We start from the raw sequence: 44,760 nt of genomic DNA, 5'->3' as shown, positions 1-44,760 counted from the left end.
TGGGGGTGGGGGGTAGGTGTGGAAAGAGTCTGTGCAGGGCCTCAGCGCGGGATGTCGCCGACGATGCCCGCGCGCTCCATGCGGCGGGGCGCCGGGTAGTAGTCGTTGAGCGCGTAGTGCTGGGTGCTGCGGTTGTCCCAGACGGCCACGTCGCCGGGCTTCCAGGACCAGCGCACCTGGTATTCGGGAATCATGGCGCGGCTGATCAGGTAGTTCATCAGCAGCGCGGCGCCGGGCGCCTTGTCTATGCCGTGGCGCACGTTCTCGGGCGTGCTGTAGTTGACGAAGTGGGTGCTGAAGCCCGCGCCCACGAACAGCAGCTTCTCGCCGGTCTCGGGGTGGGTGCGCACCACGGGATGCTCCACGGGCGGGTGCTCGCTGGCCAGCCGCGCGCGCGCCTCGGGCGCCATCACGGCACCGAAGGTGTGCTCTATGCCGGCCTTGGCGCGCAGGCCGTCGATGCTGCGCTTGATGCTCTCGGGCAGCTCCTCGTAGGCCTTGACCATGTTGACCCAGATGGTGTCGCCGCCGATCGGCGGGCACTCTATGCAGCGCAGCACCGCGCCCATGGCCGGGTTGGGGCGCCACAGGCCATCGCAGTGCCAGGTGTTTTCGTAGCTGTGCGGATCGTCGCTGCGGTAGATGCGCACCAGGCCAGGGTGCTCGGGATCGCTGCCTGCCACGGGATGGTCCTCCAGTGGGCCGAAGCGGCTGGCAAAGGCCACATGTTCGGCGCGCGTGATGTCCTGGTCCCGGAAGAACAGCACGCGATGGGTCAGCAGCGCGGCGCGGATGTCCGCGAACAGTGCGGCGTCGCGTGCGGCATCGCCGAGATGGATGCCGGAGATTTCGGCGCCGATGGCGGGGGTGATCTGTCGGATCTGCATGGTCGGTGTTTCCCTGGAAGTCAGTTCGCGGTGATCTGGTATTTCTTCACGATGCCGGCGTTGCGCTCGGACATCTGGCGTGTCTCGCGCTGCAGCGCGGCGGTGTCGGTGAGCACCTCGGGCTCCAGCCCCACGTCGGAGAGCTTTTGCTGCACGGCCGGCGCGCTGGCGGCTTTCCCGATGGCGGCACGCAGCCGTTCCATGGTTTCGGGCGGCAGGCGGGCCGGCGCGATCAGGCCCACCCAGCCGCGAAACTGCAGCTCGGGGTAGCCGAGTTCGGCGGTGGTCGGCACCTGGGGCAGGTGGCGCGAACGCCGGGGGCCGGAGAACGCGTAGGCACGCAGCTTGCCGGCCCTGATCAGGGGCACCGAGGTCAGCATGCCGTCGAACATGACGTCCACCTGGCCGCCCAGCAGGGCCTGCACGGCCGGCGGCGAGCCCGCGTAGCCCACGTGCTGCAGGTCCAGGCCCGCCTTGTCGCTGAGGATCAGGCCGGCGTAGTGCGACACGGTGCCGGGGCTGTAGCTGGCAAAGCTGGTCTGGCCTTTGCGTGCCTTGAGCTGCGCGAGCAGCTCCTGCATGTCCTGGGCGGGCTGGCTGGCCCCGGCCACCAGCACCACGCCCGAGCGGGCCAGCGAGGCCAGGGGCACCAGGTCCTTGAGCGGATCGAACGGCATCTTGATCACATGGGGGATCTCGGCCAGCAGATTGCTTGCGCCCACCAGCAGCGTCTGCCCGTCGGCGGGCGCCTGCAGCAGGGTCTGCATGCCCAGCAGGCCGCCTGCGCCCGGGCGGTTGTCTATCACCACGGCCTGGCCTGTTTCAGACGCGAGCTGCTGGCCCACGACGCGCGCCACGATGTCCATGGTGCCGCCCGGCGGTGCGGGCACGATGAGCCTGAGCGGCTGGCGGCTCCAGGCCGTGCCGGCGATGGCGATGGTGATGGCGCAGCCCGCGAGCAGCGTGGCGATGGCGTGGGGCAGTCTCATATCCGTGTCTCCTTGTTCCGTGTTCTGGTATCCAGTATCGAAAGCCCGCTTTCCCGGGACTTGCCATTGGGGGACAGGCATTTGCCTTGTTGGGACAAATCCATGGCAACCCTGACCAGGGCAACCCGCGCATGTCGTGAATTGCAAAACCGTTGGCATGAACTGCCAAGAAGCGGCGCGATGGCTTTCCTAGAGTCGATTCGTGGCGCAGGACCGCGCCAGCCCCACGATGAACAGGAGACCTCCATGCCCCGACTTCACCCCCATCCCTGCGGCCTGCACGCGCTGGGCCTGCTGTGTCTGACAGGCGCGGCCGCCGCCCAGGCGCCCACCTCGGTCACGCTGTTCGGCGTGATGGACGCCGGCATCAGCCGCTACAGCGTGCGCAGCGAATCCTGGGACACGGGCCCCGCGCGCTCGGCGCGGCAAAGCACCTGGGCGCTGTCGCCTTCGGGCAACCTGGCCAGCCGCATCGGCATACGCGCCAGCGAGGACCTGGGCGGCGGCCTCATGGCCGGCCTGTGGCTGGAGGCGCCGGTGGCCAATGACACGGGCGGCGGCGCGCTCAACTTCGGGCGGCGCGCCACCATCAGCCTGTCCGGGCGCCTGGGCGAGCTGCGCATGGGGCGCGATCACACGCCTTCGTTTCTGAACGACTGGGCCTTCGACCCCTTCACCGTCAACGGCGTGGGCACCAACCTGATCGCCGTGGTCAACAGCAACCTGGCCATCGCCCGCGCGCTGGCCACGGGCGGCCTGCTGGGCGGCGGGCTGTCGGCGGGCACGGACACCTATCTGCGCGCAGGCAACTCCATCGGTTATTTCCTGCCGCCGGGCCTGGGCGGCGTCTACGGGCAGGCCATGTACGCCTTCCCCGAGAACAGCTCGAAGCGGGGGCGCTACGCGGGTGCCCGCATCGGCTGGGCCATGGGGGCGGCCGATGTGGCGCTGGGCTATGGCGAGAACACCCTGGGCACCTCGGGCGCCGGCGCGGAAAAGATCCGCTCGCTGAACCTGGGCGGCTCCTATGACTTCGGCCCGGTCAAGCTGTTTGGCGAATGGTCCGGCGTGCGCAACGAGCGGCGCGACGCCGGCACGCTGGCCGCGATCAACGACCGCTACCTGGGCGTGCTGGCCGGCGTGAACATCCCCGTGGGCCAGGGGGCGCTGCGCGCCTCCTATGCACGTGTGCAGTTCAGGAATGGCCAGGGCCTGGCCGACGGCGATTCCTCTGTGAACAAGCTCGCCCTGGGCTATGTGCACCCGCTGTCCAAACGCACGGCGCTGTACGCCACGGTGTCGCGCATCAGCGTGGGCAACGGGCGCAACAACCCGGGCGTGATGGGCGTGACGCCGCTGGTGGTCAGCAACCCGGCCATCCTGCCCCAGCCCGGCTACCTGACCACGGGCGGCATGCAGCCGGCCGGCGCGCTCGGGCTGGACCTGGGCCTGCGGCTGATGTTCTGAACGGCCGGGCCCATAGTCCTGAACGGCCGTGCCAATAGCCGTGCCAATAGCCGTGGCGCCCGGGTGCCCATCTTCGCCTGCGCTAATCTGCGCGGCATGAATGGATCTTCTGCATGGACCTTGGGTTGGCGCACCCTGTGGCGCGACCTGCGCGCGGGCGAGTTGCGCCTGTTGATCGTCGCCGTGATGCTGGCCGTGGCCGCGCTCAGTTCGGTGGGCTTTTTTGCCGACCGGCTGCAGGCGGGACTGCAGCGCGATGCGCGCCAGCTGCTGGGCGGCGACGTGGTCGTGGTCGGCGACAACCCCACGGCGCCGGCCTTTGCCGAGCGCGCACGCTCCGAAGGGCTGCAGGCCCTGGAGACATCCAGCTTCCCGACCATGGCGCGCGCCAGCGACGCGCAAGGCGGCATGAGCCGCCTGGTGGCGCTCAAGAGCGTGCCCGAAGGCTATCCGCTGCGCGGCAGCCTGCGCGTGGCCGATGCCCCCGGCGCGGCCGACCGGGCCACGCGCGAGATACCGGCGCGGGGCGAGGCCTGGGTCGATGCGCCGCTGCTGGAGTCGCTGGGCATAGGCGTGGGGGACATGCTGCTGCTGGGCGACGCCCAACTGCGCGTGGCGCGCATCATCTCCATCGAGCCCGACCGGGGCGCGGGCTTCATGAACTTTGCGCCGCGCGTGATGATCACCTCCGCCGACTTGGCCGCCACAGGCCTGGTGCAGCCGGCCAGCCGCATCACCTACCGCCTGGCCGTGGCCGGCGCGGGTGATGGCTCCGAGGCGGCCGTGCAGCGCTACCGCGTCTGGGCCGAGCAGCAGGCCAAGGCGCCCGGCGTGCATGGCGTGCGCGTGGAGTCGCTGGACAGCGGCCGCCCCGAGATGCGCCAGACGCTGGACCGCGCCGAGAAATTCCTGAGCCTGGTCGCCCTGCTGGCGGCGCTGCTGTCGGCCGTGGCCGTGGCCCTGGCTGCGCGCGGCTTTGCCAACAGCCACCTCGACGCCTCGGCCATGCTGCGCGTGCTCGGCCAGAGCCAGCGGCGCATCGCGGGCGCCTACACCGTGGAGTTCGTGCTGGTCGGCCTGGCCTCCAGCGCCGCTGGCGTGCTGCTGGGCTGGGCCATCCACCATGTCTTCGTGCTGCTGCTGGCCGGGCTGGTGGAAACCGCCTTGCCCGCACCGGGCCTGTGGCCTGCGGCCTTCGGCGTGGGCATGGGGCTGACCCTGCTGCTGGCCTTTGGCCTGCCGCCCGTGCTGCAGCTGGCGCGCGTGCCGCCGCTGCGCGTCATGCGCCGCGACCTGGGCGCGCTCAAGCCTGCCTCGGTGGTGGTGCTGGCCGTGGGCGTGGCAGGCTTTGCGGCCTTGCTGCTGGCGGCCAGCCGCGACATCAAGCTGGGCCTGATCGCCGTGGGCGGCTTTGCCGTGGCCGTGCTGCTGTTCGCGGCCCTGGGCTGGCTGGCCGTGCAGGTGCTGCGCCGCCTGGTGCACGAGAGCACGGCGCCGCGCTGGCTGGTGCTGGCCACGCGCCAGATCGCCGCGCGCCCCGCCTATGCCGTGGTGCAGATCAGCAGCCTGGCCGTGGGGCTGCTGGCGCTCATGCTGCTGGTGCTGCTGCGCACCGACCTCATCGGCAGCTGGCGCCAGGCCACGCCGGCCAATGCGCCCAACCGCTTCGTCATCAACGTGCAGCCCGAGCAGGCCGACGGTTTCCGCGCGGCGCTGGACAAGGCTGGCGTCACCTCCTATGACTGGTTCCCCATGATCCGGGGGCGTCTGGTCACCGTCAACGGCAAGCCGGTCAGCCCCGACGACTTCAGCGAAGACCGTGCCAAGCGCCTGGTGGACCGGGAGTTCAACCTCTCCACCACGGCGCAGGCGCCCGCACACAACCTGATCACGGCGGGCACCTGGACGCCTGGCGCCAAGGGTGAGATCAGCGTGGAGGACGGCATTGCCGAGACCCTGGGCCTCAAGCTCGGCGACACGCTGGGCTTCGACGTGGGCGGCGTGCCCAGCGAGGCGCGCATCACCAGCCTGCGCAAGGTGGACTGGGGATCGATGCGGGCCAACTTCTTCGTCATCTATCCCGTGGACCACCTGGACGACGTGGCCGTCAGCTACCTGGCCGCCTACCGCGCGCCGGACGTGGCGGGCTTCGACAACGCCCTGGTGCGCGAGTTTCCCAACATCACCAACGTGGACCTGAGCACCACGCTGGCCCAGGTGCAGCGCGTGCTGGACCAGGTGATACGCGCGGTGGAATTCCTCTTCGGCTTCACCCTGGCCGCCGGCCTGGTCGTGCTCTTCGCCGCCGTCACCGCCACGCGCGAGGAGCGCGCCCGCGAGTACGCCATCATGCGCGCCGTCGGTGCCCAGGCCCGGCTGCTGGCGCAGGTGCAGCGCGCCGAGCTGGCCGGCGTGGGCCTGCTGGCGGGTTTCCTGGCCAGCTGCGCGGCGGGGGCCGTGGGCTGGGCCCTGGCGCGCTGGGTGTTCGAGTTCAACTGGACCGTGCCCTGGTGGACTCCGCTGGCGGGGGCTGTTGCGGGGGCCTTGCTGGCCTGGATGGCGGGGTGGTGGGCGTTGCGGGAGGTGTTGAGGAGGCCTGTGATGGATACGTTGAGGCAGGTGGCCGAGTAGTTTGGGGCCAGGTCCGGGCCTGGTTTTTGACCCTGCCGGGTGGTTGTTTTTCGAGGCCGGGTTTCGGCCCGGCGGCCGACTCCCTTTCTTATCGCGCGATAAGAAAGGAAGCAAAGAAGCGCGCCCCAAACTGTCCACGACCCTTCGCTTCGCTGCGGGCGACCTGCGTTGGGCGGGATGCGGGGTGCGCCGTGAAACTCGTTACGCGCTGCGCGCTTCACTCAAACATCACGGCGAGTCAGATGACGAAGCAGCCCTGTCCTTCGGCAGGGCTGCCACCCCGCATCCCGCCCAACGCAGGCGTGGGCAGAAGGGGGAGGCTGGGGGCAGCCAACAGCCAACAGCCAACAGCCAACAGCCAACAGCCAACAGCCGGAAATGCAAAACAGCCGATGCGCCATTGTTGCGCTCGGCTGTTTTTCGTGGGCTGAGGCTACTGCTTCAGGCCTCGGGCTTGGCGGTGTTGCGCAGGAGATAGATCTCGTCTTCCACGTAGGTGGCCAGCCGCTCGGCGCTGTGCTGAATGGTGCGCAAGGCGTTGGTCACCACGTCCGTGTCGCGCAGGCCTTCGGGCGATAGCAGCCATGCCTGGGCGAGCTGGGAGATGGAGGAGATCTCGTTGCAGCCCATCTGGACCATTCGGTTCACCTCGGTGATGGAGAAGTTCAGCTGCGTGGTTCTGGCGCTGGTGGATCGTGTTTCCTGCTTCATGGCCTGGTCCTGCAGGTGACGGTAACCAGGATGGGACATATGGCGTGCATGGTTTCGCTCTCCTCTGTGAGATGGAAGCCACCCGCTTTACGTTTTGAAGCGCGAAGAAGGTGGACGGGATGTTCAAAACACGTACAGAGCCGTGCGGACGCCCTTGCGGGTAGCCCCATCCCGTCCGTAACCTCAGGGACGTGGGCAGGCACCCACGGTCCGATGATCCAGACGTGACAAGGCCTCGCTGACGGGGAGGCTGCACCGCTCTATAAAGGTGTTTTGAAGCACCAGCCCCTGAACAGGGGGCCGGTCGAAATGATAGAGGCTTTGGACGACGAGCGCGCCCAAAAAATGGCCGAGCGAAGCGAAGGCCCGAGCCAACTTCCCGTATGTCAGCGCCTGCGGAGTGGTGGTTGCGGGGTTGCAGTCCTGCCGAAGGACAGGACTGCTTCGTGATCTGACTCGCTGCGGTTGTCTGAGCGGCGCGCGAAGCGCGAAGAGAGTTTCACGGCGAACCCCGCAACTGCCACGACGCAGGTTGCCCGCAGCGAAGCGGAGGGTCGCGGACATTCGGGTCGCCTTCTTTGATCTGACCTTTCTTGGCGAATCAAGAAAGGGCAGTCGGCCGCCGGGCCGAGACCCGGCCTCGAAAAACAACCACCCGGCAGGGGCAAAAAAAGGCGACTCCGGCGAGCAGAGACACAACTCAGCCCTCCTTGAACAACCTCCCCCCCACAAAATCCACAAACGCCCTCACCTTAGGCGACAACTGCCGACTCGACGCCCACAGCGCCGAAAACTGCCCCGTGTGCGTCAGGTCCTCCGCCAGCACCCGCTGCAGTTCGCCACGCCCCAGTGCATCCCGCGCCAGGAAGTCCGGCATATAGGCCAGCCCCATGCCCGCCACGGCCGCGCCCAGCATGGCTTCCATGTTGTTGCAGACCAGGGCGGCGGGCAGGTGGGGCGGCATGCCGGGCAGCACCCATTCCTCCAGCTTGCCGCTGCTCAGGAAGCGGTAGCGCAGGCAGCTGTGCTGTGCCAGTTCGGCGGGGGATTGCGGTATGCCTCGTGCCGCCAGGTAGGCGGGCGAGCCGGCCAGGATGAAGCGGAACGGCCCCAGCCGGCGCGCTACCAGGCGCGAGTCGGCCAGTTCGCCGCTGCGGATGACCACGTCCAGGCCGGCCTCGACCACGTCCACCAGGTGGTCGTTGAAGTCCAGGTCCAGGTCAACCTCCGGGTACAGGGCCTGGAACTCGGGCAGCACGGGCAGCAGGAAGCGGTAGCCGATGGTGGGCAGGCTCACGCGCAGCCGTCCGCGCGGCGCCTCGGCGGCGGCCTGCATGGTGGCGCGCGCATCGTGCAGTTCATCCAGGATGCGGCGGCAGCGCTCATGGAACAGCGCGCCTTCCTGCGTGAGCCGCACCTGGCGCGTGGTGCGCTGGAACAGGCGCAGGCCCAGTTGCTTTTCCAGCCGCGCCACGTTCTTGCCGACGGCCGAGGCCGAGATGCCCAGGGCGCGCCCGGCCTCGGCAAAGCTCAGCAGGTCGGCTGCACGCACAAAGGATTCGAGTCCGCTGAAGCTGTCCATGTCGATTGCCAACCTGGGGTTGGGAGTGTGGGGAGTCTGGCGCCTATTTTCACGGCATTGCAGCGCTTTTATCGTTCATGCATGCCTGGCCATGTGCGGCCGGGAAATTGCGAAAGCCTTGCCAACCATGTCCTCCTGCCTGACTTCTTCCCGCGCACCGGGTGCGCTCCACGGCACAGCGCGACCGCATGCGTCCCCGGTCTGGGTGCTGTTGTCGGTCTGCCTTGCGGCGCTGGCGATGCCGCTGAGCTTTACCGGGCCGGCCGTGGCCCTGTCTGCGCTGCGCGAGGCGCTGGGCGGCGGGCCGCTGGCGCTCAACTGGGTGACGAATGCCTTCATGCTGAGCTTTGGCGCCACGCTGATGGCGGCTGGCGCGCTGGCCGATCTGCACGGGCGGCGGCGCGTTTTCCTGACCGGGCTGGGCGTGGTGCTGGCCAGTGCGCTGGCCCAGGCCTGCCTGGGCGGGCAGGGGGCCATTGTCGTGTTCAACCTGCTGCGTGCGCTGCAGGGCCTGGGCGCGGCGGCCGCGCTGGCGGGCGGCACGGCGGCGCTGGCCCAGGTGTTCGACGGGACGGCGCGCATGCGTGCCTTCAGTGGCGTGGGCACGTCGTTTGGCGTGGGCCTGGCCTTCGGGCCGTTGCTGTCGGGCTGGTTGCTGGGCGTGGCGGGCTGGCGCGGCGTGGTGCTTTGCGTGGCCGCCGTGGCGCTGGCCGCGCTGGTGCTGGGGCTGCGCTGCATGCCTGAGTCGCGCAATCCGAAGGCGCAGCGGCTGGACCGGGCCGGTGCGCTGCTGTTCACCGCAGCCCTGGCGCTGCTGACCTGGGGCGTGCTGCAGGGGCCGGAGGCGGGCTGGTCCAGCGGGGCGGCGCTGCTGCCGCTGGCCGGCGCCGCGCTGGCGCTGGCGGCCTTTGTGGCCGTGGAGCGGCGCGTGCAGCAGCGCACGGGGCAGCCCATGCTGGACCTGTCGCTGTTTCGCTATCCGCGTTTCGTGGGCGTGCAGTTGCTGGCGGGTGCGCCGGCCTATGCCTTCGTGGTGCTGCTGGTGCTGCTGCCGGTGCGCTTCATCGGTGTGGAGGGCATGGGGCCGCTGCAGGCGGGGCAGCTGATGTTTGTGCTGTCCCTGCCCATGCTGTTCGTGCCGTTGCTGGCGGGCTGGCTCACGCGCTGGGTTTCGGCCGCGCTGCTGTGCCTGGCTGGGTTGCTGGTGTGCGCTGCGGGCCTGCTGTGGCTGGGCGGGTGCGCGCCGGGCACGGCCTTTGCGCAGATGGCGCCCCCGCTGCTGCTGATAGGCCTGGGCATCGGGCTGCCCTGGGGTTTGATGGATGGCCTGGCCGTGAGCGTGGTGCCCAGCGAGCGCGCGGGCATGGCCACGGGCATCTTCAGCACGGTGCGCGTGGCGGGCGAGGGCTTTGCGCTGGCGTTGGTGGGTGCGGGCCTGGCGGCGCTGCTGTCATGGCGGCTGTCGGCACTGGCTGCACCACTGGCGCCGCAGGCGCTGGCGGCCACCGGCCCGGCCGCACAGTTGCTGGTGACGGGCGATCTCGCCGGCGCGCTGTCGCTGCTGCCCGGCCTGCCTGCATCGGCCGTGCTGGCCGCGTATGGCCAGGCCTTTTCCACCTTGCTCGATGTGCTGGCTGGCATCACCGTGCTGACGGCGCTGGGCGTGTATGCCTTCTTGCGGGCCGGCACGCACGCAAGCACGGACATGGCACATGCCTGACAATCGCGGGTTTCACTCAGCCGCCAGCTGCTTTTCGCCATGTCAGAGGAATCCCAGAACAACGCGCCCCAGACCCCCTATGAATGGATCGGCGGCGAGCCCAGGGTGCAGGCCCTGGTGGACCGTTTCTACGATCTGATGGACCTGGAGCCCGGCTATGCCGAACTGCGTGCCGCCCATGGCAGCACCCTGGCCGACGCGCGCCAGAAGCTGTTCTGGTTCCTGTGCGGCTGGCTGGGCGGCCCGGACCATTACCAGGAACGCTTCGGACACCCGCGCCTGCGCATGCGCCACATGCCGTTTTCCATCGGCATCCTGGAACGCGACCAATGGGTGGCCTGCATGGACCAGGCCATGGGCGAGACCGGCGTGCCCGAGGATTTGCGCGTGCGCCTCAAGGCCAGCTTCATGAACACGGCCGACTGGATGCGGAACCGGTAGCAGCTGGCTGCCCCCGGCGCTGCTGAAAAAAAGGGCCGGCCCCCTGCAGGAGGCCGGCCCAAGCAGCAATCGGTTGGGGTTCAGAGCTTTTCGTCGCGCATGTAGTACCAGTGGTACAGGAACCGCTGCCCCAGCCGGCGAAACGGCGCAAACGCGGGCGAGCGCACCATGTTGAAGACGTTCGGGTACTCCAGCTCCGAGTTGTAGATGGGCAGCTCGAAGGTCTTGCTCTGGCGCCCCGCGATGCGCTCGGCCATGCGACGGCCCGCGTGGGCCGAGAAGGAGACGCCGTTGCCGCCATAGCCCACGGCGTAGAAGATGCTCTGGGCCGGATCGGGCTGGAAGACGCGCGGCATCATGTCGTGGCTCACATCGACCCAGCCCCACCAGGAGTAGTCGATGGTGATGCCCTTGAGCGCCGGGAACTTGCGGTGCAGGCCGTCCACCAGCTTGGCCATGTGGATGGGGTTGGGCGCATCGGCACCCGTGACGGCGCTGCGGCTGCCGATCTGCACGCGGTTGTCGGGCAGGCGGCGGTAGTAAAAGCGCAGCGTGCGGGTGTCGGTGATGACCTGGGTGGTCTTGAAGCCCGTGGCCTCCAGTTCCTGCTCGGTCAGCGGCCGCGTGACCAGCGAGTTCGAAAGGATGGGCATGATCTTGGAGCGCAGGCTGCCATGCAGGGCATTGCTGGTGTAGCCGCCCGTGGCAAAGCCCACGGCGCGTGCCCGCACGGTGCCGCCGGGCGTGCGCAGGTGGTGCACGCCGTTGCGCGTCTCGACGCCCAGGACCGGGCTGGCCGGGTGCACCTTGACGCCCAGCTCCCGCGCCTTGCGCAGGTAGCCGAAGGCCAGCTTGAGCGGGTGCACGCCGATGCCGTCGGGCTCGTGCATGGCTCCATGGCTGTCGGCATCGTTCACATAGTCGCGGCGCAGCTCCTCGGGGCTGAGCATGCGGGCGTCGTAGCCGAAGACCTCGCGCATGATCTGGGTCTCGTTGCGCAGGAAGTCGAGTTTCTTTTCGCGGTGGGCGATGTAGAGGTGGCCGCCGGGCTGGGGCTCGCACTCGGGGAATTCGGCCACCAGGTCCTTGAAGGTCTGGAAGCCCTCGCGGATCTCGGCGTCGAGCTTGAGCGCCACGTCCTTGCCCCAGCGTGCGATCCATTGCGAGCGGTACAGGCGCCCGCTGGCGTTCTGCCCCTGGCCGCCGTTGCGGCTGGTGCAACCCCAGGCGGTCTGGTTGGCGTCCAGCACCACGGCGCGGATGCCGTGTTCGCGCGCCAGGAACAGGGCCGTGGCCAGGCCCGTGAAGCCCGAGCCGACGATGGCCACGTCCACGTCCATGTCGCCGGTGACCGGGCCGTCATCGTCTGGCGGGCGTCCCGCCGTGCCGACCCAGTAGGTGGGCGCATAGCCCGTGCCGTGGCCCGGGTTGGCGGCCACCAGTGGGTCGTACTGAGGGTCGTAGGGACGCAGGTGGCTGGGGCGGATGTCCTCGGCTTTCATGGCGGATGTCTCCTGGTGCGGCGGCTTGGGATCTGCCGCTTTTTGCTATGGATTCGGTGGAATGGGGCCAATGCCGGCAAGCCCTGCAAGGCGGTGCGCCGACGATGGAATCAGCATAGCCAGCAGGCCATGGAGCCAGTTAGCGCCACAGCCCAGCTTTCGATAGAGCCAGCGGCGGCCGGTGCGCGCGCCTGGACCTAACGATTGATGGCATCTGGTTCTAACGGGTCCGTGTGCCTGCTACCTACCATGGCCCATCGACATTTCGATGACGCGGCGCGGCGGCCCTGCCCGGGCCCGGCGCCGTGGTACCCACCACAGACAAGGAGACAGCATGAGCGCAGACACCAACCCTCCCGACGCACAGTTCCTGGCCCGCTTTGCCGAGGCCTGGAACCGCCACGACATCGAGGCCCTGATGGGCTTCATGGCCGATGAATGCGAGTTCCACGCCGTGGCCGGCCCCGATCTCATGGGCCGCAGCTTCGTCGGCCGCCAGGCGGTGCGCGAGGGCTTCCAGATGGCCTGGCAGGCCTTTCCCGATGCGGCCTGGCTCGATGGAGACCACTTCGTGCAGGGCGACCGTGGCGTGTCCGAGAGCACCTTCAAGGGCACCAAGGCCGACGGCCTGCGCGTGGAAGCGCGCATGGTGGATGTCTTCACCTTCAAGGACGGAAAGATCGCCGTGAAGAACGCCTTCCGCAAGGACCGCCCGCCGGTGGCGGCCGCCTGACGGCGCGGGGCCTTGCGGCCCCGTGCCACCGGGAACACCGGATACGCCACGGCAAGGCGCGCACCTGCGCAGCCACCACAACAGAGCATCAGCCGTGGCGCCTGAATAAAACAGGAGACAAGACATGATCGGAAATCAGCACGCCTCTTCACCGGGGCTTTCGCACGGGCTCAAGGAACGCCACATGACCATGATCGCCCTCGGTGGCGTCATCGGCGCCGGGCTGTTCGTGGGCAGCGGCGTCGTCATCAAGTCGGCCGGGCCGGCCGCGATTCTTTCCTTCCTCATCACGGGTCTGCTCGTGGTCCTGGTCATGCGCATGCTGGGCGAGCTGGCCTGCTCCATGCCCGGGGGAGGCTCGTTCTACGAGTTTGCGCGAGAGGCCTGGCGCGACCGCCCCGGCGTGGGCCGGCTGGCAGGCTTTCTGACGGGCTGGATGTACTGGTACTTCTGGGTCATCGTCGTGGCGCTGGAGGCCGTGGCCGGAGCCGACCTGGTGCGCTACTGGCTGCCCGATGTGCCCAACTGGAGCATCAGCCTGGTGCTGCTGGTGATGCTGACGCTGACCAACCTGGTGTCGGTCAAGTCCTTTGGCGAGTTCGAGTTCTGGTTCGCCTCCATCAAGGTGGCGGCCATCGTGGTCTTCCTGTTCGTGGCCGGCGTCTACGTGCTGGGCCTGACGCCCGCCTCGCAGGGCATGCACTTCGGCAACCTCACCGGCAACGGCGGCTTCATGCCCAACGGCATCGTGCCGGTGCTGACCGGGGCGGTGGCGGCCACGGGCTTTTACTTCGGCGCCGAGATCGTGACCATTGCCGCCGCCGAGACGGCCGAGCCGCAGAAGGCCGTGGCCAAGGCGACCAACTCGGTGATCACGCGCGTGCTGGTGTTCTATGTGGGCTCCATCTTCCTGGTGGCCTGCCTGGTGCCCTGGAATGCGGGCGGCATTGCCACGCCGTATGTCAGCGCGCTCAACACCATGGGCGTGCCGGCCGCCGCGCAGATCATGAATGCCATCGTGCTGACGGCCGTGCTGTCGGCGCTCAACTCGGGGCTGTATGCGTCATCTCGCATGCTGTTCGCGCTGACGCGGCGCGGCGACGCGCCCCAGGCGCTGGCCAAGGTCAGCCGCAATGGCGTGCCCACGCGGGCCATCCTGGTGGCCACGCTGTTCGGCTACGGCGCCGTGGTGATGTCCTATGTGTCGCCCGACAAGGTGTTCGCCTTCCTGGTCAACTCCTACGGCACGGTGGCGATCTTCGTCTACATCCTGATCGCCATCTCGCAGCTGCGCCTGCGCGCCCGGCTGGAGCGCGAGGCGCCCCACCAGCTCAAGGTGCGCATGTGGTGCTATCCGTACCTGACCTGGTTCGCCATCTTCGGCATGCTGTCCATCGTCATCGCCATGGCCTTCATCCCCGAGCAGCGCACGCCGCTGGCGCTGGGCGTGGCCAGCCTGTGCATTTTGCTGCTGGCCTACGCCGTGCGGCAGTTCCTGCAGCGCGGCGTGGCGCCCGTGGTGACATCGCTGTCCGAGGCTGCGCGGCCCGAGCCGCAGAAGTACTGACCCAGGGGCGACGGGACCGGCAGGGCCGGTCCCGGCCATTCCTTGCGTTACTGCTGCTCCTCACGGATCGCATCGGCCAGGGCCTTCACGCCCTGGCCGATGTCGTTGGCGGGTATGGATTGGTAGCCCATGCGCATGTAGCTGCCGGGCGTGCCCGGGCGTGCGAAGAACACATCGCCGGGCTCGATGAGCACGCCGTGCGCGGCGGCGCGCTGCGCCAGGGCTTCGACGGGAATGTGGTCGGGCAGTTGCACCCAGCACGAGCCGCCGCCGCGCACGGGCGTGATGCGGCAGCCGGGCGCATGCTCGGCCATGGCGGCCGTGAGGGCTGCGTGCCGCTCCTTCTGCGCCTGGGCCAGGCGCCGCTGCTGGGCCTCGTAGTGGCCCAGGGAGATGAACATGGCCAGCGTGCGCTGCACGAAGGTGGCAGGGTGGCGGATCATGAGCCGGCGCAGTGCACGCAGCTCGCGTATCAGCTCTGGTGCGGCCACGATGTATCCCACGCGCAGGCCCGGCGCCAGGCTCTTGGACAGGCTGCCCACGTAGATCACGCGGTTGCTGCGGTCCAGGCTCTTGAGCGCCGGAATGGGCTGGCCGTCGAAGCTGCTCTCGCTCTCGTAGTCGTCCTCGATGAGGATGATGTCGTGCGCCTCGGCCATCTCCAGCAGCGCCTCGCGCCGGGCCAGCGGCATGGTCACGCCCGTGGGGCACTGGTGACTAGGCGTCACGTAGAGGTAGTCCAGCTGGCGCAGCAGCGGCGTGACCGGCAGGCCCTGGCCGTCCACCGGCAGCGGGATGACCTGGGAGGTGCGGCTGCTGAAGATGTTGCGCGCATCGGGGTAGCCGGGCTCCTCGATGCCCACGGCCGTGCCCTCGCGCATCAGCAGGTCGGCCACCATGTAGAGGGCGTGCTGAGCACCCACGGTAATGATCAGCTCGTCGGCCGAGGCCCAGACGCCGCGCCTGGGCAGGATCTTGGTCTGCACCTGCTGGATCAGCATCTCGTCGTCGCGCGCGATCTGGTCGGGCGCCCACTGGCGTATGTCCAGCACGCCCAGGGCCTTGAGGCAGCATTCGCGCCAGGCGGCCGTGGGAAACAGCTCCTTGTCGAACTGGCCGTACAGGAAGGGATAGGGGTAGCGCTGCCAGTCCTCTTCCTTGACGATGCTGCGCTGCTGGCTGGGCAGCAGCCACAGGCGCCGCGACCAGTCGGTGCGGCGGCCTTCGCCAGGGGTGCTGCTGGCCGCAGCGCCGCCCGGCGTGCGCCCCTTGAGTACGTCGGGATGGATGAAGTGGCCCTTGCGCTGGCGGCTCAGCAAAAAGGCTTCCTCGGCCAGCTGCTGGTAGGCCAGCACCACGGTGATGCGTGCCACGCCCAGGTGGCGCGCCAGCTCGCGGCTGGAGGGAATGGATTCGCCGGGTGCGAGGATGCCCGAGAGGATGGCATCGACCAGCATCTCGCGGATCTGGCCCTGCAGGCTCAGGGCAGGGCGGGCGCTGCGGCGAAACAGCTGCCCCCACATGGCGCCCTCGGGCGGTTGCGGCTGCGTGGCCGCGCGCTTGTCTGTCATGTCTTGTCGTTCCCGCCGCTGCGGCGGGCCGCTCGCTGTGTTTGTCTCCCGCGCAGGTGCAGGGCAGGGCCTGCATCCGCGACCGGCCAATATAGGCCAGCGCGGTGCGCCACGGGGCCCGGAGTTTGCGATGGTTGCAATTTTTGCGGAGAGGCCGGAAATTGATATACAATCGTTGTCTTGGCGGCTGTAGCTCAGCTGGATAGAGTACTTGGCTACGAACCAAGGGGTCGTGGGTTCGATTCCTGCCAGCCGCACCAAAACGACAAGCCTCAGAACTGCAAAGTTCTGAGGCTTTTTCGTTTCAGGCGCCCGCACAGGCCCGCACAGAGGCCGTGGCCATGGTTCAGGCGCTGGTCAACGGTTATTTTTCGATATTTTCATGGTTTTCCGTAGGCGTTCAAAAAGCACGCTATAATTCGAAGCTTGGCGGCTGTAGCTCAGCTGGATAGAGTACTTGGCTACGAACCAAGGGGTCGTGGGTTCGATTCCTGCCAGCCGCACCAAAACGACAAGCCTCAGAACTGCAAAGTTCTGAGGCTTTTTCGTTTGTGCTCAGTTGGTGTCGAGGTTTGTGCGGCGTCTTCGCCTGCTGCGGTGATCTGTGTGAAGATCGGCTCCCTATGAGCAAGGCTTTCACCAAGGAATCCGACGGCGACGACGATGATGAAGTCGGCCTGCCGCCCTTGCCGCCGGGCGGCAAGAACTACATCACGCCCCAGGGCTTCGCGCGGCTCAAGGGCGAGCTGCTGGACCTGATCGACAACGAGCGCCCGCGCATCGTGGAGATCGTGCACTGGGCGGCCAGCAATGGAGACCGCTCCGAGAACGGCGACTATCTGTACGGCAAGAAGCGCCTGCGCGAGATCGACCGGCGCATCCGCTTCCTGACCAAGCGGCTGGAGATCGCCGAGGTGGTCGATCCCTCCGTGCATGCCGGCAGCGAGCAGATCTACTTCGGCGCCACCGTCACCTACGTCGATGACGAAGGCGAGGAGCGCACCATCACCATCATGGGCATCGACGAGGCCGACAGCGCACGCCAGCAGGTCAGCTGGATCGCACCCGTCTCGCGCGCCCTGCTCAAGGCCCGTGTGGGCGACGAGGTGGCCCTGCCCACCCCCGCAGGTGTGCGCACGCTGGAAGTGCTGGACGTCACCTACCCGGAGCCGGGCAGCGCCGCCGGGTGAGCGTTCAGGGCTGCAGTTTCTGCAGCAGCTCCAGCGTGGGATAGCCGTCGGCCACCAGGCCCTGGCTTTGCTGGAACTGGCGCAGGCCCGCGCGCGTGGCCGGGCCCATCACGCCATCGGCCGTGCCGGCTGAAAATCCCCGTTCGTTGAGCGCGGCCTGCAAGGCGCGCAACTGCTCGCGCGACAGCGGTGCCAGATCGCGTGGCCAGGCCGCCTGCACGCCCGGGCCGCCGGCCAGTTGCTGCGACAGCAGGCCCACGCCCAATGCGTAATTCACGGAGTTGTTGTAGCGCAGGATGGTGCGGAAGTTGGCGCCCACCATGAAGGCCGGGCCGCGCGCGCCGGCCGGTGCGATCACGCTGGCATCGGCCATGGCGGGCAGGGCGGAGCCGTCCACGGCCTGCACGCCCTCGGCCGCCCATTGCGCGCTGTCCTGGCGCACGCTGGTCTCGGCGCGTGCATGGTCAAAGCCTGCCGGCAGGCGCACTTCCACGCCCCAGGGCTCGCCCGTCTTCCAGCCCGAATGGGCCAGGTAGTTCGCCGTGGAGGCCGTCACATCGGGCAGGCTGCCCCAGATGTCGCGGCGGCCATCGCCATCGGCATCCACTGCATAGGCCAGGAAGACCGAGGGCAGGAACTGCGTATGGCCCATGGCGCCGGCCCAGGAGCCGATCATGTGGGCCGCATCGATGTCGCCGTTGTCGATGATGCGCAGGGCGGCCAGCAACTCCTTCTGAGCCCAGGCCGCGCGCCGGCCGTCGAAGGCCAGGGTGGCCAGCGCATCGACGGTGGGGAAGTTGCCGAAGTTGCTGCCGTAATTGCTTTCCATGCCCCAGATGGCGGCGATCACCTCGGCCGGCACGCCATGGCGCTGGCTGGCCGCCTGCAGCGGTGCAGCCGCTTCGCGCAGCTTGGTGCGGCCCTGGGCAATGCGCTGGGCCGAGACGGCGCTGTCCAGGTACTGCCAGGGCGTGCGCGTGAACTCGGGCTGCGAGCGGTCCAGCTGCACCGCGCGCCGCTGCAGCCGGGCCGGCTCCAGCGCGCTGCTCACGGTCTTGGCGGAGATGCCGGCCTCCAGCGCCTTGCGCGCGAAGTCCCGCTTCCAGGCCTCGAAGCTGGCGGCCTCGGCCTGCTGGGACGCCTCTTGCGCGCCGCTTGCCTCGGCAGCAGGCGCTGCGGCCGGGCCGGCCTGTGCCGCCGCGGCAGGGGCGGTAGGGGCGGCAGGGGCGGCCGCAGCCATGGAAGTCGCCGCAGCGGAAGCTGGCGCTGGCACCGGCGTGGGCGCAGGTCGGGAGGCGCAGCCGGCCAGCAGAGCGGCAGTCAGGGCGGTGGCCAGTCCGGCGCGGGTCAGCATGTGGGGGCCGTTGGCGTTGCTGGGGACGGGGGCGGTGGCATGTGCGTGGGGCATGCAGCCATTGTCTCCGCTGCGCCCTGGCGCTGAATGCAACACGGTGTTTCCGCACCAAGCCATCCATGGATCGCTATGCTGTGCTCCCATGACTGCTGCACCATCGCCCTCCCTGTCCCCGCCTGTGCAGGATGCCGCGCAGGCGCTGCGTGCCCTGCTGCGCCCTGGCCAGCGCTGGCTGGTGCTGACGGGCGCAGGTTGCAGCACAGGCTCGGGCATTCCGGACTACCGCGATGCGGCGGGGCAGTGGAAGCGGCCCCAGCCCGTGACGCTGCAGGCCTTCATGGGCAGCCATGCCACGCGCCAGCGCTATTGGGCGCGCAGCCTGCTGGGCTGGCCCGTGATGGCGCAGGCCCGGCCCGGCCCGGCCCATGAGGCGCTGGCGCTGCTGCAGCAGCGCGGATGGATGGCCGGCCTGGTCACCCAGAACGTGGACGGCCTGCATACGGCGGCAGGCAGCGAGGGTGTCATCGACCTGCACGGCCGCATTGCCGCCGTGCGCTGCATGGGTTGTGGCGCCGGCATGGAGCGCGCCGCGCTGCAGGCCATGCTGCTGCAGCGCAACCCCGGCTGGGCCGGCCTGAGCGCCCAGGCCGCGCCCGATGGCGATGCCGACCTGGAAGGGCGCGACTTCAGCCGCTTCGACGTGCCGGCCTGCCCGCACTGCGGCGGCGTGCTCAAGCCCGATGTGGTGTTCTATGGGGAAGGCGTGCCCAGCCAGCGGGTGCAGGCCGTGCGCGCCATGCTGCAGCAGGCCGGCGGGCTGCTGGTCGCCGGTTCTTCGCTGATGGTGTATTCAGGCCTGCGCTTCGTGCATGAGGCCGTGGCCCAGGGCAAGCCGGTGGCCGCCATCAACCAGGGCCGCATGCGCTCCGAGGATTTGCTGGCCCTCAAGATCGAGCAGGACTGCGGCCCGTTGCTGCAGCAGCTGGCCCAGGACCTGGAGCAATGAAAAAGCCCCGCAGGAGCGGGGCAGTGTTCAGGGGATGACGCGCGATGCGCGCACCACCGAGTGCACGCGGCGCAGGTTGCGCAGCGCGGACTCCACCTGCTGGTTGTCGTGCACCGAGATCACGAAGCACAGGTCCGTGGTGCTCATGGCGGCCTCGTCGGCCATGTCCACGCGCAGGATGTCCACTTCGGCGCCGGCCAGCTCGGCTGCCACGCGGGCGAGCACGCCCTTGCCGTTGTTGACGGTGACGACGATGCGGGCCTCGAAAAGGCGCGCGGCATCGATGTCATCTGCCCATTCCACGACGATGAAGCGGTCGCTGTCCTTTTCCTGCAGGCGCTGTGCGATCTTGCATTGCGCGTGGTGCACGATCAGGCCTTCGCCGCTGCCCAGATAGCCCACGATGGCGTCGCCCGGCACGGGCCGGCAGCACTGCGCGTAGTGGATGGAGCCCTGGTTGGAGCCGTCCAGCAGCACGGCGCCCTGGAAAGGCCGGTTGCTGGCATTGAAGCGTTCGCGCGTGAGCAGCAGGGCGTCGGGCCGGTGGCCGTGGCGCGCCATCAGCGCCGTCAGGCGCGAGGCCACCAGCGATGCAATGCGCCGGCCCATGCCGATGTCCACCATCAGGTCGGCGCGGCTGCGGCTGCCTGCCATGCGCAGCACTTCGTCCCACAGCGCCTGGTTGGCTTCATCGGCCGGCGGCACGGCGTCCATGCCTTCGGCGCGCATGGCCTGGGCCAGCAGGTTCTCGCCCAGGCGTGCCGATTCGCTTTGCGCGGCCGACTTCAGGTAATGGCGGATCTTGGAGCGCGCGCGGCCGGTCTTGACGAAGCCCAGCCAGGCCGGGTTGGGCGTGGCGTCTTCGGAGGTGACGATCTGCACCACGTCGCCGCTCTTGAGTTCGGTGCGCAGCGGCACTTCCTCGTTGTTGATGCGCGCGGCGGTCATGTGGTTGCCGACCTTGCTGTGGATCGCATAGGCGAAGTCCACCACGGTGGCGCCGCGCGGCATGGCCATGATCTCGCTCTTGGGCGTGAACACGTAGACGGCGTCGGGGAACAGGTCCACCTTGACGTGGTCCCAGAACTCGGCGGCATCGCGCGTCTCGTTCTGGATGTCCAGCAGCGATTGGAGCCACTGCGTGCCCAGCTGCTCGGAATCGTGGCCGGGCTGGGCCTTGTAGAGCCAATGGGCGGCCACGCCGGCCTCGGCGACGATGTGCATTTCCTCGGTGCGGATCTGGAACTCGATGTTCACGCCCGAGGGACCCACCAGCGTGGTGTGCAGCGACTGGTAGCCATTGTTCTTGGCAATGGCGATGTAGTCCTTGAAGCGGCCCGGCATGGGCTTGTACATCTGGTGCAGCACGCCCAGCGCCGTGTAGCAATCGATCACACGCGGCAAGATGATGCGAAAGCCGTAGATGTCCGTCACCTTGGCAAAGCTCAGCTGGTTCTTCTCCATGCGCAGATAGAGCGAATACAGCGTGCTTTCGCGGCCGGCAAGGCGGGCCTGCAGCCCCGCGCCGGCGAACTCGGCATTGACCTCGTCCTGCACGCGCTGGACCAGGTCGCGGCGTCGCTTGCGCGAGCGGGCGATGGCTTTTTCCAGCGTGGCGTAGCGCCAGGGATGCAGGTGGCGGAAGGCCAGGTCCTGCAGCTCGCGGTAGGTCTGGTTCAGCCCCAGGCGGTGGGCGATGGGTGCGTAGATCTCCAGCGTTTCCGAGGAGATGCGGCCCCACTTGCTGCGCGGCATGTCGCCCATGGTGCGCATGTTGTGGGTGCGGTCGGCCAGCTTGATCAGGATCACGCGCACATCGCGCGCCATGGCCAGCAGCATCTTGCGGAAGGATTCCGCCTGGTTCTCTTCGCGCGTGTTGAACTGCAGCTTGTCCAGCTTCGTGAGGCCGTCGACCAGCTCGGCCACGTCCTGGCCGAAGCGCTGGGCGAGATCGGCCTTGGTGACGCCGCAGTCTTCCATCGCATCGTGCAGCAGCGCGGCCATCAGGGCCGGGGCGTCGAGCTTCCAGCTCGCGCACAGCGCCGTGACCGCGATGGGATGGGTGATATAGGGTTCGCCGCTGCTGCGCCACTGGTCGCTGTGGGCCTGGTCGGCGAAGGCATAGGCTTCGCGCACCTGCTCGATGCTGGTGGCATCCAGGTATCCCAGGTGCTCCATCAGTCCGGCAAAGGCATTGGCCGACACGGCGGTTGCCTGCTCTGCAGACATGCGCTCGGGCCGGGGTGGCGGTACGGGATCAGAGGGGGCTGTGAACGAAGTCAAGGCCGCTTTCATGACTTAAATGTAGCGTGCATGCTGGTTTGTGCAGGCTTCATGTAAAAAAAGCACCGCTGTGCGGTGCTCTTTGTGGGGCCATTGTGTTGCTTTGCAGCAAATCAGCCCGGAACCTTCTTCAGCATCTCGATGCCGACCTTGCCTTCGGCGATCTCGCGCAGCGCGGTGACGCCGGGCTTGTTCTTGGTTTCGATCTTGGGCGTGTGACCCTGGCTCAGCATGCGTGCGCGGTAAGTGGCGGCCAACACGAGCTGGAAGCGGTTAGGGATCTGCTCCAGGCAGTCTTCAACAGTGATGCGTGCCATCAGGATCTCCGGGAAACGTCAGTTGGGTTCAGAAATATTGAGAGACTCGAAGGTCTCTGCGCGGCGGCTGCGCTGAGCCGCATACTTGAGGCGCTGGGCGTGGATGATCGTCTTGAGATCAAACAGTGCGCTCTCGAACAATTCGTTGATTATAACGAAGTCGAATTTCGCCACCTGGGCCATCTCCTCGGCCGCGTTCTTCAGGCGCAGCTCGATCACCTCGGGCGCGTCCTCGCCCCGGTTTTCCAGGCGGGCACGCAGCTCGTCCCAGCTGGGCGGCAGGATGAAGATCAGCACGGCGTTCGGAAACGCTTGCTTGACCTGCAGTGCGCCCTGGTAGTCGATCTCCAGCAGCACGTCGGTGCCGACCTGGATGCGCTCTTCCAGCGCCTTCTTGGCCGTGCCGTAGCGGCGGCTGTGCACGTTCGCCCATTCGACGAAGGCGTTGTTCGACACCATGGCGTCGAACTCCTGGTCGGAGACGAAGTAGTACTCGCGGCCGTGCTTTTCCTGGCCACGCGGCGCGCGCGTGGTGTGGGAGACGGAAGGGGAGACGCGCGCATCGAACTCGCGCAGCGCGCGCACCAGGCTGGACTTGCCGGCCCCGCTGGGGGCCGAGACGACAAAGAGGTTTCCGGGGTAATCCATGGATTTGTGCGCAGTTTGGTTACGCATGGGCATCTGTGATGGGCTTATTCGATGTTCTGCACCTGCTCGCGCATCTGCTCGATCAGCACCTTCATGTCCACGCTGATGCGGGTCAGCTCCAGCGTGGCGGACTTGGAGCCCAGCGTATTGGCTTCGCGGTGCAGTTCCTGGATCAGGAAATCCAGGCGCTTGCCGATCTCGCCGCCCTTCTTGAGCAGGCTCTGGATCTCGTCCAGGTGCGAGTCCAGGCGGGTGACTTCCTCGGCCACGTCGATGCGGATGGCAAAGGCCGTGGCCTCGGTCAGGGCGCGGTCCTGGGCGGCTTCGGGCGCCACGGCGCCTTCGGCCAGGGCCATCGCTTCCTTCCAGCGCTCCATGAAGCGCAGGCGCTGCTGCTCCACGAGCTGGGGCACCAGGGGCGTGGCATCTGCCGCGAGCTTGCGCAGCTGCGCGATGCGGTCCAGCAGCATGGTGGCCAGGCGCTTGCCTTCGCGGGCGCGGGCCTCCAGCAGTTCGGTCAGGGCCTGCTCTGCCAGCGTGGGCAGCACGCTGCTCCAGTCAACGGCCGAGTTGCCGCTGCCGCTGGCCAGGCGCAGGGCGTCGGAGACGGACAGGCTGCGGGCGTCGGGCAGCCAGGACTGGACAGTGTCCTGGAGCATGGCCAGGCGCTGCAGCATGGCGGTGGAGGGGTCGGGCAGGGAGTTGCCGTCGTCGTTGTCGATGGCGGCGCGCACCTCGACCTTGCCGCGCTTGAGGCGGGCGGTCAAAAGGGCCCGCAAGGCTGGCTCATGCGCGCGCAGTTCGTCGGGCAGGCGGAACGAAAGATCCAGGAAGCGGCTGTTGACCGAGCGGATCTCCAGACCGAGCCGGCTGTTGCGGCCCGACGCTCCACCATCTTCTTCGGACGCGCCGTGCTGGGCACTGGCGTATCCGGTCATGCTGTAAACTGGCATTGGACTTTTGATGGATGCTTGCAATTGCCCGATTATCCGGGTTTCGCCCCATCCCTGAGACTCACCGGAGAAAAATGTCTTCCAAGATCAAGCCGGCGCCATTGCCGCCAGGCAGCACGATCGGCGGCTATCGGGTGGTGCGCAGGCTTGCTTCCGGCGGTTTCGGCGTCGTTTACCTGGCCTTGGATGCAGAGGGCAAGCAGGTGGCGATCAAGGAATACCTGCCCGCCTCGCTGGCCACCCGTGCCCCCGGAGAGCTGCAGCCCGCCGTGGCGCCCGAAAAACTTTCGCTGTACCGCCTGGGCCTCAAGAGCTTCTTCGAGGAAGGGCGTTCACTGGCGCAGATCTCGCACGCTTCCGTGGTCAGCGTGCTCAATTTCTTTCGCGAGAACGAAACCGTCTACATGGTGATGAACTACCTGGAGGGTGCCACCCTGCAGGACTTCGTTGTCACCGCGCGCGAGCTCAAGGCCGAGAAGGTGTTCCGCGAATCGACCATCCGCTCGCTGTTCGACGAGGTGCTGCGCGGCCTGCGCATCGTGCACCAGCACAAGATGCTGCACCTGGACATCAAGCCGGCCAACATCTTCATCACCAATGACGACCGTGCCGTGATGATCGACTTCGGCGCGGCGCGCGAGGTGCTGTCCAAGGAAGGCAACTTCATCCGCCCCATGTACACGCCGGGCTTTGCCGCGCCCGAGATGTACCGCCGCGACGCATCGCTGGGGCCCTGGACCGACATCTACGCCATCGGCGCCTGCATCTATGCCTGCATGCAGGGATTTCCGCCCAACGAGGCGCCGCAGCGCCAGGACAAGGACCGGCTCACGCTGGCGCTGACCAAGCTGCGCGGCGTGTATTCGGACAATCTCATCGAGGTGGTCGAGTGGTGCATGGCCGTGGATCCGGGATCGCGTCCGCAGTCGGTGTTTGCGCTGCAAAAGGAATTGAGCCGCGAAGGCGAGCGCCGCTACACCAAGCTCAGCGTCTCCGAGCGCATGCGCCTGCAGCTGGACACGCTGGTGACCGACGCCAAGAAGAACATGCAAAAGATCAGCGGCGCAGCGGGCCTGCCAGCCGTGGGCCAGGAGCGCAAGCCATGAGGTTTTCGGTATTCCAGCTGAGCCGCCGCGGCGGCCGTGCGCTCAATGAAGACCGCATGGGTTACTGCTACACGCGGGAAGCCGTGCTCTTCGTGCTGGCCGACGGCATGGGCGGCCATCCCGAAGGCGAGGTCGCCGCGCAGCTGGCGCTGCAGGTGATGTCCGTGCATTTCCAGCGCCAGGCCAAGCCGCTGCTCGAAGATCCGCAGGGCTTTCTGGTCGATGCGCTGCTGCACGCGCACCGGCAGATCCTGCGCTATGCCAGCGCCAAGGGAATGATCGACACGCCGCGCACCACGCTGGTCGCCGCCGTCATCCAGAAGGGCAAGATCACCTGGATCCATTGCGGCGACTCGCGCCTGTACCTGGTGCGCGGCGGCGAGCTGCTGGTGCGCACGCGCGATCACTCCTATCTGGAGATGGGCGAGATCGCGGCCCAGCTCAAGACATCGAGCCGCAACGTGTTGTTCACCTGCCTGGGCTCTCCGTCCAAGCCCATCTACGACGTGACCGAGCCGCGCCGGCTGGAGCAGGGCGACAAGCTGCTGCTGTGCTCCGACGGCCTGTGGGGCAGCGTGGACGAAGGGCACCTGCTGCGCACCCTGCACGGCCGCACCGTGTCCCAGGCCATTCCCCAACTGGTCGATACGGCGCTGCGCAATGCGGGCGATGCCAGCGACAACGTCACGGCCATTGCCATGGAGTGGGAGACGCCAGACGCCTTCGAGTCCACCATGGGCATCTCCACCCAGGACATCGAGAACGACGCGTTTGAATCCACGATCCAGGGCGGGGCAATCGAAGACCTGGAAGATGAGCTCGACGACGCGGCCATCGAGCGCTCCATCGCCGAGATCAACGAAGCGATACGCCGCTCGGCCGAGCGCCAGTTCAAGCGCTGACCGCCGCTGCCGGCCCGCGGCAGCGGTGCCGTTGGCGCGCATGGACTACCGAACCTATTGACGACAAAGGGCGCACGGGCGCCCGACTGGATTTCTACGATGAAGATTGTGTTGGCCTCCAACAACCGCGGCAAGCTCGCCGAGCTGCAAGCCATGTTCGCCCCGCTGGGGGTGGAGCTGATCCGCCAGGGCGACCTGTTCGAGGGCGAGGCGCCCGAGCCGCATTGCACCTTTGTGGAGAACGCGCTGGCCAAGGCCCGCTTCGCGGCCGAGCGCACGGGCCTGCCCGCCATTGCCGACGACGCCGGCATGTGCGTCTCGCACTTCGGCGGGCTGCCGGGCGTGGATACGGCCTACTACTGCACGCAGTTCGGCTACGAGAAAAGCGATGACAACAACGTGCGCGCGCTGCTGGAGCAGATGCAGGGCGTGGCCGACCGCCGCGCCGCCATGGTCAGCACCCTGGTGGGCGTGCGCAGCGCAAAGGATCCCGAACCGCTGATCGCCATGGGCCGTGTGCTCGGCGAGATCACCACCGAGCGCCGTGGCACGCAGGGCTTCGGCTTCGACCCCGTGATGTACATCCCCGAGCTGGGCCAGACCTTCGCCGAGATGGACCCGGCCGTGAAGCACGCGCACAGCCACCGCGGCCGCGCCACGCTGCAGATGATCGAACTCGTGCGCGAGCGCTGGGTGCGATGATTCCCATCCAGCCCCAGGATGCGGCCGCCGGCGCCCAGGCCGCCGTGCAGCGCGACATCCAGCACTACATGCGCCCCGGCACGCTGCAGCTGGGCAGCCTGCCGCCGCTGTCGCTGTACGTGCACCTGCCCTGGTGCATACGCAAGTGCCCGTACTGCGACTTCAACTCGCACGAGCACGGCCGCGACGGCCCCGAGCTGCCCGAAGACCGCTACGTCGACGCCCTGGTCGCCGACCTGGAGAGCGCGCTGCCGCTGATCTGGGGCCGCACCGTGCACAGCATCTTCATCGGCGGCGGCACGCCCAGCCTGTTCTCGCCCGAGGCCATCGACCGGCTGCTGGCCGCCATCCGCGCGCGCCTGCGCATGGAGGCCGATTGCGAGATCACCATGGAGGCCAACCCCGGCAACTTCGAGACCGACCGCTTCCGCGCCTTCCGCGCGGCCGGCGTCACGCGGCTGTCCATTGGCGTGCAGAGCTTCGACGACCGCCTGCTGCAGGCCGTGGGCCGCGTGCACGACGGCGCCCAGGCGCGTGCGGCCGTGCGCGAGGCGGCCGACAGCTTCGAGACCTTCAACATCGACCTGATGTACGCGCTGCCCGGCCAGACCGAGCTGGACCTGGCGCGTGACCTGGACGTGGCCCTGTCCTTCGCGCCGCCGCACCTGTCGGTCTATCACCTGACCATCGAACCCAATACGTATTTCGCCAAGTTCCCGCCGGCCATTCCCGAGGACGACCTGGCCTACGACATGCTGGACCGCATCACCGCGCGCACCGCCGCCGCAGGCATGCAGCGCTACGAGATATCGGCCTATGCGCGTGAGGGCCACCAGTGCTGGCACAACCGCAACTACTGGCAGTTCGGCGACTACCTGGGCATAGGCGCGGGCGCGCACAGCAAGCTCAGCTTTGCGCACCGCATCGTGCGCCAGGTGCGCTTTCGCGATCCCGCTCGCTACATGGACCAGGCCCTGGCCGGCGCGCCACTGGCGCAGGACGGCGAGGTGCGCCGCGCCGACCTGCCCTTCGAATACATGCTCAACGCGCTGCGCCTGCGCGAAGGCTTTGCGCTGCAGGACTTCATGGAGCGCACGGGCCTGCCGCTGTCGTCCATCGCCAAGGGGCTGGATGCAGCACAGGCCAAGGGCCTGATCACGCGCGACCTGGGCCGGGTGGTGCCCACGGAGCGGGGCTTTGACTTCCTCAGCGACCTGCAGGAGCTGTTCCTGGCCGAGTGAGCGGGCCAACGACCATTGAAAAAGGACGCCTCGGCGTCCTTTCTTCATCCAGCGCCACCGCGCAATCGGTCGGCGATCAGCCGCAGCGCACGGCCACGATGCGGCCTGTGCCGTCGACCACCAGGTTCAGGCGTTCCTGGTTGAACTCCATCGTCGTTGGCTGGCCTTCGCGCAGCACGCGGGCCATGTAGGCGCCCGACTGCTTGCGGGCGGCCTCCAGCGTGGCCGAGGTATTGCTCTTGCCCACGAAGGACTGCGCCGATGCCGCATTGCAGACCTGCACGGGGCGCGGAGCCGGTTGCGCCCCACCGCCGCTGCTGCCGCCAAAAGGATTGCTCATGCCGGCGCAGCCTGCCACCAGGGTGGTGGCGCCCAGCAGGGCCAGGGCGGCAAGGCGGCGGTGCAGGGCTGGGGTGGTGATCGTCGGCATGGTCTGTCTCCTCAATTCAGGGGGTGTGTGCTGCGCAGTATCAGGGCGGGCGCTGGCGCATCGCCTCGGACAACGCCGCATACCTTAGCCGGGCTCGGGCGGTGCCATTGGCATGCGGAAGTAACAGGCGGCAGCAAAGGCATCACGAAGGCATTGCCAAGGTGCTGCCAGGGCATCACCGCCGCGCGCTGCGGCCTTCCGCAGGGGCGTGGTGGAAGACCGTGGCCTCCAGGCCCATGGCGCGTATCCTGGCCGCCGCCTGATCGGCGCTGCGCTGCTTGGCAAAGGGGCCCGAGCGCACGCGCACGATCTCGCCCTTGTTGCTGTGCAGGGTCTGGCTGAGCGTGGGCAGCTTGGCTTTCTCCAGCCGCTCCACCACGCGCCCGGCATTGGCGGCTTCAGAGAACACGCCGATGTTGATGTAGTAGTTGCCCGGCTCCAGAGCCGCCGAGGCAGGCTTGGCAGGTGCCGGGGCCTTTGCGACGGGTTCGGCAGGCTTGGCAGGCTTGGCTGGTTTGGTTTCAGCCGCCACCTTGGAGGGCTTGGCGGGCGCTGGAGTGGCTGCGTGCACGGACGCTGGCGCTGGCGCAGGTGCAGGTGCTTTGGCTGGCACCAACGCGGCCTTGACGGGAATGGCTGCAGCTGCAGTGGCCGCGACGGCACCCGCAGCGCCGGCAGCTGCTACTACGGGCATGGGTTCGACCGTGCCGGAGACGGTGCTGCCGGCAGCGGGCAAGGGCGCTTGCGGATCAGGGCGCGCCTCGGCCTGGGCGACTGGCTCTTGCGGCCGGGGCGTGGGTGCGGGAGTGGGGGCGGGTGTGGGCGCCGATTCCGTCCTTGGCGTTTCAACGGCAGCTACGGCTGCGGCGGGCGTTGGCGCCACTGCTGGTGCAGCTGGCGAAACTGGTGCAGCGGCCGGCACGGCTTCGGATGGAATCACCTCCGTCTGTGCCGCCATGAAATGTGGCGTGCCCGACAGCGCCCAGATGCCGGCACCCGCAGCGGCGGCAAGCACCGCACCGGCCGCCACGGCCAGCCGCTTGCGCAAGGGCGTGGCCGCGCGGCGGGCCAGGCGTTCGTGCGCTGCGGCCATGTTGGGAGCCTCGCCAATGGCTTGCAGGGTGAGGCGGCGCACATGGTGCCAGTACAGGGCATTGGCGCCCAGGCCGGGAATGGCAATGGCCAGCAGGATCAGCGTGGCATCGATGCCGTGGGCAATGGCCGGGGGCAAGCCCAGCGCGGGGCGCAGCAGCAGGCCCCAGACCAGGCCCGTGCCGCCAGCGGCCAGCGCGTAGAGGCCGCCCTCTTGCCACAGCCCGCGTAGCCCGCACCAGGGCAGGGTGAACAGGCCTGCGGCCAGGTTCCAGGTGGGCAGGGGCTTGCCCAGCGCATCGAAGCGCTCGAACAGGCGCAGGTAGTAGTCGCGTGAGGGCTCGCCAATCAGGCTGGCGTACAGGCCGGGCATCAGGCCTGCACCCTGGCCACCGGTGAAGCTGGTCGTGCCGGAATTCGTGCCGGAACTTGCGCCGGGGGCCGCCCTTTCGTCGGCGGCTGGGCCGTCATCGCCGTGCTGCAGCGCATAGGCTGCGGCAGCGAAGGCGCTGGCTATCGAGGGCGGCAGTTTGCTGGAACTCTTGGGAGAGTCGGCCGTGTCGGGCCTACTGGCACTGCCGGGCTCGGCAAAGGCGGGCTCCTGCCGGGCAGGGGCCGCCTGCCTTCCGAAGTCGATGGTGGCGGGAGGTGCTGAGATGGCGTCTTCCGATGGGGCGGGCATGTCAGCAATTGTGTCATGCACTCGTGGCTGTCGGAATCACGACATTCGTGGCTATCGATCGGGCGAATCCATCGCGCCCGATCGATTGGAGGCTGCTGTCAGCCCTGGCGCGCTGGCAGCACCGTGGCGCGGCACTCGCCGAAGCCGATGCGCGCGGCGCCCGGCTTCTCGCACCAGCCGCGCAGGATCACGGCATCGCCATCCTGCAGGAAGGTGCGGCTCTCGCCATTGGCCAGCGCCACGGGCTTCTTGCCGCCTTCGGTCAGCTCCAGCAGAGCGCCGGCCTCGCTGGAGGTGGGGCCGGACAGCGTGCCCGTGCCCAGCAGGTCACCGGGCTGCAGGTCGCAGCCGTTGACGCTGTGGTGGGCCACCAGCTGGGCCATGGTCCAGTAGGCGTGGCGGTAGCTGGTGTGGGTGATCTGCTGGGCGGCCTGGCCTTCGGCGCGCATGCGGCCGGTCTCCAGCGCCACGCTCAGCTGCACGTCGAACGCGCCGCGCTCGGAATTGGCGGGCGAGCTGAGGTAGGGCAGGGGCTGGGGATCTGCGGCGGGCCGCGTGAACGCCGTGCGATAGGGCTCCAGCGCCTCCAGCGTCACGATCCAGGGCGAGACCGTGGTGGCGAAGTTCTTCGACAGGAAGGGGCCCAGCGGCTGGTATTCCCAGGCCTGGATGTCGCGCGCCGACCAGTCGTTGAGCAGGCACAGGCCGAAGATGTGGTGTTCGGCCTCGTCCATGGAAATCGCCTCGCCCCAGGCGTTGCCGGCGCCGGTGTAGATGCCCATCTCCAGCTCATAGTCCAGGCGTGCGCAGGGCTTGAGTGCGGGCGCGGCGGCGTCGGGCGCCTTCAGCTGGCCCATGGGGCGGCGGAAGTCCACGCCCGACACGCGCAGGCTGGAGGCGCGGCCATGGTAGCCGATCGGCACCCACTTGTAGTTCTCCATCAGCGGGTTGTCCGGGCGGAACAGCTTGCCGACGTTGGTGGCGTGGTGCACCGAGGTGTAGAAGTCCGTGTAGTCGCCGACCTGGGCCGGCACCGTGTATTCCACGTCGGACTGGGCCACCAGGCAATCCTGCAGTGCCGCCTGTGCGGCAGCGCCTTCGCGCAGCGCGCGCGACAGCGCCAGACGCAGGGCCGACCAGGCGGCCGGTCCCATGGCCATGAAGCCGTTCAGGTGCTGTTGCGAAGCGGCCTCCAGCTGCGGCTGCACGGCATCGCCCAGGGCCTTGAGGGCGCTGGCGCGCGCCAAGTCCAGCACCTGGTCGCCGATGGCCACGCCGCCGCGCCAGGCCTCCTGGCTGCCTGCGCGGCGGAACACCGCAAACGGCAGGTTCTGGATGGGGAAGTCGCTGGCGCCGGTGTTGGCCGAGGCCACCCAGCTGCGCAGGCCTGCGTCATGGGTTTCGTTCAAGGACATCTGTCTCTCCTGGTTGGGTTTGTCTGTCGTTGGTATGAAAAGGGGTTTGGCGGGGCAGGGCGAGGCGTGGCGAGGTCAGGCGGCGGCAAAGCCGCCGTCCATGTTCCAGTGTGCGCCGCGCACCTGGGCGGCCTGCTCGCTGGCCAGGAAACCGGCCAGCGCCGCCACCTGCTCCACGGTCACGAAGGCCTGGGAGGGCTGCTTGGCGCCCAGCAGCTGGCGGGCCGCCGCGTCGGCATCCAGCCCCTCGCGCGCGGCCAGCGCATCGATCTGCCGTTGCACCAGCGGCGTCAGCACCCAGCCCGGGCAGATGGCGTTGCAGGTCACGGGCGTGGTGGCGAACTCCAGCGCCACCGACTTGGTCAGGCCGATCAGCCCGTGCTTGCTGGCCACATAGGCCGGCTTGCGCGCCACGCCCACCAGCCCGCTGACCGAGGCGATATTGATGATGCGGCCCCAGCCGCGCTCCAGCATCTGCGGCGCGCAGGCCTGGATGGCGTGGAAGGGCGCCGACAGGTTGACGGCCAGCAGCTCGTCCCACTTGCCGGCCGGGAATTCGAGCAGCGGGCTCACATGCTGCATGCCTGCGTTGTTGACCAGGATGTCGATGGCGCCCATCTCGGCCGCAATGCGCTGCGCCAGCGGGGCGATGGCGCTGCCGTCGCGCAGGTCCAGCCCGTAGTGGCGCACCGGCACGCCATGCGTTTGGGCGATTTCGCGCACCAGCGCATCGGTCTCGGCAGAAGCGGCGGCCTGGCCATGCAGCGCGATGGCCGCGCCCTCGCTGGCCAGATGGCGCGCCACGGCCAGGCCGATGCCGCTGGTCGAGCCGGTGATCCAGGCCACGCGGCCCGCATGCGGGCGGCTGGCCGGGGTGGAGGGGGTGGGGTTCATTTCAGGAGATCCATTTCCATATGCACGTACTCGCTGAGAAAGCGCACCCGCGCCCAGTAGATCAGCAGCCCGTCGGCATTGCAGGCCCAGCGCAGCGCCTGCATCAGCGGCGTGCCCAGGGCCACGCCCAGGTGCTCGGCGGCCAGTTCGTCGGCCGGCGCCACGCTCAGGTGCTGGCGCGCCACGGCAATGCGCGAGGGGTCGCTGCTCAGGGCCACGGCCAGGGAGCTGCGCTGCAGCTGGGCCTCGATCTCGGGGAACAGTTCCTGCTCCAGGTACAGCTGCGACAGGCAAAACCGCGCCGCGTCATGGTCGTACACGCGCAGCAGGTGCACGTAGGCGGGGGCCATGCGGCCCACGTCGGGGAAGCCTTCGGGAATCGGCGGCAGGCAGTCCCGCCCGGTGTGCAGGGTGATCTGGCCGATGTGGGCGCCAAAGGCCACCAGCTCCTTCCAGCTGGTGGGCAGCAGGAAGGACGGCGGCTTGTAGGGCGCCGCAATCACCCGCGTGCCGCCGCGCTTGCGCGTGAGCAGCAGGCCCTCTGCCACCAGGGCGCCCAGCGCCATGCGCACCGTGGTGCGCGACACGCCATGCAGCGCCTGCAGCTCCTGCACCGTGGGAATGGCGCTGCCTACGGGCCAGGCGCCCGTGGACACCTTGCTGCGGAACAGCCGCGCCAGCTGCAGGTGCAGCTTGTCCCGGCCTTGTTGAGGGGCCGACGCGGTGGAGTTGGAGGGCATGAAGGCAATAAAGTATCTATTCAGTGCTTTTATTTTTGCACAAAGCAATAGCCCTGACAGCCTGCACTGACGCCCGTCGTTGACAAATGTCTTCAATTGACCAGGCCGAATGACTTTTAAACTGCGGCCCTTTTTCCGTTTTTCGAACGTTGGCCAGAGCGGCCGTTGGGTATTTCATGCAGCAGCAACATGCTTGGGAGTTTTTTCGCGCCGGTGGAGTGGACCAGGTGGTCATCCGCACCGGGCAGGACATTGCGCACATCGGCGAGCTGGACCAGAAGCTGTGGGTGGCCCTGGCCTGCCCCACGCGCGGCATCGAGTTCGACAGCGACACGCTGGACCTGATCGACGAAGACAAGGACGGCCGCATCCGCCCGCCCGAACTGATCGCCGCCTGCCAATGGGCCGTGGCGCGCGTGCGTGACCCCCAGGTGCTGGCCGATGGCGGCGACGTCCTGCAACTGTCCAGCCTGGAGCGCGACAGCGAGCAGGGCGCCTTGCTGCATGCCGAGGCCGAGCGCATGCTGGCCCTGTCCGGTCAGGCCGGCGGCGCCGCGCTGAGTCTGGGCCAGGTGCGCGAGCGCCTGGCCTCCCTGGCGGCCATGCGCTTCAATGGCGATGGCATCGTCAGCCCCGCCACCGCCGGGGACGACAAGGCGCTGGCCGCGCTGGTCGAGCGCATCGGCAAGGCCTACGGCACGGCGGCGGGCGCCGATGGCGTGGCCGGCATCGCACGCAAGCAGGCCGAGTCCTTCTATGCCGACCTGCGTTCCCTGCGCGACTGGCATGCAGGCGCCGAGGCCCTGGGCTGCGGCATTGCCGAGCGCGACCAGGCCCTGGCCGCGGCCCGCGCCGTGGACGCGGTGCAGGCCAAGGTGGACGACTTCTTCGCACGCACGCGGCTGGCCGCCTTCGACACGCGCGCGCAGGACCCGCTCAACCCCTCCATCGAAGGCTATGCCGCCCTGGGCCGTGAGGTGCTGGACAGCGGCGCCCAGGCCATTGCCGCGCTGCCGCTGGCCGCCGTGGCGGCCGACCGCGCGCTGCCGCTGGCCCAGGGCGTCAACCCCGCCTGGGCCGGTGCGCTGCAGGCCCTGCGCGAGCAGGCCGTGCAGCCCGTGCTGGGCGAAGACCTGCAGGAGATCACCGCCGCGCAGTGGGAGCAGGTCAAGGCCGCCCTGCAGCCCTGCCGCCAATGGCTGGCGGCCCGGCCCGCCACGCCGCTCGATGCCCTGCCTCAACAGGAGGTGCAGGCGCTGCTGGACGGCGGCCAGGAAGCCGCGCTGCTGGACCTCATTGCCCAGGACGAGTCCGAGAAGGAACACAGCCTGCAGGCCGTGGCGCTGGAAAAGCTCATCCGCCTGCAGCGCGACCTGCTGGCGCTGCTCAACAACTTCGTCTCTTTCAGCAGCTTCTACCGGCGCGAGGGCGCGGCCTTCCAGGCCGGCACGCTCTACCTGGATGCCCGCAGCTGCGACCTGACCGTGGAAGTGAGCGACACCGCCGCCCACGCCGCGCTGGCCGGCCGCGCCAAGACCTGCCTGGCCTACTGCGAGCTCCGGCGCGAGGGCAAGAAGAAAGCCATCGTCGCGGCCTTCACGGCGGGCGACGTGGACTTTCTCTTCGTGGGCCGCAACGGCGTGTTCTATGACCGCGCGGGCAACGACTGGGACGCCACCATCGTCAAGCTCATCGAGAACCCCACCAGCATCGGCCAGGCCTTCTTCCTGCCCTACAAGAAATTCCTGCGCATGGTGGAAGAGCAGGTTGCCAAGCGCGCCTCGGCCAAGGAGGAGGGCGTGACCGCCAGCCTGGGCACGCAGGCCGGCCAACTGGTCACGGCGCCCGGCACCGCCGCGGCCAACGCCACAGCCGCCACAGCCGCCACCGCTGCGGCCGCATCGCGCAAGACCGATGTGGGCACCGTGGCCGCCCTGGGCGTGGCCCTGGGCTCCATCAGCGCCGTGCTGGTGGGCATCTTCGGCAAGTTCATTGACCTGGGGCCCTGGATTCCCGTGGCCCTGGTCGGCCTCATCGCGGCCATCTCAGGGCCCAGCATGATGATTGCCTGGCTCAAGCTGCGCCAGCGCAGCCTGGGGCCCATCCTGGACGCCAGCGGCTGGGCCATCAACGGCCGCATGCGCATCAACCTGCCGCTGGGCCGCAGCCTCTCGCAGACCGCCAAGGTGCCGGTGGGCGCACGGCGCACGGCGGGCGACCCCTATGCGGAAGGCAACGGCCTGCGCAACACCCTGGTGGCGCTGGCCGTGGTGGCCTTGCTGGCGCTGATGGCCTGGCGCCTGCACTGGGTCGATGGCCTGCTGCCCGCCGGCTGGCAGTACGGCGCGGCACCGGCCGCTGTGCCGGCTGCACCAGGGTCCGCACCTGCGCCAGCACCGGCACCGGCACCGGCACCGGCGGCTCAGTAAGTCAATGCCAAGGGGCGGGCAAGCCACTTGCCCCGCCCCGGTCGGGAAACCTCAAGGCGCGACAATAGCGCCATGACCACCCCCACCCACGTACAACGCAGTGCCGTGCCCCTAAGCACGCACGACACCACCCGCATCGACGACCTGCGCATCAAGGCCGTGCGCCCCCTGATCACCCCGGCCCTGCTGCAGGAATGGCTGCCCGCGCCCGAGGCCGCGCAGCAACTGGTGGAAACCAGCCGCGCCGCCATCTCGGACGTGCTGCAGGGCCGGGACGACCGGCTCATCGTCGTCGTCGGTCCCTGCTCCATCCACGACCACGACCAGGCCATGGACTATGCGCGCCAGCTCAAGGCCCAGGCCGACGCCCTGGCCGGCGAGCTGCTCGTGGTCATGCGCGTCTACTTCGAGAAGCCCCGCACCACCGTGGGCTGGAAGGGCTACATCAACGACCCGCACCTGGACGGCAGCTTCGCCATCAACGAAGGCCTGGAAATGGCCCGCGCCCTGCTGCTGGACGTGCTGGCCCTGGGCCTGCCCGTGGGCACGGAATTCCTGGACCTGCTGTCGCCGCAATTCATCAGCGACCTGGTCAGCTGGGGCGCCATCGGCGCGCGCACCACGGAAAGCCAGAGCCACCGCCAGCTGGCCAGCGGCCTGTCCTGCCCCGTGGGCTTCAAGAACGGCACGGATGGCGGCGTCAAGGTGGCCAGCGATGCCATCCAGGCGGCCAGCGCGCCCCACGCCTTCATGGGCATGACCAAGATGGGCCAGTCTGCCATCTTCGATACCCGCGGCAATGGCGACTGCCACGTCATCCTGCGCGGCGGCAAGCAGCCCAACTACGGCGCCGAGCATGTGCAGGCCGCCTGCGCCCTGCTGGAAGGTGCGGGCCTGCGCCCGCAGGTCATGATCGATGTCTCCCACGCCAACAGCAGCAAGCAGCACCGCCGCCAGATCGACGTGGCGGCCGACGTGGCCCAGCAGATCGCCGGTGGCGATGCCCGCATCACGGGGCTGATGATCGAAAGCCACCTGCAGGAAGGGCGGCAGGACATCGTGGACGGCCAGCCGCTGGCGCATGGCGTGTCCGTGACCGATGCCTGCATCAGCCTGGAGCAGACAGTGCCTGTGCTGCAGCAGATGGCTGCGGCGGTGAAGGCGCGGCGGGCGAAGCTGCGGGGGTGAGTTGACTGGCCGGGTCTGTTTGGGACCCGCGTCAGACAAGGGAGCAGTCCTGTCCTTCGGCAGGACTGCAATGCTGCAACCGCTACAGCGCAGTGGCGTGCATACAGGTCGCCGATGTAAAGACAGGGTCGGCAGACTGCGAGATCTCATTCAGATGCTGGGGCAGCGCATGCCCGCATCACGCTTTTCAGACCAGTCCGATTGCGTCATGCATTTTCGCATTGAATGATTGATTTTTATATCGGCTCAAGAGATTTTCTATTGTTGCATCCAGTGTATCTCAAGGATTGCGCCGATATGTTTGTCCATATTCCGCAGTGACAGGGATGGCGGGTAATGAATAATGAATGGCAGCTTCAACGTAACCCAGGATCTTCATTTCAAAGAATTCGGGTCATATATCATGGGTTTTGATTCTGCGGAGGAGGGATAGGTATGAGGCCTGGTGATGCAAAGCGGGTATTTGACCTCGCAGTTGGGCGCTCCGCCCCACCGCTTGCCTCCATGGTCACCATTTTTGCCATTAGTTTCCATAGCCCTGCTCTTGTTGCCCAATTCAGCATCGCCCTTTCCTTTACTTCACTTTTCTTTGTATTGCCGGCGAGTATTGGCGCCATCTTCTTTTCGGAAATGGCTGCCAGCAAAGATAAGGAGCAATCCGATTCACTCATCAGTTTGCTATTCTGGTTGGTCCTCTTGTACACCGGGGTTTGTTTTATTCTGGTGTATTGGCTTCCTGTTATCTCGAAAACCCTGATATCCGGTTTGCCAGAGGAACTGTTGGATGGGGCCGTATCGCAGGCAAGATTGATAATTCTGTGTATTCCATTCTTCGGAATCATCAATGTATGTAGCTGCGTTCTTGAGTCAAGATCACATAATGCCATCGTTGCAAAATTCAGAATGTGGCAGGTTTTTTTCCATGCAGCCTGTGTGATTGTTGTGCTGGTGCTGCTTGGAAGGAATGAGTGGATGAGTGATGACTCGGTCGCTCTTGCCTATCTGTTCAGTGACATCATTTTTTCCATTGCCGCATATGCTTTGATGCGGAAATACTGTCAATTCGGTTTTTCATTCAATTTTCGTGGATTGCCTGGCAGAAGAATATTTTCCGTTTTGATTCCTGGCTATGCCAATTCTTTCTTTGGAAAATATCTGCTTTATATATTGTCAATGTCTGTTGCAGGGCTGGGTGCAATGTATTCTGCAATTCAATCCCAAGTTTCTGCCATATTGCTTTTGGCAGAACTGCCTGCCATGGGAGTCTGTGCTCTTCTGGCGATGGAGATATCAAAAAATCGTGGAAGATGGGCAGTGCAATTTCAGTTCATCAAAGATTCTTCTTCATTGATGATTTATTGTGCCATTATTCCGGCTGTTGCATTGTTTGTATTCATGCTGTTCTATGAAATATCGATGGCCAATGGTTATCAAATTGTCGGTGAGGGGTTCCTTTCCTTGGTGTGCAAAGGAACTACGGATGTGGGGTTTTTCTATGCGGCAGCAATTTCTGGCGGGCTAGGCCTTTATTGGTCGTCAAGAATCATTTTTTGGGTTGTTTACGCATTGGTGTTTTTTGCCCCGATGTCATTGGGATTTCATGGCTCCAGTTATTCCATGATCAATTATGTTTTCTCATTTTCTTCTCTCCTGTCCTGTGCGCTGTTGGTCCTGCTTATCCACAACAGGCGAGATTCCCTATCCGAAGAGAAGATTGGCTTGAAGCAGAGCCTGTAGCAGTGGTGGCCCTTGGCGAGGTGATCTGTCCTTCGGCAACCCCGCAACCGCCACGATGCAGGCGCTGACATACGGGGTGGGGAGGCGGGGGAACGTTCTCAGGCCCGCACGGGCCTGGGCTCCAGATTGCGCGCCGTGCCCAGCCAGGTCGCGCAATGCGTTTCATGACCGCCCTCGGCCACCGCGTACAGGTCGGCTGCGCAGATGCTGAGCACGCGGCCGGCATCCACCACGCGGCCGCGCGCCCGCAGGTGGGTGCCGCGTGCGGGGGCGAAGAGCTTCACGCTGCCGTCCACCGTGGCATTGGCCCAGCCGGCAGGCAGCAGTGAACCTGCGGCCGACACCGCCGCAAAGTCGCCCAGTGCAAAGACCGCCGTGGCCTGCAACTGGCCCGGCTGAAAGCACAGGGCATCGGCAATGGGCATCTCCAGCTCGGTGGCTCCGGGCTCGGCACGCACGAAGCGCAGGCCCAGGGTGCGCGCCATGGGCATGGCCAGCACGGCGTTCTGCAGCGCCTGGGTGGATGGGGTGGGGTGGGTGGTCGGCTCAGTCATGGCCTGTCTCCTTCGTGGTGGGTGAAGCGGCACGGCGCACGCGCGGCCAGGGCGCGGCGGGTTTGTCGGGTGCGTTGGATGGGGCCGGTGCCGTCTGCGCCAGATCCCGCTCGGCCTGGCGGGCGCGCAGCCACTGCACATGGTCCAGGGCCTGGGCGCGCTGGGCCTGCAGCGCGGCGATCTGTTCGTCTATCTCCTGCACGCGCTGCTGCACGGCATCGGCCAGGTCACCGGGGCCTATGCGCCCCGCACGCCAGGCGCGCAGGTTCTCCGCAATGCGCGGCAGCCCGAACCCCAGCGCGCGGGACATGGCGATGAACACCACCTCGCGCCGGGCCGAGCGCGGATAGTCGCGGTAGCCATTGGGCAGGCGCCGGGGCTTGAGCAGGCCCGCGCGCTCGTAGTGCCGCAGCGCGTGGATGGAGACGCCCGTGAGCCGGGCGAGTTCGGAGATCAGCATGTGCCAAGGCTAGCAAGGCTCGTGCTGGGCTAGGGTTGGGAAGGGGACAGGTTTTTTTCTATCGCTGTCTCTTGCCAGTCGTCTTCAAGCCGGCTGCGCGGCAGGCCTCATCACGCGCGCCGTGAACCGGGCCATGAACTCGCGAGTGACAATGCGCCCGCCCAGGGCCGTCAGGTAGTTGGCGCAGCCGTGCACCACCGATGCGCGGTTGTCGTCGAAGGCTTTCAGCCCCAGGCGAACCACGTCTTCGCTGGATGCTTTTTTCCCGAAGGATGCGGCCTCGCCGGCGCGGGCGAAGAACGCCGTGTCGGTAGCGCCCGGGCACAACGCCAGCACGCGCACGCCGCGCGGCCGGTACTCGGCCCAGAGCGCTTCGCTGAACGAAAGGACAAAGGCCTTGGTCGCGGCGTAGACCGCCATGTACGGGACCGGCTGAAACGCTGCCGTGGAGGCGATGTTGATGACGCCGCCCTGGCGCTGCTCCAGTGCGGGGAGGCACAGGTGCGTCAATTCCACCAGGGCGCCCACATTCAGGTCGATGGCCTCCCGCTGTATGTCCAGCGCCAGTTCATCAAACCTGCCGTGGGTGCCGAAGCCGGCGTTGTTCACCAGCAGGTCCGGCAGCAGGCCCCTGGCGCTGACGGCCTCGAAGACCCGCCGGGCCGCCCCGGGTGCGGCCAGGTCCTCCACCAGGAATTCGGCGCCGGGCAATTCGCGGGCGAGCTTCTCGAGCCTGTCGCGGCTGCGCGCGATCAGCACGACTTTGGCGCCACGGCGGGCAAGCTCCCTGGCGAATACTTCACCGATGCCCATGGAGGCGCCGGTCACCAGGACGGTTTTCTGGGAGAAATCAAAAGGGGTTTTCATGCACTCGAGTATTGCGACGGGGGGCCCGCCTGGGAATGGGCAGCGCTGGTAAGCTGATTTGCATTCATGAAAAACCAACCGCCCACCACCTGGGATGACCTGCGCGTGCTCCTGGCGCTTCACCGCCACCAAAGCCTGCTGGCCGCAGGCGCGGCCCTGGGCCTGTCCACCTCCACCGTCGCGCGGCGCATCGAGGCGCTGGAGCAATCCCTGGGCCGCGCCCTGGTACACCGCAGCAGCGCAGGGACGACGGTCGAGCCCGATGCGATGGAACTGGTGGAGCTGGCCGAGCAATTCGAGCTGGGACTGGGCGGCATCAAGCGCGACGACCGGCCCGCTGAGAAGGCCCATGCGCTGACCGGCACCATCCGCGTCAGCATGGGCGAAGGCTTCGTGAAGCCGGTGACCGCCGTGCTCTCGCAGTTGAGAAGCGCGCACCCCGGGCTGCATATCGAAGTGGCCGTGGAGTCGCGCTTCACGGATGTCGGGCGGCGCGAAGTGGACGTCGCGCTCCGGGTCGGGCGCTCCAGCTCGGCCGTGGTGGTGGAGAAATGGGCGGGGCAACTGACGTTTGGCCTGTACGCCTCGCACGGCTATGTCGAGCAGCGCCTGCCGGGTCGCCGCCTGCGCGTGCAGGACTTCGCCAGCCACGACTTCGTGGGACAGGACCTGGCCACCGGCCGGCAGGACGCCTCCAACCTGTGGCTGGCCAGCCGGGGCGCCACCCGGTTCGTCTTTCGATCCGGCTCCGACCTGGCCCGCCAGGAGGCCACGGAGCAAGGCCAGGGCATCTGCCTGCTGCCCGACGCCATGGCCCATGCCGTGCCCGGCCTGGCACGGCTGGAGGTGGACGCGCCACTGCCGTCCTGCCCGGTGTACCTGGCCTATCACCGCGACCGCCGCAACGTGCCGGGCGTGCGGGCCGTGATCGACGCGCTGGGCGCGGCGCTGGCCGAAGGGCTGCAGCCGCCCGCAGAGAAAGCCGAAGCGGCCAACCCTGCCACGCAGTCATGACAGGCCCGGTCTTTCCAGACCTTTCAAGGCGGGGGCGCGGCCGGCGGACCCGGTGAGCAGCCAGGACCATCGTTGGTCGTCAATCCCAACGAAACAAGAATGGGCAGTGGCTGGCGCGAAACGACCCGTTGTGGTCGTTCGTGCCTCGGCGCCTGCAACCGCTCAATCCTTGAGCAAGCGCGCCTTCACCGTTCTCCCCTTGATCTTTCCGCTATTGAGCCGGGCAACGACGTCATGCGCAATCTTGCGGTCCACGGCCACATAGGTTGCGAACTCGTTGATGTCGATCTTGCCCACTTGCTCGCGGGTGTAGCCCAGGTCTGCGGTGAGCGCGCCCAGCACATCGCCCGGGCGGATCTTGTCCTTGCGGCTGGCATTGATGTGGATGGTGGCCTTGGATGGCAGGAGCCGGCCACCGGGAGTCGGCGTCAGCTCGTCCAGCGGGTACCAGACGGATGGGCTGCCCTGCATCTGCTCGATGTTTCCGACCGCGCCCATTTCGTCCATCGTCGCAAGACTCAGGGCCAGGCCTTTCTGGCCGGCGCGGCCTGTGCGGCCGATGCGGTGCACGTGCACTTCAGGGTCGGGCGTGATGTCCACGTTGATGACGGCGCCCAGGTTGGTCACATCCAGCCCGCGAGCCGCCACATCGGTGGCGACCAGCACGGAGCAACTGCCGTTCACGAAGCGCACCAGCACCTGGTCACGGTCACGCTGCTCCAGATCGCCGTGCAGCTCCAGCGCGCTGTAGCCCTGGGCCTGCAGCAGCTCGGCAAGGGCCCGACAGCGCGCCTTGGTATTGCAGAAGGCCAGCGTGCTCTCGGGCCGGAAATGCTCCAGCAGGCGAGCCACCGCAGGCAGCCGCTCTTCCTTGTCCACCTCGTACCAGCGCTGCTCGATCTGCTCGCCGCTGTGCTGCGCGGCGACCTTGACCGTGACCGGGTCACGCATGAAGCGCGCGGCCAGCTTGGCGATGCCTTCAGGGTAGGTTGCGGAGAACAGCAAGGTCTGGCGCTGCGGGGGGCACTGCTTGGCGACCTTGGCGATGTCATCGACGAAACCCATGTCGAGCATGCGATCCGCTTCGTCAAGCACCAAGGTGTTCAGCGAATCAAGGTTCAGATTGCCCCGGTCCAGGTGATCGATCACACGGCCGGGCGTGCCCACGATCACGTGCGCGCCGTTCTCAAGGCTCGCGTTCTGGCCGCGCAGCGGAACGCCGCCGGACAGGGTCACCACCTTGACGTTGTCTTCCGCACGCGCCAGGCGGCGAATCTCGGTCGTCACCTGATCGGCCAGCTCGCGGGTGGGGCAGAGCACCAGGCCTTGCACCGAGAAATTGCGCGTATCCAGCTTGGCCAGCAGCGCCAGGGCAAAGGCTGCGGTCTTGCCGCTGCCGGTCTTCGCCTGGGCGATCACATCCTTGCCTTCAAGCGCAGGGGGCAGGCTGGCGAGCTGAATCGCCGTCATTTCAAGGTAGCCGAGCCGCTCAAGATTGGCGAGCGTCGCAGGCGAAAGCGCAAGTTTGTCGAAGGAATGGGGGGAAGCCGAGGGTGCAGTCATGGCGGCATTTTAGTTTTGGCGCTCTCAGGGCCGGGGCGCGGCACGCTGGTCACTGAGAAAGAACAGGGGCTTGCTGGGCCATTGCCGGCATGTGCGAGAAGACGGCCAGCGGGGTGTTGACGGCATGGATGGCAAGAGGTCTGCCGTGGGGCTAACAGATAGCAACCAGCCTGAAGCTGCCGGCCAGCAGTCGGCTGGCGACCCATTGCGGTCTTCGAAGCAAATTCAAAAGCGGTCGTCCAGAGCACCCCAGTTTCGAAGACCTGCGGCCGCATCGGCGTAACTCAATGCAAGCCTGAAGGCTCTTGCAAACGTTGGCTGGCGAGCGGTCGGCGGGCCTACTACCGGCCGCGCTTCTCCAAAATCGCGATGAGTTCTGCGTCGACCTCGTCCGGCACTTGGTTCTGTCGATGGCGAAGTCGTTCAACTACCGTGCCGGTCGGGGGATGGCTGTCCCACGCCTCGCGGCTCCAGTCGCCCCGCAGCAAGATGTCCCAGTAGATCTCGCCTTTCGTGCTATCCACCAGATCGCCTGCGTCATCGGGGGCTGCGCCGTAGCTCAGCAGCAGCGCCGCCAGCGGTAGGCAGATCGGGCGCATCTCGCTGCCGCGACCGCACAGCAGCAGCGCAACGGCACCGAGCAGCGAGCCGCGCCAGTACAGACGCTTGTAGCGGAAGTCAGCGTCAATGCCGCTGCCCGTCAATTTGTGCAAGCACAGGCGCACAGGCATGTTGGCGTCTAACCCCTGGGCAAGCAGCCCGGCCAAGAAATCCAAGATCAACTGACCATCGCGCGCCGGGACGAAGTGTCGGTCGCCGTTCAGTGGGACGTCGGCCATGAGCGCCCGCTCCTTGGCGTCGAAAATGCCAACTAACACCTCGCGCTGAAACGCATCGGGCTCCATCCAGAACGCGGCGCTGGCACCGTTGGTGAGCAACTCATTGGCCAGGGTCAGCGGCTGGCAACCCATCGTCGGGTGGCGCATGACGTTACGCAGCAGGGAGGTGGGGCGGTCATCCCACAGCGGGGTGTCCAGATTCACCCCTGCGGCGACCAGCTCGGCAACGGTTCCTGCGTCGCGCTCCTGCCAGTACAGGCGCTCCAGGCGGCGCTGATCGCTCATGGCCGGCGGCGCAACGGAGCGCGCGCCCAGTGTCTCCAGCACGGCCAGCACGTCCAGCCGGTCCTTAAAGAAACTCACACTGTTGAAGAGAAGGCTGCCCCTCACCTGCTCCGGGTGCAGGGCCCAGCGGATCTGCGCGTTGACGTCCACGCCCTCGCGAGAGGCCAGCAAGGCCAGCAGTTCGGGATGTTCGCAGAGCGCGCGCAGCACACACTCCGAGCGCCACAGCGCCACGGGGTCGGCTTGTGGCGCCTGCACGAGCGTGCGCAGCAGTGCCGGAGTGTTCTTGCCGCCGTAGCTCTGCACCACCTCTGCGACCTCGTCGACCCAGGCCAGGCAGGCGATTAGGTCGACGTTCGCGTCCAGCAGCGCCGACACCGCCTTGCCTAGCCGGGCCTTGGCCGCATGCACCAGAAGCGGCGTGCCATCGACCACGGCATTCTTCGGTGCGCCGGCCTTGATGGCCTTGGCGAAGGCAGCCTCCTTGCCGTCCAGCAGCAGCTCCAGCAGCTCCTCCTCCTCAGTCAGCATCGGCGCCGGGAAGGCCTTGGCAGCAACCTTTTTGCCGCCTTGGTAATGCAGCGTTCGCGTTTCGCCGACCTGCCCGTACCAGATGCGCACTCGGATGTGCGTCGCGCCGGCGTCGTGCAGTGCCTGGATATGCGCCTTCTCCAATTCGTCACCGGATGAGGTGTCAATCACGAAGCGCAGCGTCTCGCCCCGCAGCGACGTACTGGTCACGAAGGGCTTCTCCCAGTCGTCGAAGCAAGCTTGCAGCGGCGCGGGCCACTGGTCGGCGAACTGGCCGACTGCGGTCTGGAGGTGACCGTGCAGCGCGGAGAGCATAAGGGCATCAGCGCCGATGCAGGTAAAGGTCAGGATGTTGGAAGACATGAGGGGGGTGTAGACAGGCGAGAAGGCGTCTGAGGCGCCATTGTGTCCAAGCTCGGTGCCCGTTAGCTTGACACTTTGTCCACACACCCATATCCAGCCTTTGCGACTTTCAATCGACGTTGCAAATTCGGCTTTAGATTTGACTATCGGATAGAAGCAATGTCCGCTCTTGGC

At 67.4% G+C, this 44,760-nt stretch carries 37 protein-coding genes and 2 tRNA genes; 18 read left to right on the top strand and 21 right to left on the bottom strand.

The features are described from left to right. Window positions 1-41 precede the first annotated feature (41 nt). Window positions 42-887, bottom strand: coding sequence for a TauD/TfdA dioxygenase family protein (locus tag DTS01S_RS26765; protein WP_061289737.1), 846 nt, complete (start codon window positions 885-887; stop codon window positions 42-44). A gap of 20 nt (window positions 888-907) precedes the next feature. Then, window positions 908-1,876, bottom strand: a complete 969-nt coding sequence (locus tag DTS01S_RS26760) for a Bug family tripartite tricarboxylate transporter substrate binding protein (protein WP_047219238.1) — start codon at window positions 1,874-1,876, stop codon at window positions 908-910. Window positions 1,877-2,122: 246 nt separating this feature from the next. Here DTS01S_RS26760 and DTS01S_RS26755 point away from each other — a divergent pair, with 246 nt between their 5' ends. After that, a complete protein-coding gene (locus DTS01S_RS26755) occupies window positions 2,123-3,343 on the top strand; it encodes a porin (protein WP_047219239.1) in 1,221 nt (406 codons plus the stop codon). Between the two features lie 96 nt (window positions 3,344-3,439). Next, the gene (locus tag DTS01S_RS26750; RefSeq protein ID WP_026062873.1) at window positions 3,440-5,974 is read left to right on the top strand and encodes an ABC transporter permease; all 2,535 of its coding nucleotides are present in this window, start codon (window positions 3,440-3,442) and stop codon (window positions 5,972-5,974) included. Window positions 5,975-6,415: 441 nt separating this feature from the next. Here the strand turns inward: DTS01S_RS26750 and DTS01S_RS26745 are convergent, their stop codons facing one another. Further along, entirely contained in the window at window positions 6,416-6,724 is a 309-nt protein-coding gene (locus DTS01S_RS26745; RefSeq protein WP_017407691.1) for a hypothetical protein, read from the bottom strand. Between the two features lie 661 nt (window positions 6,725-7,385). Further along, entirely contained in the window at window positions 7,386-8,267 is an 882-nt protein-coding gene (locus DTS01S_RS26740; RefSeq protein ID WP_017407454.1) for a LysR family transcriptional regulator, read from the bottom strand. A gap of 205 nt (window positions 8,268-8,472) precedes the next feature. Here DTS01S_RS26740 and DTS01S_RS26735 point away from each other — a divergent pair, with 205 nt between their 5' ends. Together DTS01S_RS26735 and DTS01S_RS26730 are read left to right on the top strand one after the other, a co-directional pair. Then, the gene (locus DTS01S_RS26735; protein WP_074931984.1) at window positions 8,473-9,987 is read left to right on the top strand and encodes an MFS transporter; all 1,515 of its coding nucleotides are present in this window, start codon (window positions 8,473-8,475) and stop codon (window positions 9,985-9,987) included. A gap of 39 nt (window positions 9,988-10,026) precedes the next feature. Continuing rightward, window positions 10,027-10,428, top strand: a complete 402-nt coding sequence (locus tag DTS01S_RS26730) for a group II truncated hemoglobin (protein WP_034367729.1) — start codon at window positions 10,027-10,029, stop codon at window positions 10,426-10,428. 80 nt (window positions 10,429-10,508) lie between these two features. Here the strand turns inward: DTS01S_RS26730 and DTS01S_RS26725 are convergent, their stop codons facing one another. After that, window positions 10,509-11,930, bottom strand: a complete 1,422-nt coding sequence (locus tag DTS01S_RS26725) for an NAD(P)/FAD-dependent oxidoreductase (protein ID WP_012203944.1) — start codon at window positions 11,928-11,930, stop codon at window positions 10,509-10,511. A 334-nt stretch (window positions 11,931-12,264) separates the two neighbouring features. Here DTS01S_RS26725 and DTS01S_RS26720 point away from each other — a divergent pair, with 334 nt between their 5' ends. Beyond that, window positions 12,265-12,663, top strand: coding sequence for a nuclear transport factor 2 family protein (locus DTS01S_RS26720; RefSeq protein WP_013803799.1), 399 nt, complete (start codon window positions 12,265-12,267; stop codon window positions 12,661-12,663). 124 nt (window positions 12,664-12,787) lie between these two features. After that, complete coding sequence (locus DTS01S_RS26715) at window positions 12,788-14,230, top strand: amino acid permease (RefSeq protein ID WP_016450754.1); 1,443 nt, start codon at window positions 12,788-12,790, stop codon at window positions 14,228-14,230. A 47-nt stretch (window positions 14,231-14,277) separates the two neighbouring features. Here the strand turns inward: DTS01S_RS26715 and pdxR are convergent, their stop codons facing one another. Further along, a complete protein-coding gene (gene pdxR, locus DTS01S_RS26710; protein WP_061289734.1) occupies window positions 14,278-15,801 on the bottom strand; it encodes a MocR-like pyridoxine biosynthesis transcription factor PdxR in 1,524 nt (507 codons plus the stop codon). 183 nt (window positions 15,802-15,984) lie between these two features. On the opposite strand from pdxR, the gene DTS01S_RS26705 reads away from it, so the two are divergent. From DTS01S_RS26705 to greB, 3 genes are all read left to right on the top strand, one after another. Continuing rightward, window positions 15,985-16,061, top strand: a tRNA-Arg gene (locus DTS01S_RS26705). Window positions 16,062-16,230: 169 nt separating this feature from the next. Next, window positions 16,231-16,307, top strand: a tRNA-Arg gene (locus tag DTS01S_RS26700). Between the two features lie 117 nt (window positions 16,308-16,424). Next, window positions 16,425-16,991, top strand: a complete 567-nt coding sequence (gene greB, locus DTS01S_RS26695) for a transcription elongation factor GreB (RefSeq protein ID WP_016450306.1) — start codon at window positions 16,425-16,427, stop codon at window positions 16,989-16,991. Window positions 16,992-16,995: 4 nt separating this feature from the next. Here greB and DTS01S_RS26690 read toward each other — a convergent pair whose 3' ends face one another. Beyond that, window positions 16,996-18,399, bottom strand: a complete 1,404-nt coding sequence (locus tag DTS01S_RS26690) for a lytic murein transglycosylase (protein WP_061289731.1) — start codon at window positions 18,397-18,399, stop codon at window positions 16,996-16,998. A gap of 88 nt (window positions 18,400-18,487) precedes the next feature. Here DTS01S_RS26690 and DTS01S_RS26685 point away from each other — a divergent pair, with 88 nt between their 5' ends. Beyond that, complete coding sequence (locus DTS01S_RS26685) at window positions 18,488-19,351, top strand: NAD-dependent protein deacetylase (RefSeq protein ID WP_061289728.1); 864 nt, start codon at window positions 18,488-18,490, stop codon at window positions 19,349-19,351. A gap of 27 nt (window positions 19,352-19,378) precedes the next feature. Here DTS01S_RS26685 and DTS01S_RS26680 read toward each other — a convergent pair whose 3' ends face one another. The 4 genes from DTS01S_RS26680 to DTS01S_RS26665 form a co-directional block, all read right to left on the bottom strand. Next, window positions 19,379-21,646, bottom strand: coding sequence for a RelA/SpoT family protein (locus tag DTS01S_RS26680; RefSeq protein WP_016450309.1), 2,268 nt, complete (start codon window positions 21,644-21,646; stop codon window positions 19,379-19,381). A 101-nt stretch (window positions 21,647-21,747) separates the two neighbouring features. Continuing rightward, a complete protein-coding gene (gene rpoZ, locus DTS01S_RS26675) occupies window positions 21,748-21,951 on the bottom strand; it encodes a DNA-directed RNA polymerase subunit omega (RefSeq protein WP_016450310.1) in 204 nt (67 codons plus the stop codon). An 18-nt stretch (window positions 21,952-21,969) separates the two neighbouring features. Further along, a complete protein-coding gene (gene gmk / locus DTS01S_RS26670; RefSeq protein WP_016450311.1) occupies window positions 21,970-22,599 on the bottom strand; it encodes a guanylate kinase in 630 nt (209 codons plus the stop codon). A gap of 44 nt (window positions 22,600-22,643) precedes the next feature. Beyond that, window positions 22,644-23,537, bottom strand: coding sequence for a YicC/YloC family endoribonuclease (locus DTS01S_RS26665; RefSeq protein WP_017407182.1), 894 nt, complete (start codon window positions 23,535-23,537; stop codon window positions 22,644-22,646). Window positions 23,538-23,626: 89 nt separating this feature from the next. Here DTS01S_RS26665 and DTS01S_RS26660 point away from each other — a divergent pair, with 89 nt between their 5' ends. From DTS01S_RS26660 to hemW, 4 genes are all read left to right on the top strand, one after another. After that, window positions 23,627-24,658 (top strand): serine/threonine protein kinase, encoded by a 1,032-nt coding sequence (locus tag DTS01S_RS26660; protein ID WP_016450313.1) that lies wholly within the window; start codon window positions 23,627-23,629, stop codon window positions 24,656-24,658. Beyond that, window positions 24,655-25,560, top strand: a complete 906-nt coding sequence (locus tag DTS01S_RS26655; protein ID WP_016450314.1) for a PP2C family protein-serine/threonine phosphatase — start codon at window positions 24,655-24,657, stop codon at window positions 25,558-25,560. The genes DTS01S_RS26660 and DTS01S_RS26655 overlap by 4 nt, the downstream gene beginning before the upstream one ends. Window positions 25,561-25,659: 99 nt before the next feature. Then, entirely contained in the window at window positions 25,660-26,262 is a 603-nt protein-coding gene (gene rdgB / locus DTS01S_RS26650; protein ID WP_016450315.1) for an RdgB/HAM1 family non-canonical purine NTP pyrophosphatase, read from the top strand. Further along, the gene (hemW, locus tag DTS01S_RS26645) at window positions 26,259-27,503 is read left to right on the top strand and encodes a radical SAM family heme chaperone HemW (RefSeq protein ID WP_017407181.1); all 1,245 of its coding nucleotides are present in this window, start codon (window positions 26,259-26,261) and stop codon (window positions 27,501-27,503) included. Before rdgB ends, hemW begins: the two co-directional genes overlap by 4 nt. A gap of 76 nt (window positions 27,504-27,579) precedes the next feature. Here hemW and DTS01S_RS26640 read toward each other — a convergent pair whose 3' ends face one another. From DTS01S_RS26640 to DTS01S_RS26620, 5 genes are all read right to left on the bottom strand, one after another. Further along, window positions 27,580-27,933: an I78 family peptidase inhibitor gene (locus DTS01S_RS26640; RefSeq protein ID WP_017407180.1), complete on the bottom strand. Its 354-nt coding sequence runs from the start codon at window positions 27,931-27,933 to the stop codon at window positions 27,580-27,582. Between the two features lie 175 nt (window positions 27,934-28,108). Continuing rightward, window positions 28,109-29,707: an SPOR domain-containing protein gene (locus DTS01S_RS26635; RefSeq protein WP_061289725.1), complete on the bottom strand. Its 1,599-nt coding sequence runs from the start codon at window positions 29,705-29,707 to the stop codon at window positions 28,109-28,111. Between the two features lie 98 nt (window positions 29,708-29,805). Further along, complete coding sequence (gene fahA / locus DTS01S_RS26630) at window positions 29,806-31,122, bottom strand: fumarylacetoacetase (RefSeq protein ID WP_017407178.1); 1,317 nt, start codon at window positions 31,120-31,122, stop codon at window positions 29,806-29,808. A 75-nt stretch (window positions 31,123-31,197) separates the two neighbouring features. Next, window positions 31,198-32,016, bottom strand: a complete 819-nt coding sequence (locus DTS01S_RS26625) for a 3-hydroxybutyrate dehydrogenase (RefSeq protein ID WP_017407177.1) — start codon at window positions 32,014-32,016, stop codon at window positions 31,198-31,200. Next, window positions 32,013-32,756, bottom strand: a complete 744-nt coding sequence (locus DTS01S_RS26620; protein WP_016450321.1) for a GntR family transcriptional regulator — start codon at window positions 32,754-32,756, stop codon at window positions 32,013-32,015. Before DTS01S_RS26620 ends, DTS01S_RS26625 begins: the two co-directional genes overlap by 4 nt. 176 nt (window positions 32,757-32,932) lie before the next feature. Between DTS01S_RS26620 and DTS01S_RS26615 the strand changes: the two genes are divergently transcribed. The 3 genes from DTS01S_RS26615 (at window position 32,933) to DTS01S_RS26605 (ending at window position 38,110) form a co-directional block, all read left to right on the top strand. Beyond that, the gene (locus DTS01S_RS26615; protein WP_061289722.1) at window positions 32,933-35,185 is read left to right on the top strand and encodes a hypothetical protein; all 2,253 of its coding nucleotides are present in this window, start codon (window positions 32,933-32,935) and stop codon (window positions 35,183-35,185) included. A 72-nt stretch (window positions 35,186-35,257) separates the two neighbouring features. Then, window positions 35,258-36,373, top strand: coding sequence for a 3-deoxy-7-phosphoheptulonate synthase (locus tag DTS01S_RS26610; protein WP_026062720.1), 1,116 nt, complete (start codon window positions 35,258-35,260; stop codon window positions 36,371-36,373). A gap of 435 nt (window positions 36,374-36,808) precedes the next feature. Beyond that, a complete protein-coding gene (locus tag DTS01S_RS26605; protein WP_061289719.1) occupies window positions 36,809-38,110 on the top strand; it encodes an MATE family efflux transporter in 1,302 nt (433 codons plus the stop codon). A gap of 98 nt (window positions 38,111-38,208) precedes the next feature. Here DTS01S_RS26605 and DTS01S_RS26600 read toward each other — a convergent pair whose 3' ends face one another. The 3 genes from DTS01S_RS26600 to DTS01S_RS26590 form a co-directional block, all read right to left on the bottom strand. Next, entirely contained in the window at window positions 38,209-38,664 is a 456-nt protein-coding gene (locus tag DTS01S_RS26600) for a PaaI family thioesterase (protein WP_017406679.1), read from the bottom strand. Beyond that, the gene (locus DTS01S_RS26595) at window positions 38,657-39,124 is read right to left on the bottom strand and encodes a MerR family DNA-binding transcriptional regulator (RefSeq protein WP_016454514.1); all 468 of its coding nucleotides are present in this window, start codon (window positions 39,122-39,124) and stop codon (window positions 38,657-38,659) included. The genes DTS01S_RS26600 and DTS01S_RS26595 overlap by 8 nt, the downstream gene beginning before the upstream one ends. Before the next feature lie 84 nt (window positions 39,125-39,208). Continuing rightward, window positions 39,209-39,991: an SDR family NAD(P)-dependent oxidoreductase gene (locus tag DTS01S_RS26590; RefSeq protein ID WP_016450326.1), complete on the bottom strand. Its 783-nt coding sequence runs from the start codon at window positions 39,989-39,991 to the stop codon at window positions 39,209-39,211. A 66-nt stretch (window positions 39,992-40,057) separates the two neighbouring features. On the opposite strand from DTS01S_RS26590, the gene DTS01S_RS26585 reads away from it, so the two are divergent. After that, entirely contained in the window at window positions 40,058-41,005 is a 948-nt protein-coding gene (locus tag DTS01S_RS26585) for a LysR family transcriptional regulator (protein WP_017406678.1), read from the top strand. A 162-nt stretch (window positions 41,006-41,167) separates the two neighbouring features. On the opposite strand, the gene dbpA is transcribed toward DTS01S_RS26585, so the two are convergent. Continuing rightward, window positions 41,168-42,568 carry an ATP-dependent RNA helicase DbpA gene (gene dbpA / locus DTS01S_RS26580; RefSeq protein ID WP_016454517.1) on the bottom strand — a complete coding sequence of 467 codons (1,401 nt, stop codon included), beginning with the start codon at window positions 42,566-42,568 and terminating at the stop codon, window positions 41,168-41,170. A 341-nt stretch (window positions 42,569-42,909) separates the two neighbouring features. Then, the coding region (locus tag DTS01S_RS26575) for a hypothetical protein (protein ID WP_255247330.1) at window positions 42,910-44,760 on the bottom strand (1,851 nt) is incomplete at its 5' end.

Origin of the sequence: Delftia tsuruhatensis NBRC 16741, assembly GCF_001571325.1 — a bacterium.
Lineage (GTDB): Bacteria > Pseudomonadota > Gammaproteobacteria > Burkholderiales > Burkholderiaceae_C > Comamonas > Comamonas tsuruhatensis.
Note: the sequence above shows the minus strand (reverse complement) of the source record. Positions and strands in the feature narration are given on the sequence as shown.

Bases quoted from the DNA above. Each gene is read 5' to 3' on its own strand.
- DTS01S_RS26655 (WP_016450314.1), top strand. From the start codon at position 24,655: ATGAGGTTTTCGGTATTCCAGCTGAGCCGCCGCGGCGGCCGTGCGCTC.
- DTS01S_RS26615 (WP_061289722.1), top strand. From the start codon at position 32,933: ATGCAGCAGCAACATGCTTGGGAGTTTTTTCGCGCCGGTGGAGTGGAC.
- DTS01S_RS26595 (WP_016454514.1), bottom strand. From the start codon at position 39,124: ATGCTGATCTCCGAACTCGCCCGGCTCACGGGCGTCTCCATCCACGCG.
- DTS01S_RS26750 (WP_026062873.1), top strand. From the start codon at position 3,440: ATGAATGGATCTTCTGCATGGACCTTGGGTTGGCGCACCCTGTGGCGC.
- DTS01S_RS26745 (WP_017407691.1), bottom strand. From the start codon at position 6,724: ATGTCCCATCCTGGTTACCGTCACCTGCAGGACCAGGCCATGAAGCAG.
- DTS01S_RS26720 (WP_013803799.1), top strand. From the start codon at position 12,265: ATGAGCGCAGACACCAACCCTCCCGACGCACAGTTCCTGGCCCGCTTT.
- DTS01S_RS26680 (WP_016450309.1), bottom strand. From the start codon at position 21,646: ATGAAAGCGGCCTTGACTTCGTTCACAGCCCCCTCTGATCCCGTACCG.
- DTS01S_RS26635 (WP_061289725.1), bottom strand. From the start codon at position 29,707: ATGCCCGCCCCATCGGAAGACGCCATCTCAGCACCTCCCGCCACCATC.
- dbpA (WP_016454517.1), bottom strand. From the start codon at position 42,568: ATGACTGCACCCTCGGCTTCCCCCCATTCCTTCGACAAACTTGCGCTT.
- DTS01S_RS26625 (WP_017407177.1), bottom strand. From the start codon at position 32,016: ATGAACCCCACCCCCTCCACCCCGGCCAGCCGCCCGCATGCGGGCCGC.
- pdxR (WP_061289734.1), bottom strand. From the start codon at position 15,801: ATGACAGACAAGCGCGCGGCCACGCAGCCGCAACCGCCCGAGGGCGCC.
- DTS01S_RS26660 (WP_016450313.1), top strand. From the start codon at position 23,627: ATGTCTTCCAAGATCAAGCCGGCGCCATTGCCGCCAGGCAGCACGATC.
- fahA (WP_017407178.1), bottom strand. From the start codon at position 31,122: ATGTCCTTGAACGAAACCCATGACGCAGGCCTGCGCAGCTGGGTGGCC.
- rdgB (WP_016450315.1), top strand. From the start codon at position 25,660: ATGAAGATTGTGTTGGCCTCCAACAACCGCGGCAAGCTCGCCGAGCTG.
- hemW (WP_017407181.1), top strand. From the start codon at position 26,259: ATGATTCCCATCCAGCCCCAGGATGCGGCCGCCGGCGCCCAGGCCGCC.
- DTS01S_RS26665 (WP_017407182.1), bottom strand. From the start codon at position 23,537: ATGACCGGATACGCCAGTGCCCAGCACGGCGCGTCCGAAGAAGATGGT.
- DTS01S_RS26685 (WP_061289728.1), top strand. From the start codon at position 18,488: ATGACTGCTGCACCATCGCCCTCCCTGTCCCCGCCTGTGCAGGATGCC.
- DTS01S_RS26610 (WP_026062720.1), top strand. From the start codon at position 35,258: ATGACCACCCCCACCCACGTACAACGCAGTGCCGTGCCCCTAAGCACG.
- DTS01S_RS26585 (WP_017406678.1), top strand. From the start codon at position 40,058: ATGAAAAACCAACCGCCCACCACCTGGGATGACCTGCGCGTGCTCCTG.
- DTS01S_RS26730 (WP_034367729.1), top strand. From the start codon at position 10,027: ATGTCAGAGGAATCCCAGAACAACGCGCCCCAGACCCCCTATGAATGG.
- DTS01S_RS26755 (WP_047219239.1), top strand. From the start codon at position 2,123: ATGCCCCGACTTCACCCCCATCCCTGCGGCCTGCACGCGCTGGGCCTG.
- gmk (WP_016450311.1), bottom strand. From the start codon at position 22,599: ATGGATTACCCCGGAAACCTCTTTGTCGTCTCGGCCCCCAGCGGGGCC.
- DTS01S_RS26620 (WP_016450321.1), bottom strand. From the start codon at position 32,756: ATGCCCTCCAACTCCACCGCGTCGGCCCCTCAACAAGGCCGGGACAAG.
- DTS01S_RS26740 (WP_017407454.1), bottom strand. From the start codon at position 8,267: ATGGACAGCTTCAGCGGACTCGAATCCTTTGTGCGTGCAGCCGACCTG.
- rpoZ (WP_016450310.1), bottom strand. From the start codon at position 21,951: ATGGCACGCATCACTGTTGAAGACTGCCTGGAGCAGATCCCTAACCGC.
- DTS01S_RS26640 (WP_017407180.1), bottom strand. From the start codon at position 27,933: ATGCCGACGATCACCACCCCAGCCCTGCACCGCCGCCTTGCCGCCCTG.
- greB (WP_016450306.1), top strand. From the start codon at position 16,425: ATGAGCAAGGCTTTCACCAAGGAATCCGACGGCGACGACGATGATGAA.
- DTS01S_RS26690 (WP_061289731.1), bottom strand. From the start codon at position 18,399: ATGCCCCACGCACATGCCACCGCCCCCGTCCCCAGCAACGCCAACGGC.
- DTS01S_RS26715 (WP_016450754.1), top strand. From the start codon at position 12,788: ATGATCGGAAATCAGCACGCCTCTTCACCGGGGCTTTCGCACGGGCTC.
- DTS01S_RS26725 (WP_012203944.1), bottom strand. From the start codon at position 11,930: ATGAAAGCCGAGGACATCCGCCCCAGCCACCTGCGTCCCTACGACCCT.
- DTS01S_RS26765 (WP_061289737.1), bottom strand. From the start codon at position 887: ATGCAGATCCGACAGATCACCCCCGCCATCGGCGCCGAAATCTCCGGC.
- DTS01S_RS26590 (WP_016450326.1), bottom strand. From the start codon at position 39,991: ATGAAAACCCCTTTTGATTTCTCCCAGAAAACCGTCCTGGTGACCGGC.
- DTS01S_RS26605 (WP_061289719.1), top strand. From the start codon at position 36,809: ATGAGGCCTGGTGATGCAAAGCGGGTATTTGACCTCGCAGTTGGGCGC.
- DTS01S_RS26600 (WP_017406679.1), bottom strand. From the start codon at position 38,664: ATGACTGAGCCGACCACCCACCCCACCCCATCCACCCAGGCGCTGCAG.
- DTS01S_RS26760 (WP_047219238.1), bottom strand. From the start codon at position 1,876: ATGAGACTGCCCCACGCCATCGCCACGCTGCTCGCGGGCTGCGCCATC.